49 protein-coding genes (2 of these 49 cut by a window edge) are annotated in these 57,671 nt (G+C 61.1%); 29 read left to right on the top strand and 20 right to left on the bottom strand.

Going from position 1 to position 57,671, the window contains the following annotated elements:
* From OHL14_RS19905 to OHL14_RS19870, 8 genes are all read left to right on the top strand, one after another.
* Nucleotides 1–643, top strand: the final stretch of a protein-coding gene (locus OHL14_RS19905; protein WP_263381124.1) for a TonB-dependent siderophore receptor. It extends 1,988 nt beyond the left edge of the window; 643 of the gene's 2,631 nt are visible here — the last part of the coding sequence; its start codon lies off the left edge, out of view; the stop codon is at nt 641–643.
* Nucleotides 644–746: 103 nt separating this feature from the next.
* A complete protein-coding gene (locus OHL14_RS19900) occupies nt 747–1,499 on the top strand; it encodes a tetratricopeptide repeat protein (protein ID WP_263381123.1) in 753 nt (250 codons plus the stop codon).
* Nucleotides 1,500–1,503: 4 nt separating this feature from the next.
* Complete coding sequence (locus tag OHL14_RS19895) at nt 1,504–2,184, top strand: Fe2+-dependent dioxygenase (RefSeq protein WP_263381122.1); 681 nt, start codon at nt 1,504–1,506, stop codon at nt 2,182–2,184.
* Between the two features lie 194 nt (nt 2,185–2,378).
* A complete protein-coding gene (locus tag OHL14_RS19890; protein WP_263381121.1) occupies nt 2,379–3,497 on the top strand; it encodes a glycoside hydrolase family 88/105 protein in 1,119 nt (372 codons plus the stop codon).
* 357 nt (nt 3,498–3,854) lie between these two features.
* Entirely contained in the window at nt 3,855–7,259 is a 3,405-nt protein-coding gene (locus tag OHL14_RS19885) for a TonB-dependent receptor (RefSeq protein ID WP_263381120.1), read from the top strand.
* 128 nt (nt 7,260–7,387) lie between these two features.
* Nucleotides 7,388–8,533 carry an acyltransferase family protein gene (locus tag OHL14_RS19880; RefSeq protein ID WP_263381119.1) on the top strand — a complete coding sequence of 382 codons (1,146 nt, stop codon included), beginning with the start codon at nt 7,388–7,390 and terminating at the stop codon, nt 8,531–8,533.
* A gap of 18 nt (nt 8,534–8,551) precedes the next feature.
* Nucleotides 8,552–10,102, top strand: a complete 1,551-nt coding sequence (locus OHL14_RS19875) for a hypothetical protein (protein WP_263381118.1) — start codon at nt 8,552–8,554, stop codon at nt 10,100–10,102.
* A gap of 185 nt (nt 10,103–10,287) precedes the next feature.
* Entirely contained in the window at nt 10,288–12,105 is a 1,818-nt protein-coding gene (locus OHL14_RS19870; protein WP_263381117.1) for a phosphoenolpyruvate carboxykinase (GTP), read from the top strand.
* Here the strand turns inward: OHL14_RS19870 and OHL14_RS19865 are convergent, their stop codons facing one another.
* On the bottom strand, nt 12,106–12,846 hold the full coding sequence (locus OHL14_RS19865) for an MIP/aquaporin family protein (RefSeq protein WP_263381116.1): 741 nt from the start codon (nt 12,844–12,846) through the stop codon (nt 12,106–12,108).
* Nucleotides 12,847–13,140: 294 nt separating this feature from the next.
* On the opposite strand from OHL14_RS19865, the gene OHL14_RS19860 reads away from it, so the two are divergent.
* Entirely contained in the window at nt 13,141–14,076 is a 936-nt protein-coding gene (locus tag OHL14_RS19860; RefSeq protein WP_263381115.1) for a hypothetical protein, read from the top strand.
* Between the two features lie 113 nt (nt 14,077–14,189).
* On the opposite strand, the gene OHL14_RS19855 is transcribed toward OHL14_RS19860, so the two are convergent.
* The 4 genes from OHL14_RS19855 to OHL14_RS19840 form a co-directional block, all read right to left on the bottom strand.
* Entirely contained in the window at nt 14,190–15,113 is a 924-nt protein-coding gene (locus OHL14_RS19855; RefSeq protein WP_263381114.1) for a LytR/AlgR family response regulator transcription factor, read from the bottom strand.
* A gap of 151 nt (nt 15,114–15,264) precedes the next feature.
* On the bottom strand, nt 15,265–15,801 hold the full coding sequence (locus OHL14_RS19850; protein WP_263381113.1) for a double zinc ribbon domain-containing protein: 537 nt from the start codon (nt 15,799–15,801) through the stop codon (nt 15,265–15,267).
* Nucleotides 15,798–16,175, bottom strand: coding sequence for a hypothetical protein (locus OHL14_RS19845; RefSeq protein WP_263381112.1), 378 nt, complete (start codon nt 16,173–16,175; stop codon nt 15,798–15,800). Before OHL14_RS19845 ends, OHL14_RS19850 begins: the two co-directional genes overlap by 4 nt.
* Complete coding sequence (locus tag OHL14_RS19840; protein ID WP_263381111.1) at nt 16,175–16,804, bottom strand: RNA polymerase sigma factor; 630 nt, start codon at nt 16,802–16,804, stop codon at nt 16,175–16,177. The genes OHL14_RS19845 and OHL14_RS19840 overlap by 1 nt, the downstream gene beginning before the upstream one ends.
* A gap of 127 nt (nt 16,805–16,931) precedes the next feature.
* On the opposite strand from OHL14_RS19840, the gene rlmB reads away from it, so the two are divergent.
* Entirely contained in the window at nt 16,932–17,732 is an 801-nt protein-coding gene (gene rlmB / locus OHL14_RS19835) for a 23S rRNA (guanosine(2251)-2'-O)-methyltransferase RlmB (RefSeq protein WP_263381110.1), read from the top strand.
* 285 nt (nt 17,733–18,017) lie between these two features.
* Nucleotides 18,018–20,105, top strand: a complete 2,088-nt coding sequence (locus tag OHL14_RS19830; RefSeq protein WP_263381109.1) for a hypothetical protein — start codon at nt 18,018–18,020, stop codon at nt 20,103–20,105.
* A gap of 413 nt (nt 20,106–20,518) precedes the next feature.
* Here OHL14_RS19830 and OHL14_RS19825 read toward each other — a convergent pair whose 3' ends face one another.
* Together OHL14_RS19825 and lepB are read right to left on the bottom strand one after the other, a co-directional pair.
* Complete coding sequence (locus OHL14_RS19825; RefSeq protein ID WP_263381108.1) at nt 20,519–22,204, bottom strand: AsmA family protein; 1,686 nt, start codon at nt 22,202–22,204, stop codon at nt 20,519–20,521.
* 21 nt (nt 22,205–22,225) lie between these two features.
* Nucleotides 22,226–23,041 carry a signal peptidase I gene (lepB, locus tag OHL14_RS19820; RefSeq protein WP_263381107.1) on the bottom strand — a complete coding sequence of 272 codons (816 nt, stop codon included), beginning with the start codon at nt 23,039–23,041 and terminating at the stop codon, nt 22,226–22,228.
* A gap of 189 nt (nt 23,042–23,230) precedes the next feature.
* Here lepB and ahcY point away from each other — a divergent pair, with 189 nt between their 5' ends.
* Entirely contained in the window at nt 23,231–24,667 is a 1,437-nt protein-coding gene (ahcY, locus tag OHL14_RS19815; protein WP_263381106.1) for an adenosylhomocysteinase, read from the top strand.
* Nucleotides 24,668–24,772: 105 nt separating this feature from the next.
* Here the strand turns inward: ahcY and OHL14_RS19810 are convergent, their stop codons facing one another.
* The 4 genes from OHL14_RS19810 to OHL14_RS19795 all read right to left on the bottom strand — a co-directional run bounded on the left by OHL14_RS19810 (nt 24,773) and on the right by OHL14_RS19795 (nt 28,111).
* Entirely contained in the window at nt 24,773–25,546 is a 774-nt protein-coding gene (locus OHL14_RS19810) for a DUF4397 domain-containing protein (protein WP_263381105.1), read from the bottom strand.
* A 587-nt stretch (nt 25,547–26,133) separates the two neighbouring features.
* Nucleotides 26,134–26,451: a ComEA family DNA-binding protein gene (locus OHL14_RS19805; protein WP_263381104.1), complete on the bottom strand. Its 318-nt coding sequence runs from the start codon at nt 26,449–26,451 to the stop codon at nt 26,134–26,136.
* 497 nt (nt 26,452–26,948) lie between these two features.
* On the bottom strand, nt 26,949–27,650 hold the full coding sequence (locus tag OHL14_RS19800) for an ABC transporter ATP-binding protein (RefSeq protein WP_263381103.1): 702 nt from the start codon (nt 27,648–27,650) through the stop codon (nt 26,949–26,951).
* A 47-nt stretch (nt 27,651–27,697) separates the two neighbouring features.
* Entirely contained in the window at nt 27,698–28,111 is a 414-nt protein-coding gene (locus OHL14_RS19795; RefSeq protein WP_263381102.1) for a hypothetical protein, read from the bottom strand.
* A gap of 307 nt (nt 28,112–28,418) precedes the next feature.
* Here OHL14_RS19795 and acpS point away from each other — a divergent pair, with 307 nt between their 5' ends.
* From acpS to kdsA, 6 genes are all read left to right on the top strand, one after another.
* On the top strand, nt 28,419–28,796 hold the full coding sequence (gene acpS / locus OHL14_RS19790) for a holo-ACP synthase (RefSeq protein WP_263381101.1): 378 nt from the start codon (nt 28,419–28,421) through the stop codon (nt 28,794–28,796).
* A gap of 177 nt (nt 28,797–28,973) precedes the next feature.
* Entirely contained in the window at nt 28,974–30,059 is a 1,086-nt protein-coding gene (locus tag OHL14_RS19785) for an MlaD family protein (RefSeq protein ID WP_263381100.1), read from the top strand.
* Between the two features lie 93 nt (nt 30,060–30,152).
* Nucleotides 30,153–32,270 (top strand): M13 family metallopeptidase, encoded by a 2,118-nt coding sequence (locus OHL14_RS19780; protein ID WP_263381099.1) that lies wholly within the window; start codon nt 30,153–30,155, stop codon nt 32,268–32,270.
* A 394-nt stretch (nt 32,271–32,664) separates the two neighbouring features.
* Nucleotides 32,665–33,930: a lactonase family protein gene (locus OHL14_RS19775; RefSeq protein ID WP_263381098.1), complete on the top strand. Its 1,266-nt coding sequence runs from the start codon at nt 32,665–32,667 to the stop codon at nt 33,928–33,930.
* Between the two features lie 123 nt (nt 33,931–34,053).
* Nucleotides 34,054–35,265 (top strand): lactonase family protein, encoded by a 1,212-nt coding sequence (locus OHL14_RS19770; RefSeq protein ID WP_263381097.1) that lies wholly within the window; start codon nt 34,054–34,056, stop codon nt 35,263–35,265.
* A gap of 96 nt (nt 35,266–35,361) precedes the next feature.
* Nucleotides 35,362–36,198 carry a 3-deoxy-8-phosphooctulonate synthase gene (kdsA, locus tag OHL14_RS19765; RefSeq protein WP_263381096.1) on the top strand — a complete coding sequence of 279 codons (837 nt, stop codon included), beginning with the start codon at nt 35,362–35,364 and terminating at the stop codon, nt 36,196–36,198.
* 250 nt (nt 36,199–36,448) lie between these two features.
* On the opposite strand, the gene OHL14_RS19760 is transcribed toward kdsA, so the two are convergent.
* Both OHL14_RS19760 and OHL14_RS19755 read right to left on the bottom strand, forming a co-directional pair.
* Nucleotides 36,449–36,982: a DUF2393 domain-containing protein gene (locus OHL14_RS19760; protein ID WP_263381095.1), complete on the bottom strand. Its 534-nt coding sequence runs from the start codon at nt 36,980–36,982 to the stop codon at nt 36,449–36,451.
* Nucleotides 36,983–37,064: 82 nt separating this feature from the next.
* Nucleotides 37,065–37,829, bottom strand: a complete 765-nt coding sequence (locus tag OHL14_RS19755) for an ATP-binding protein (protein ID WP_263381094.1) — start codon at nt 37,827–37,829, stop codon at nt 37,065–37,067.
* Between the two features lie 159 nt (nt 37,830–37,988).
* Here OHL14_RS19755 and OHL14_RS19750 point away from each other — a divergent pair, with 159 nt between their 5' ends.
* The 4 genes from OHL14_RS19750 (at nt 37,989) to OHL14_RS19735 (ending at nt 43,955) form a co-directional block, all read left to right on the top strand.
* Nucleotides 37,989–39,353: an ethanolamine ammonia-lyase subunit EutB gene (locus OHL14_RS19750; protein ID WP_263381093.1), complete on the top strand. Its 1,365-nt coding sequence runs from the start codon at nt 37,989–37,991 to the stop codon at nt 39,351–39,353.
* Nucleotides 39,354–39,497: 144 nt separating this feature from the next.
* A complete protein-coding gene (locus OHL14_RS19745) occupies nt 39,498–41,153 on the top strand; it encodes a peptide-N4-asparagine amidase (protein WP_263381092.1) in 1,656 nt (551 codons plus the stop codon).
* 96 nt (nt 41,154–41,249) lie between these two features.
* On the top strand, nt 41,250–42,017 hold the full coding sequence (gene eutC, locus OHL14_RS19740) for an ethanolamine ammonia-lyase subunit EutC (RefSeq protein WP_263381091.1): 768 nt from the start codon (nt 41,250–41,252) through the stop codon (nt 42,015–42,017).
* 129 nt (nt 42,018–42,146) lie between these two features.
* Nucleotides 42,147–43,955 (top strand): di-heme-cytochrome C peroxidase, encoded by a 1,809-nt coding sequence (locus OHL14_RS19735; protein WP_263381090.1) that lies wholly within the window; start codon nt 42,147–42,149, stop codon nt 43,953–43,955.
* A 26-nt stretch (nt 43,956–43,981) separates the two neighbouring features.
* Here OHL14_RS19735 and OHL14_RS19730 read toward each other — a convergent pair whose 3' ends face one another.
* Nucleotides 43,982–44,752, bottom strand: a complete 771-nt coding sequence (locus OHL14_RS19730; RefSeq protein WP_263381089.1) for an alpha/beta hydrolase — start codon at nt 44,750–44,752, stop codon at nt 43,982–43,984.
* 242 nt (nt 44,753–44,994) lie between these two features.
* On the opposite strand from OHL14_RS19730, the gene rpmE reads away from it, so the two are divergent.
* Entirely contained in the window at nt 44,995–45,240 is a 246-nt protein-coding gene (rpmE, locus tag OHL14_RS19725) for a 50S ribosomal protein L31 (protein ID WP_263381088.1), read from the top strand.
* A gap of 69 nt (nt 45,241–45,309) precedes the next feature.
* Here the strand turns inward: rpmE and OHL14_RS19720 are convergent, their stop codons facing one another.
* A complete protein-coding gene (locus OHL14_RS19720; RefSeq protein WP_263381087.1) occupies nt 45,310–46,188 on the bottom strand; it encodes a hypothetical protein in 879 nt (292 codons plus the stop codon).
* A 365-nt stretch (nt 46,189–46,553) separates the two neighbouring features.
* Here OHL14_RS19720 and OHL14_RS19715 point away from each other — a divergent pair, with 365 nt between their 5' ends.
* The gene (locus tag OHL14_RS19715) at nt 46,554–47,813 is read left to right on the top strand and encodes a tRNA dihydrouridine synthase (RefSeq protein WP_263381086.1); all 1,260 of its coding nucleotides are present in this window, start codon (nt 46,554–46,556) and stop codon (nt 47,811–47,813) included.
* Between the two features lie 65 nt (nt 47,814–47,878).
* Here the strand turns inward: OHL14_RS19715 and OHL14_RS19710 are convergent, their stop codons facing one another.
* Nucleotides 47,879–48,739, bottom strand: coding sequence for an aldo/keto reductase (locus OHL14_RS19710; protein WP_263381085.1), 861 nt, complete (start codon nt 48,737–48,739; stop codon nt 47,879–47,881).
* 110 nt (nt 48,740–48,849) lie between these two features.
* Between OHL14_RS19710 and OHL14_RS19705 the strand changes: the two genes are divergently transcribed.
* Nucleotides 48,850–49,827 (top strand): formylglycine-generating enzyme family protein, encoded by a 978-nt coding sequence (locus OHL14_RS19705; RefSeq protein ID WP_263381084.1) that lies wholly within the window; start codon nt 48,850–48,852, stop codon nt 49,825–49,827.
* Between the two features lie 14 nt (nt 49,828–49,841).
* Here the strand turns inward: OHL14_RS19705 and OHL14_RS19700 are convergent, their stop codons facing one another.
* The 3 genes from OHL14_RS19700 to OHL14_RS19690 are packed head-to-tail and all read right to left on the bottom strand — an operon-like array spanning nt 49,842 to nt 52,722.
* Entirely contained in the window at nt 49,842–51,722 is a 1,881-nt protein-coding gene (locus OHL14_RS19700; RefSeq protein ID WP_263381083.1) for a hypothetical protein, read from the bottom strand.
* Between the two features lie 39 nt (nt 51,723–51,761).
* Nucleotides 51,762–52,187, bottom strand: coding sequence for a GNAT family N-acetyltransferase (locus tag OHL14_RS19695; protein WP_263381082.1), 426 nt, complete (start codon nt 52,185–52,187; stop codon nt 51,762–51,764).
* Between the two features lie 4 nt (nt 52,188–52,191).
* Nucleotides 52,192–52,722, bottom strand: coding sequence for a YfiT family bacillithiol transferase (locus OHL14_RS19690; protein ID WP_263381081.1), 531 nt, complete (start codon nt 52,720–52,722; stop codon nt 52,192–52,194).
* Between the two features lie 140 nt (nt 52,723–52,862).
* Between OHL14_RS19690 and OHL14_RS19685 the strand changes: the two genes are divergently transcribed.
* From OHL14_RS19685 to OHL14_RS19670, 4 genes are all read left to right on the top strand, one after another.
* Complete coding sequence (locus OHL14_RS19685) at nt 52,863–53,759, top strand: glycoside hydrolase domain-containing protein (protein WP_263381080.1); 897 nt, start codon at nt 52,863–52,865, stop codon at nt 53,757–53,759.
* Nucleotides 53,760–53,819: 60 nt separating this feature from the next.
* On the top strand, nt 53,820–55,052 hold the full coding sequence (locus OHL14_RS19680; RefSeq protein ID WP_263381079.1) for a VWA domain-containing protein: 1,233 nt from the start codon (nt 53,820–53,822) through the stop codon (nt 55,050–55,052).
* A gap of 16 nt (nt 55,053–55,068) precedes the next feature.
* Nucleotides 55,069–56,532 (top strand): metalloprotease TldD, encoded by a 1,464-nt coding sequence (gene tldD / locus OHL14_RS19675; protein ID WP_263381078.1) that lies wholly within the window; start codon nt 55,069–55,071, stop codon nt 56,530–56,532.
* Nucleotides 56,533–56,676: 144 nt separating this feature from the next.
* Nucleotides 56,677–56,997: a hypothetical protein gene (locus tag OHL14_RS19670; protein ID WP_263381077.1), complete on the top strand. Its 321-nt coding sequence runs from the start codon at nt 56,677–56,679 to the stop codon at nt 56,995–56,997.
* Here the strand turns inward: OHL14_RS19670 and OHL14_RS19665 are convergent.
* A protein-coding gene (locus OHL14_RS19665) for an SGNH/GDSL hydrolase family protein (RefSeq protein WP_263381076.1) crosses the window boundary here: on the bottom strand, nt 56,994–57,671 show its 3' portion. The gene runs 564 nt beyond the window's last position; only the last 678 of its 1,242 coding nucleotides appear in the window; its start codon lies beyond the right edge, outside the window — the gene reads right to left on this strand; it ends in the stop codon at nt 56,994–56,996. The two genes, OHL14_RS19670 and OHL14_RS19665, sit on opposite strands and share 4 nt — an antisense overlap.

Here is a 57,671-nt window from a genome sequence, read left to right as displayed (position 1 = left end):
ACAGGGTGTTGACCCCGCCGCGCTGAGCACCGCTGGCAATGCCAATCTGCAGCCCGAGACAATCCGCGAGGAAGAGTTCGGCGTGAAGCGCGAGATCAATAACGGACGCGCGCTGGTGAAGGTCGACATCTTCCGTGAGGACATCAAGAACGTCCGCATCGCAAATGCAACCGGCACTGTCAGCGTAGCTGGCAACAACCGCACGCTCGGCGCTGAGTTCGGCATCAGCGGCGACATCACAAAGAGGTGGACCTTCACCGGCGGTTACGTCTATCTCGACGCCATCCTCCTCAACGGCGGCACCAGCACTGCGGGCGTCTCTTTGAACGACCAGATGATGCCGAACGAAGCCAAACACAGCGTCAGCGTCACCAGCAGCTACCACATCATCAAGCACCTCACAGCTGGCGGCGGCATCTACGGCATGACGCGCGTCTGGGGCAGCCAGGTGAACAACAAGTGGGTGCCCGGCTACGTTCGCGAGGACCTCTTCGGCAACTACGAGATCAACAAGCACTTCAGCTTGCAGGCGAACCTCCAGAACCTGAGCAACAAGCTCTACTTCCAGCAGGCCTATGCCACGCACTATGCCATCCCAGCGGCAGGACGCACGGCGATCTTCGGCATCAACGTCAAGTACTAACCACTTCCTATAACTGTCCTTCTAGCCCTTTCCCGTTGTCATCCTGAGCGCAGCGAAGGAGCTGCTTCTCGCTCAGGATGACAATCCAACGCAACGAAAAACCATGCAAGAGAACGAAGACAACTCGCTGGACCTGGTGCGCGCCGCTGCTGAGCGCGGCGTGCATCAGGCCCAGGTCATCTACGGCCAGATGCTGCTGGACGGCAAACTCTGCGACCGCAACATGACCGCCGCTCTGCACTGGTTCGAGCGTGCCGCACACGGCGGCAACGTGATGGCCATGAACATGGCGGGTCGCTGCTTCGATCAGGGCTGGGGAGTCGCTCCCAGCAAACGTCTCGCTGAAAAGTGGTTCCGTAAAGCCGCCGAGCACGGTCTCGACTGGGGCATGTACAACCTCGCCACGCTGCTCACGCTGGGCGAAGGTGGAGTGCCCCAAGACAAGACCGCAGCCTACCTCTGGTTTCGCCAGGCGGAGGCACTGGGCCACGTAAAGTCCATCAACATCCTCGGCAGCTTCTACGAGGACGGATGGGTCGTCACGCAGAACCGTGCCACCGCGCGAGAGCACTATCGCCGCGCAGCTATCAGCGGCGACTTCCGCGGCCAGTTCAACTACGCTCGCTTCCTACTTCAGGAACACGACCTGTTGGGCGCTCTGCACTGGCTGCGCCAGGTCCCTCACACAGCGACCGCCGCTTTCATCGGCAAGATGAAGAAGTCTCTCGCGGAGTATCCGCAAGCAGCGGTCCGCGAGTTTGCGGCCTCGCTCGATGAGCTTCCACCCTCAGAGTTTGCCACCGTGCCGTTCGCAGAGCCGACGGCCACTACACCGATGCAAGAGATAACGAGGTAACACCATGCTGATTCAAATTCCCAACGTACTCACGCAGGAAGAGGTCGCCCAGGCCCGCAAAGAACTCGACGCTACCAGCTGGGTCGACGGCAAGGTAACAGCCGGTTTCCAGTCCGCTCAGGTCAAGCAGAACATGCAACTCCCGGAGTCGAACCCCGTCGGCATCGAGCTGGGCCGCAAGATCGTCTACGCGCTGCACCGCAACCCGTTGTTCTTCGCAGCCGCTCTGCCGGCCAAGATCTTTCCGCCGCTCTTCAATCGTTACGACGGCGGCCACTCCTTCGGCAACCACGTCGATAACGCCGTGCGCCGCGTCACCGCCACCGGCGAGCAGATTCGCACCGACCTCTCCATGACCCTCTTCCTCAGCAGCCCCGAGGAGTACGACGGCGGCGAGCTCATCATCGACGACACCTACGGATCTCACTCCGTAAAACTCCCGGCAGGCCACATGGTGCTCTACCCCTCCACCAGCCTGCACCGCGTCACGCCCGTTACCCGCGGCAGCCGCGTCAGCTCCTTCTTCTGGCTGCAGAGCATGATCCGCAGCGACGCCCAGCGCAGCCTCCTGCTCAACCTCGATCTAGCCATCCAGAAGGTCGGCACCGACCTGCCCAACCACGCCTCACTCGTAGACCTCACCGGCGTGTATCACAACCTCCTGCGCGAATGGGTAGAGGTCTAAGGGACAGTGAGAAGACAGGATTGAGAAGTGAGCAAAGCCCCGGAGAGATGCGGGGCTTTGCTTGCACTCCTGTCTTCTCACTCCGGTCTCCTCACTGCTTTATAGATGACGAGCCTTGCTGCAAACATATACAGTTAGCCCGTCGCAGGCGATTTTCTTCACGCCTGCCAAACGCCAGCAGGAGTTCTCGCACGATGAACGTTTCACAGCCGATCCGCCGTCTCGCCGCCCTCACCACAGTCTTCGCGACCGTCCTCTGCGCTACCTCCGCCCTCGCCCAGAAGACAGCAACCGCAGCCCAAGGCGACTACTTCTCCAACTGGCCCGCTGGAACCTCGCCCCAGGAGGTCGGCAAGGCCCTCGGCGAGCACTTCGTCACCAGCCCCCACCAGTACACCGCCACTATCCACTACTCCGAGATCTGCACCTGGTACGGTGCGCTGACCTTTGCCGAGCTCACCCACGACACCAAGCTCCGCGATGAGCTCATCAAGAAGTTTGAGCCTCTCATGCCCGGCGGAGCCGAGGTCGAGCGCACACCCACGCGCCACCACGTCGACGACTCCATCTTCGGCGTCGCCCCCCTCGAGATCGCCATCCAGACCAAAGACCCGAAGTTCCTCGCCGTGGGCAAGGGCTGGGCCGACCGCCAGTGGGAGAACCCGCAGCCCGACGGCCTGTCCGCCGAAACCCGCTACTGGATCGACGACATGTACATGCTGACCATGCTCCAGCTCGAGGCCTACCGCGCCACCGGGGATAAGAAGTATCTCGATCGCGATGCGAAGGAGATGGTGTCGTACCTCGACAAACTGCAACAGCCCAACGGCCTCTTCTTCCATGCCCCCGACGTTCCCTACTATTGGGGTCGCGGTGACGGCTGGGTCGCCGCCGGGATGGCCGAGATGCTTCGCACACTACCCGCCGACCACCCGCAGCGTGCCCGCATCCTCGCCGGCTACAAAAAGATGATGGCCTCCCTGCTGAAATTCCAGCGCAAGGACGGTTCCTGGGGCCAGCTGATCGACCGGGACGAGTCCTGGTCCGAAAGCTCCTCCTCCGCCATGTTCACCTTTGCCATGATCACCGGCGTCAAGAACGGCTGGCTCGACGGGCCCACCTACGGCCCCGCCGCCCGCAAGGGCTGGATAGCGGCCGTCGGTTACGTCGACCAGAACAGCGACGTCACTCAGGTCTGCGAAGGCACCGGCAAGGAGAACAGCCTGCCCTACTACCTCGCCCGCAAGCGCCGCACCGGTGACTTCCACGGACAGGCACCCGTCCTCTGGGCAGCCAGCGCCCTTCTCCGGTAGCCCTTCTTCCCGCACGACAGCCGTTGCCTCAACTCTCTATACTGGTCAGGCTGTCAAAACCGGAATAACCGTAACGCCTGTTTGAAATGAGCCAGTTGGCCGCTTCTTCTTAGCGCTGACTGGCTCATTTTCTTGCGTAAAGACCCTTGTAAAGAGGCCTAACCTGGCCTTCCATCGCAGGGAAAACGCCTAACGTGACTCCTTACACAAGGCTCACTGTAAATTGACTTGCCCACGGTCGTTCGCGATAGGCAGCATCGGTCGCACTTGAGTACCAAGTGTTTTTTCACCACCCAATTATGGCGTTCTACGCCGCGGGTTCGCTCCGGGACACACCGGGCACCCGAGAGGAGCACTATGAATCACCTTCTGGAGAAGCCAGTACCGACGTCCCCCATCCGCAACCGGCGGAGCGCAGCGTCCTGGCTGACGTCCGTTCTCTGCAGCCTGACCCTCGTGGTCGCCCTGGCCTTTGCGTCTCACGCTTCCGCTCAGGGCATCACCGGCTCCATCACAGGCAACGTCACCGACTCGACCGGCGCCGCCATCCCCGGCGCAACCGTCACCATCACCCAGATCAGCACCAACAGCGTTCACACCACCACCACCTCGGACACCGGTTCCTTTACCGTGCCGCAGCTGGCTCCCGGCGACTACACCGTCAAGATCGACAAGGACGCCTTCAAGAGCTACCAGCAGCAGAAGCTGACGCTCGCCATCGACCAGACCGCCCAGATCAACGCCGCTCTCGAAGTCGGCTCCTCTGGCGAGACTGTCATGGTCACCGGCGCTCCACCCGTCATCCAGACCGAAGACTCCTCGGTCGGCCTCGTCATCGACAGCCAGGCCATCCAGAACACCCCGCTCAACGGTCGCCTCAGCATCGTCGGTCTCATCGCCCTCGCTCCCGGCGTCCAGAACTCCGGCGCGCAGGACCAGCTGGCCACCCGCGGTGTCACCGTTGCGGTCGGTACGGGCGGTCGTAACTCCTACGGCAGCCTCGGCTCCACCCTCGACGGCGTCACCAACCAGGAAGTCACCCTGCAGCGCGGCGAAGGCGAAGTTCCCTCGATCGACGCCATCGGCCAGTTCAAGGTGCTCAGCACCGGCGCTCCGGCAGAGTTCAACCAGCCCGCCCAGATCATCGTGGTCTCGGCCAGCGGCGGCAACCAGCTGCACGGCGAAGCGCTTGAGTACAACCGCTCCAAGGGCACCTCGGCCAAGAGCTACTTCAACGGCGCTTCGCCCCGTCCCCCCTACGAGCGCAACGAGTACGGCGGCAACCTCTCCGGCCCCATCTTCATCCCGCACGTCTACGACGGCCGCAACCGCAGCTTCTTCTTCGCAGCGTACGAAGGCTTCCATCTGACGCAGTCCTACGCACTAAGCACACAGCAGCCCACGCTCCTCGAGCGCCAGGGCAACTTCAGCGAGTTGCTGGCAGGCGGTGCCTGCAATGCGACCACGACCAGCACCATCATCAAAAGCCCGACCACCGGTCTGCCCTATGCTGGCAACATCATCACCGATCCGCTCAGCGCCGTCGACCAGCAGCTGCTCACCCTGCTCTACCCCAAGCCCACACAAGCGGGCTGTGGCACCAACACCTATGAGCAGGTGCAGGAACTCAGCCAGTCGTCGCGCTTCTCTCTGCGCCTCGATCACAAGATCAGCGATAAGGACCAGATCCGCTTCACCTGGCTGCGTGCCTTCTACGGTCCCAACGCCACTCAGGGTGCTGACAGCCTGCAGGGCGGCAACGCGCAGGACGGCGAGCACAACAGCAACTTCATCGTCGGCTACACGCACACCTTCTCGCCCACGCTGCTCATCGACACCTACGCCTCCTACTTCCATCTGCCGATCTATCGCACCCCGCAGAACTACAAAACCGACTTCGCTTCGATCATCCCCGGCCTCGGCGCAGAGCTGATCGAAGGCGCTCCGCAGATCAGCATCACCAACATCACCGCCGTCTCCGAGTCCGGCTCCAAGGATCTCGAGCAGGTCGCCCAGATCAACACCGCCGTCACCAAGGTCCTCGCCAAGCACACCATCAAGGTCGGCTTCTCCTACCTCTACGACAACCACTGGAACGACGCAGCGCAGACCCCCGCTCGCGGCGCCTACAACTTCACCGGCACCTACAGCGGCAACGCATTGGCGGACTTCCTGCTCGGCGATCCCGCCAGCACGCAGAAGCCGACTCCCAACAACTACATCACCCGCAACATCTCGGCGCAGTACGGCCTGTTCGTCCAGGACGACTGGAAGCCCACCCCGAAGCTGACCATCAACGCCGGCCTGCGCTATGACCTGCAGTGGTTCCGCCCCAGCCCGTACAACACCAACTCGCTGTACGTGCCGTCCTTGAAGGAAGTCGTTGTCTTCGCCAGCGCCTATCCTTCTAACGCCATCCCCAGCCTCCAGGCTGCGGTGCCCACCGTCCTCGCTCCGTCCGTAGGTCTGCCGACGAACATCTTCAGCTATCTCGGCCAGGACAAGAACAATGTGGCTCCTCGCCTCGGCTTCGCCTATGAAGCGCTGCCCAACACCGTCATCCGCGGCGCGTTCGGCATCTACTTCAATCTGCTGCCCGCTTCTTACGTAGGCACCGGCGCCTTCAACAACCTGCCCTTCACCGGCGCGCAGACCTTCACCAACGCAACCGGCACGCCTGCCTTCACGATGGCAAACCCGTTCTCGGCAACCGGAGCCTTCAGCTCCAACCCGTCCGTCTACGCGCAGGCCAAGACCACGACCCCCTACACCGAGCAGTACAACCTCACCGTCGAGCACCAGTTCCCGCACGAGCTCGATCTGCGCGTTGGCTACGTCGGACAGCACAACCTCAAGCAGAACAACTACGGCGGCTCGGGCAACTACAACCCGAACCTCAACTTGCCCGCCCAGCCGGTCCTCACCACCTCCACCGTGCAGAGCACCTACAATGTGCAGCCCTTCGCCGCCATCAACTACCTGATGGCTCCGATCTTCCACAGCAACGAAAACTCACTGCAGGTCGGCCTTCACAAGCAGTACAGCCACGGCCTCACCATCGGTGCCGAGTACCAGTGGACTCGCGTCCTCGGTACGGAGAACCTGGAAAACCCCTCGGGCGTCAACCCCAGCGACTCCTATGGCCCCATCGCCGGCATCACGCCGCAGGTGCTCACCTTCAACTATTCCTACCTTCTGCCCTTCGGCAAGGGTAAGACCTTCCTCTCGAACGCCGGCGACCTGGTCGACAAGCTGGTCAGCGGCTGGCAGTTCTCCGGCATCACCAACATCCAGAGCGGTCAGCCCTTCTCCGTCACCTACACCGCTCCGGGCAGCTACACCAACCCCGTCACCAACGTGAAGTACGTCGGCCTCGTCAGTGGTCGTGCAAGCATCGTCCCCGGCCAGCCGCTTTACCCCTCCGTGAAGACGAAGAAGGAGTGGTTCAACCCTGCAGCCTTCACCGCGCCCACCAACGCCGCAGGCGTCGCTGGCGCGGCCTACGGCAACTCCGGCTATGACATGCTCCGCGGACCTCACTTCCAGGACTGGGACATGAGCCTGCAGAAGAACACGAAGTTCCACCAGAAGTACAACGTGCAGCTTCGTGCCGACGCCTTCAACACCTTCAACCATCCGAACTTCGCTACCCCGAACGCCGCCATCAGCAACACGTCGACGGTCGGCACCATCACCGGAATCTCCGGTACGCCTGCCTACGAGCAGCGCACCGTCGAATTCGCCGCGAAGTTCTCCTTCTAACTCTGCTCCCGGTTGTGCGGCTGCTCCCTCTGGAGAATGCCGCACAACCGGCCTTTTTTTTGACCGCATCCGTCTCTCCTGCCATCCAATCAGTACGTCGCCCCTTCTAAGATGATCAGCGGCCTCTTGTGACAACTGAAACCCCCTCCAATCCGAATCCGCTCCACCAACGCCTTCTCTCGCTCGACGTGCTGCGTGGCCTCACCGTCGCCGTCATGATCGCCGTGAACAACGCCGGCAGCGGTCGCGACTCTTACCCGCAGCTTCGCCACTCCGTCTGGAACGGCTGCACGCTCACGGACCTCGTCTTCCCCACCTTTCTCTTTATGGTCGGAGCCTCTATCGACCTCGCCTTCAGGAAGCGTCTCGCGCAGGGCATTCACAAAAACGTCATCCTGCTTCAAGTGCTCCGCCGCGCTCTTCTCATCATCGCGATCGGCCTGCTGCTCAACGCGCTGCCCTTCTTCCACCTTGCCGACCTCCGCTACTACGGCGTCCTGCAACGCATCGCCCTTTGCTACGCTCTGGCGAGCATCGTCTACCTCTACGGAGGCCTCGCCGCAAGCGCAGTCATCGCAGCCCTCGCACTCATCGGCTACTGGTGGTTGATGGTTCACGTTCGCGTTCCCGGCTTCGGCATGCCAGGCGTCGACATCGCCATCCTCGACCGCGCCGGTAACCTCGCCGCCTGGCTCGACCGCACACTCGTCCCAGCCGCGCACCTCTATCGCCACACCGTTTACGACCCCGAAGGCCTGCTCTCGACCATCCCCTCCGTAGCGACCACGCTGCTCGGTGTCCTCGCTGCCTCCGTCTTAGGCACCACGCGTTCCTCGAATCGCAAGACCATCCTCCTGCTCACCGCTGGTGTCCTTTTGCTCTGCGGCGGACTTCTCTGGTCGCACTGGTTTCCCCTCAACAAGCGTGTCTGGACCAGCTCCTACGTCCTCTTCGCTGGCGGCGTCTCCACCCTGCTCCTCGCATCGCTCTACTGGCTCATCGACGGCCCAACCCGTCTCCGCCGAGGACTCACACCCTTCCTCGTCTTCGGCACCAACGCCCTCACCGCATACATCCTCTCCGAAGTCCTCGCCCTCGTCCTCGCCGCTATCCACTTGCCCGGGGGCCTCGATCTGCAGGAGCTCCTCTACAACCTGCTCCCGCACCTCATCTCGCCATCCTTTACCTCGATGACCTACTCCATCCTCTTCGTCGTACTCTGCGGCCTGCCCGTCGCCTGGCTTTACTCGCGCAAGATCTTCATCAAGCTCTAACCATCTTCTGGTGACACCATGAACCGACTCAGCACCTTCGTCCTTGCACTAACCCTCACCACCAGCCTCGCCTCCGCGCAGCTCGCACCCAAACACCATCCCCTCACAGCGCCGCTGTCTCCCAACACCCGCGAGCTTCTCGACACCTCCATGCAGCTCATGGACGCCAGCTACGACGCGAAGGCCCACCTCATCGCCCGTCCGCATGACGGCCACCTTGGCGTCACACCCTACATGGTGCGCGAATCCAGCTGGTACGCCCTCGGCCTGCTCCTGCGCGACCGCTCCGGCAAGCATCCTGAAGACACCGCCCGCGCTCTCGAGATCCTCAGCACCGTCCTCGACAACCAATATCTCGACCCCAAGGTGAAGTGGTACGGCACCTTCAAGTACTCACCCGAAGAGCCCACACCGCATCCCGCGACCACCGCCTTCCGCGGCTACGATCCCAACTGGCGTCACTTCATCGGCACCACCTTCGAGATCATCCTCATCGAGTGCCCCAATAAGATTCCCGCCGCTCTCCAGCAGCGTATGTACGCTTCGATCGACGCCGCCATCACCGGCGAGATGCACGACGGCCGCCTCGTCCCGTCCTACAGCAACATCGCCCTCATGTACGGCGCGCTCTGGAACTTCGCAGCCGTCCACGACAACAACGCCGACTGGCTGAAACAGTCTTCTGACTGGAACGACGAGGTCTTCCGCCTCTTCAACCTCCACGGCACCTTCAACGAGTTCAACGCGCCCACCTACTACGGTGTCGATCTCTACGGCCTCGCCCTCTGGCGTGAGTACGGGTCCACTCCGCACATGCGCGAGATTGGCAGCACCATGGAAGCCGCTCTCTGGAACGAGATCGCCAGCTTCTATCATCCCGCCCTTCGCAACATGGTCGGCCCCTACGACCGCGCCTATGGCATGGACATGTCCAACTACGTTACGCCCACCGGCACCTGGCTCCGCTCCGTCATGAGCGCGCAGACCGCTCCGTTACCCGAGCACCTCACCCTCTCCACATGGCAGGTCGCCGACCTCTGGTTCGCTCCGCAGATTGCCCTGCTCGGCACCCACATCCCCGCCGAAGCCATGACCCGCCTGCACCATCTTCCCGCACCGCACCTGCTCGTCCGCACCATCGACGCGCAGCGCACCGCTACCTCTTGGCTCGGCAACTCCGCCATCTGGGGCGGCGAGTTCGACAGCCGCACCAAGGATACTGGCCACGCCACGCAGTTCCACCCCGCCACCGCGCAATGGCGCATGCCCTCCGGCCAGGTCGGCTGGATCAAGGTCACACGCTCGCCCAACATCGACGCCGTCGCCGACGCGACCGGCATCACACTCGCCACCGACGGCGACATCACCCTCCGCGTCTACACCGACAAACAGCCCTCCGATCTCACGCAGACAAAGTGGACGCTTCCCGGCCTCACCACAACCATCGAGACCGACGCACACGGCTTCTCCGCAAAACCAGCCGAGCACGCCCCGGACTGCGACAGCTGCACCGACCTCACCTACACCGGCGTCAAGAACCTCCGCCTCAACTTCACGCTTATACCGTAGACATTGTCATCCTGAGCGCAGGCGGGGTCCCCAGCGAACGTTCTTTGTTCGTTGGGGTGCAAGCGAAGGACCTGCTTCGGGGATAGCACAACCGCACCGTTTATCGTCCACCATTTCCCTCCCGGCGCTCAAGGTCGGCATAATTCTCCCTGCACCGAAACTCACGTCTTTCGGGAGGGAACACCATGAGCGCCGCCACCATCGCACCGCCCACGACCAACAAGCACCTCATCCGCTGGGTCGATAAGATGGCCGACCTCTGCCAGCCCGACCGCGTGCAGTGGATCGACGGCTCGCAGGCCGAATACGACGCGCTCTGCAACCTTCTCGTCGAAGCAGGCACCTTCACCCGCCTGAACCAGCAGCTCTGGCCCGGCTGCTTCTACGCCCGCTCCGCTCCCAACGATGTCGCCCGCGTCGAAGACCGCACCTTCATCTGCTCGCTTTCCAAAGACAGCGCCGGCCCCACCAACAACTGGGAAGACCCCTTCGTCATGCGCCGCAAGCTGAAGTCGCTCTTCCGCGGCTGCATGAAGGGCCGCACCATGTATGTGCTCGCCTACAGCATGGGCCCCATCGGTTCGCCTATGTCGCAGATCGGCGTGCAGCTTACCGACTCCGCCTACGCCGTCGTCAACATGCGCATCATGGCCCGCATCGGCGCGCCTGTGCTGGCCGAAATCGATAAGGACACCAAGCGCGTCGTCCCCTGTATGCACACCGTCGGTGCGCCGCTTGCGCCGGGCCAGCACGACGTTCCCTGGCCCTGCAACGACCAGAAGTACATCGTCCACTTCCCTGAGACCCGCGAGATCTGGAGCTACGGCTCCGGCTACGGCGGCAACGCTCTGCTCGGCAAAAAGTGCTTCGCCCTCCGCATCGCCAGCAACATCGCGCGCGACGAAGGCTGGATGGCCGAGCACATGCTCATCGTCGGCGTCGAATCCCCCACCGGCGAAAAGACCTACGTCGCCGCAGCCTTCCCCTCGGCCTGCGGCAAGACCAACTTCGCCATGATGATCCCGCCCAAGGGCTTCGAAGGCTGGAAGGTCTGGACCGTCGGCGACGACATCGCCTGGATCAAGCCTGACAAGGAAGGCCACCTCCGCGCCATCAATCCCGAGGCAGGCTTCTTCGGCGTCGCCCCCGGCACCAGCGCCAAAACCAATCCCAACGCCATGGCCACCCTCGCTCGCAACAGCATCTTCACCAACGTGGCCCTCACGCCCGAGGGCGGCGTCTGGTGGGAGGGCATGACCGACGAGCCTCCCGCAGAATGTCTGGACTGGCGCGGTCAGCCCTGGACACCCGCCATCGCGAAAGAGACCGGCCGCACCGCCGCCCACCCCAACGGACGCTTCACCTCCCCGGCGAGCCAGTGCCCCAGCATAGACCCCGCCTGGGAAGACCCCACCGGCGTGCCCATCTCCGCCATCATCTTCGGTGGCCGCCGCCCCACCACCATGCCGCTCGTCTACCAGGCCTTCAACTGGTCCTCCGGCGTGTACATCGGCGCCACCATGGGCTCCGAAACTACAGCCGCCGCTGGCGCTCCCGTCGGCACCGTCCGCCGAGACCCCATGGCCATGCTGCCCTTCTGCGGCTACCACATGGGCGACTACTTCCGGCACTGGCTCAAGATGCAGCGCGAACTCGCCTCCACCCCGCGCGTCTTCCACGTCAACTGGTTCCGCCGCGACGAAAACGGCAAGTTCCTCTGGCCCGGCTTCGGCGAAAACATGCGCGTCCTCTGCTGGATCATCGATCGCGTCCGTGGCCGCGCCCAAGGGAAGGAAACCCCTATCGGCTGGACACCCTACTTCGAAGACATCCGCTGGCAGGGCCTCGACTTCCCCCGTGCCACCTTCGACACCCTACAGACCGTCGACCGCGCGCAGTGGCGTCGCGAGATCATGGGCCACGAAGAGCTCTTCCTCATGCTCCACGACCATCTCTCCTCCGAGATGATCTACGAGCGTGAACTCCTCATCTGCCGCCTCTGATCACCCCAGCATCTTAATCATCAACGCGGCCAGCACGCCACCTACAATTGGCCCCACGATCGGCACCCACGCATAGCTCCAGTCCGAATCCCGTTTGCCCGGGATCGGCAATAACATATGCGCCAGTCGAGGCCCAAAGTCCCTCGCCGGATTGATCGCATAACCCGTCACTCCACCCAGCGACATACCGATCCCCCACACCAGCATCCCCACCAGAAACGGCGACAGCCCGATCGCCAACCCATGCTCACCGCCCGCCGCCTTCGACGTGATCGCCTGGATGACCAGAAACAGCGTGAACGTCCCAATCACCTCCGCCACCGCATTCCACAACGGCTTGCGGATCGCTGGACTCGTGCAGAAGCACGCCAGCTTCGCATCCGCATCCTCCGTCACCGCCCAATGCGGCATAAACACCAGCCACACCAGCACCTGCCCCGCCATCGCTCCTAAGATCTGCGCCGGGATATACACCAGCAGCTTGTGCGGATTCCCCGTCATTACCGCATCCGCCACCGTGATCGCCGGGTTCAAGTGTGCATCCGCACTCCCCCACGCCGTTGAGGTAAACACTCCCGCAAACACCGCCAGCCCCCACGCCGCCGTAATCGTCAGCCAACCGGCACCCTCTGCCTTTGACCGCTTCAGCAGAACGCCCGCCACCACGCCATTACCCAGCAGGATAATCACCAGCGTACCCATGAACTCGCCCATAAAAGGCGATACCAGCGAATGACCCATCGCGATCCGTTCTCACTTTCTACGCCCATAGCTATTTGCCGCTCTGCGTTCGCAGCCTAGCCTACTTGCTCATCGCCTCGACCGTCCACCAAGCCCACCGCATACCGCGCCAAAGGCAGCCTATTCAGGTAGGCTGAAAGAAGACCAACTGCAGACGACTTGCCCGGAAAACCTCGGCAAACGATAGTCCGCAACTGCGCTGCAAAACAGCCGTCTTATCTTTTAGCTTCATAGCTCGACATTAGGTGACCCTTGATCTTACGCAGGTTTGTCTTTGCCTCTCTTGCAGCCCTCATGATTTCTGCTTCACTCGGCGCTCAAGAGCTCACGGCGTCGGTAACCGACCCCGCCAACCTGCCCGACGCACCTCGTCCCCAGTTGCCCGCCTATGCCGCAGCTTCCACATCCGTCGACTTCGAGTCCTTCGGCCAGAGCAGCTCGCAACAGCAGAACACCTTGCCCCAGCAGACACCAGCCGACCCTCAGCAGCCCGAGACCGCCGAGCAGCGCAAGGCCCGCGGCGACAAACAGATTCAGGAAGAGGAGCACCAGCGCATCGCCGGTGTCCTGCCGGCCTTCAACTCCGTCCAGGCCGACAAGGCCCTGCCCCTCACCCCCCGACAGAAGTTCCACCTCTTCTTCCGCGGCTCCATAGATCCCTACCAGTTCGCCATCGCCGCCGCCGACGCAGGCATCGAAGAAGCCGAAGACGAATACTCGGAGTATCACTGGGGCGTCAGCGGTCTCGCCCGGCGCTTCGGTGCCAGCTACGCCGATAGCTTCGACGGCAACTTCTGGGGCAACGCCGTCCTGCCGTCCCTGCTCCACCAGGACCCGCGCTATTATCGGCTCGGTCGCGCCAGCGGCAAATCCGGCTGGCACCGCTTCTTCTACGCCGCCTCCACCACCATCATCTGCCATGGCGATAACGGCAAGCTCCAGCCAAACTACTCCAACGTCGCGGGCAATTTTATCGGCGGCGCTATCTCCAACATCTACTACCCCGCCTCCGACCGCGGCGTAGGCCTGACCATCTCCCGCGGCTTCACCACCACCGCCGAAGGCATCGTCGGAGCCGAGCTCATCGAGTTCTACCCCGACTTCGTCTCCTGGCGCGAGCACAAGCGCGAACGCAAACTGGCCGCCCGCGCAGCTACTAGCGGCTCCGCCTCCGACGGTGCCCACAAGGCGCAGGACGTCGCTCCGCCTGCAACGACACCGGCGCCCTGACGGAACTCCGATTATGCCTGCTTTGAAGGGTACGGGCTTCAGCCCGTACATATAACGCCTATAAAATGGCCGGTTTAGCCCCAGAGGGTGCGGATAAGTAAGCCCCCAGGAGCCTACAGGTTGAACAACTCGCGCAGCCGCTTCGTCTGCGATCGGCTCACCGGAATCTCCGTCTGCTTGCGGTCATCCATGCGCAGCTGGTAACTCGACTTGAACCACGGCACCACCTCACGAATGTGCTGCAGGTTCACCACGAACGACCGGTGCGCCCGCCAGAACTGCTCCGGATCAAGCTGGTCCATCAACTCCTCCAGCGTCCTGCAGTTCGACTCGCCCTCCAGCGTCCGCGTGACGACCGAGATTCTTCCCTCTTCGATCGAAGCAAAACAAAGCTCCCGCTGATCGACCAGCAACAGTCTGCTCTGCGCTCGAACGACGATCTTCCCCGTCCGCCCCTGCGTCACGCCCTCGACAGAAGGACTCGCCGGTGCCAGTGACGTCTGTTCTTCCATCATCCTCAGTAGAGCATCCAGCTTTGCCTCTGCCCCTGCCACCAGCCCGGCAAACCCCGTAGGCTTCTTCGCCACCTCGGTCTTCTTCGCAAGGGGCACCTCAGGCACGACCACCAGTCGCTCCGGCTGCACACTTTCCTGCTGCGCCACCCGCGACCGCACCTTCTCCAGCGTCTTGATCACGCGCTTATTGTCAAAGGGCTTCAGCAAATAATCGACCGCGTTCACCTCGAACGCCTTCACCGCATACTGATCGAACGCCGTTGCAAACACCACCTGTGGCAGCTTCGCCTTCTTGTCGAGCGCCAGCACCTTCTTCAACACAGCGAAGCCATCCAGCCCCGGCATCCGCACATCGAGAAAGATCACATCCGGCTTGTGCGTTCGAATCAACTCAACCGCATCGATCCCGTTGTCCCCTTGCCCCACCACCGAAACGCCCCCCGCCGCATCCAGCAGATATTGCAACTCCTGCCGGGCCAGAGGTTCGTCATCAATAATCAGCGCAGTCAGCGGAACAGGCATGCCCTCAATGCTACGCGCAGCTACCCACCGCAGTCACGCCCGCATTTACCTGCATAGAGGCATGCGTTGAAGGGGACGGGCTTCAGCCCGTCCGTATATTGTCCATTGAAAAGAAAATGGGCTTTAGCCCCGGAGGGAGATCGTCTATCTGCTACTGATCGCTATAAACCCGCAACCGCGCCGGAGCATTGTCCTCGGCCAGATCATGCCCACACTGCGTGCAGAACACATCCGTGATCTTCACCCCGCGATGGCAAAGCCCGCACACCGGAGACATCTGAAACTGGCACTGCGAGCAGAAGTGGTCTCCCGCCGCAATCTCCGTCGAGCAGTTCGGGCAGCGCGACAAGATTGGCTGGCGCAGCATGAAGTACACCACCGCACCGATACCGCCCGTGCCCACCACGCAAACCAGCATCCACATGCCGACAGGCATCCCGCGGCGCTTCGCATCGCGGCTCACATAGCCCAGCATCAGCGCATAGCTCGCCACCAGCGTTCCCCACGCATAGCCCATCATGATGCGCAGTGGCAAAAGCTCATGCTTGTGGTGCGGCATCACCACGTGGAACACGTACTGCATCGCGATGAACAGAACCGTCGCCAGAATCATCGACCAGCGCGGAATCATACGCAGATCTTCATCTCCCGGGCCATCCGTACGGGGCTGAACGCTCCATGGACTCATCGCGTCACCTCACCGTTTCCGCCCACGCGCCCACGTCCGCGCTTGAACCACACCGTACCCAGCAGCATCGCCGTCACCGGCAAACACCACAGCAGGAAGATCATCATCTGGTCACTCGCATCCGGCACGCCATTTGGCGTCAGATCGTACCCGTCCAGCAAAAACCAGATCGCATAGCACATCACCAGCATCAAGGCCGAGAAGATCACCACCGGCACCCACAGGCTCTGCTTCTTCTGCTTCTCTTCCCGCATCATCAGCGCCTGCGCACGAATCACACGATGCGCACGGTTCACAACCGACGCCCGCGCATTGCCGAAGTCCGTGTCCATCAGATGCGTCGCTTCCTTCACCTTCGACTGCGGAGAGTTCATCACCGACCCTCCGCCATCTGCCGCTGCGCCCGCAGCTTCAGCAGCTCCGGCTTCAACGCCGCCAGACCGCGATACAGCCGCGACTTCACCGTCGACAGCGGAGCCCGCGTCACACTGGCAATCTCTTCGAGCGACATCTCCTCATGAAACCGGAGCGTCAGCACCTCGCGATAGCTCGGTTCCAGCGTCAGCAGAACCGTCGCTACCTCCTGCGCATTCTCGCGACCCTCGAACTGCTGCAGTGGAGAAGGCGTATCTTCCGCGATCTCGAACGGCCGCTCATCCTCGCCGCCCTCACGCATCTCATCCAGGCTCGCCATCGTCCGCTTGCGCGAAAGATCGATCACCAGGTTGCGCGCAATCGTGAAGATCCAAGTGTCGAACCGCGCCTCGCCGTTATACTGCGACCCGCGCCGAAGCACCCGGATCCAGACCTCCTGAAACAGGTCCTCGGCCACCTCGCGCTTGTTTGTCAAAAAGATGAGATACCGCATCAACCGATGCTGATACGTCTCGATCAGCCGGTCCATCAACTCCGGGTCCTGCCGTTTCAGTCCGCGTGCAATCTCAGCGTTTTCACGCTTGATTTCGGCGACGGCTTCGGCAGTCAGCACAACGGAGGTTCTCATGCGTCTTCACTCTCAATTGTAAGGACGCCCCCGGTCAAGAAAAAGTCGCGAAAGGACAATATTTTTCTCTCCCTACTCCCTATTCCCCACTTCCTACTCCCTGCCCTTCCTCCTCTACACTAGAAACATGGACGTTTTATACGGTCTGCACCCGGTCGAAGAGGCCCTCCGCGCAGGCACCCGCCAGATTGACCACATCTCCGTCGCCCGCGAGCGCGAAGCCCGCCGTGACGCCCGCATGGAACGCCTGCTCGACCTCGCCAGCGCCGCCAAGGTCCGCGTCGTCACCGAACCCCGCGTCCAGCTCGACAAGCACGCCAAAACCGACATGCACCAGGGCGTCGTCGCCTTCCTGCGCGAGCGCAAGTTCCTCGCCCTCGAAGACCTCATCAACGCCCCGGTCGGTCCCTCCGGCTACCGCTTCTTCCTTGCCCTCGACGGCGTCGAAGACCCCCACAACTTCGGCGCGCTTATCCGTTCCGCCGACGGCTCCGGCGTCGACGGCATCATCATCACCGAGCGCCGCTCCGCCCCCCTGTCCGCCATCGTCGCCAAAAGCTCCGCCGGTGCCTCCGAGCACGTCCGCGTCGCCCAGGTCGTCAACCTCACTCGCGCCCTCGAAACCCTCAAGAAAGCCAACGTCTGGATCGTCGGCCTCGACGAGCGCGGCACCCCAGACTACACCGACTTCGACTTCAAGCAAGACACCTGCCTCGTCCTCGGCAGCGAAGGCGCCGGTCTCCACGACCTCATCAAGCGCACCTGCGACCACCTCCTGCGCATCCCCATGGCCGGCAGTGTCAGCTCGCTCAACGTCTCCGTCGCCGGTGCCGTCGTCATGTACGAGGCCCTCCGCCAGCGCCGCCGCCCCCTTACGCCGCCCGAAGCGTCTAAACCCATGAAACCCCGCAAGGGCCTGGGGTCGTAACGCTCGTCCGCTGGAAGGATCAGCTTCCCAAACCATTGTCCTCTGACACAGAGCGGAGCCGAAGTGGAAGGACCTGCTTCTTGTTCGAACCAGCAGTCCCCTTTCACGAACCTCGGAACAAGTCCGCGTTGAAGAGCACGGGCTTCAGCTTTGAAGGGTACGGGCTTTAGCCCGTACGAAAAGAACCCCTCGAATACATGGGCTTTAGCCCCGGAGGGCATGGCTGCATGCGCCAGAGCAACCACTCGGCGTCACCCCTTTCCCGGCAACAGGAGATCTGCTCGATTGAACCGCACGCACCGCACCCTCGTCACCGCCTTCATCCTCTCCGGATGCACCCTAACCCCCTTCGCCCAATCAGCGACCCCGCAGCAGACCACGCCCCCCGCGACAGCTCCGGCCAGCCCCGAATCAACTCCCGCCGCCCCCGCGACCACAGAACCAGGCCAACCTAACCCCCACGGCACCATCCTCTTCGAGCGCCACTCCGACCCCGCAGCCGCGCCCGCTGACTCCCCCGCCCAGCCGCCAGCCGCCAAAGCTCCCGCCGCTACGGAAGCCACCCCCGAGCAGGACAAGCTCTCCGGCTCCGCCCTCTCCGACGAGCAGCGCGCGGCCCTCACCGTCACCGCGTACGACCTCGACGCCCGCCTCATCCCCGCCAGCAGCCAGCTGGAGATGCACGCCCGCCTCACCGTACGCAACGACTCGGCAGCCCCGCTCTCCCACCTCGCCCTACAGATCTCCTCGTCGCTCACCTGGCAGAGTGCTACCCTCCTCGGCGCGGCCCGCGTCCCACTGACCATCGTCCAGCACCTGCTCGAAACCGACACCGATCACACCGGCAAAGCCAACGAGCTCGTCCTCGACCTGCCCGCCCCGCTCGCCCCCGGTGCCTCGCTCGACCTCGACACCCTCTACGCAGGCCTCATCTCCGTCGACGGCACCCGCCTCGAACGCATCGGCGCCACCCACGACCAGGCCATCGCCGCCGACTGGGACTCCATCACCCCCACCGCCACCTCCCTGCGCGGCTTCGGCAACGTCCTCTGGTACCCGGTCGCCTCGCCGCAGTTCTTCCTCGGCGACGGCGCCAAGCTCTTCCAGGCCATCGCCGCCAACCGCCTCCGCGAAGAGTCCGCCACTGTCCGTCTCCGCGTCGCTCTCGAGTACAAAGGCGACCCACCCACCGCCCTCTACTTCTGCGGTCTGCGCCGCCCCCTCGTCGCCGTCTCCGACGACAGCGATGCTCCCGTCGCTGTCGGCAACGGCATCGCCTCCGCTGAGTTCTCGGCCGCACCCCTCGGTTTCCGCCCACTTAGCCTCTTCGTCGTTGAACACCCCGAGGCCCTCATCGCCGCGACCGGCCCATCTAGCAGTTCCACCTACAGCACCTCCGCCCCTGCGCCCGACACCGACAAGCTCCTCGCCATCGAAACCTCGGACGACGCCGCCATTCCGCGCCTCGCCGATGCCGCACAAACGCTCACCCCGTTCCTTCAGCAATGGCTCGGCCCGCATCCTCTCTCCCCGCTCACGCTGATCGACCACGACGGCCAGCCCTTTGAAGACGGCCCGCTGCTCATAGCTCCCATGGCCGCACTCAGTTCCTCCTCGTCCACCACTGCGCTGCTCCACAGCCTTACCCACGCCTGGGTGCAGACAGGTCAGCCCTGGATGGACGAAGGTCTCGCCCAGTTCCTCACGCTCGTCTACACCGAGCAGACCCAGGGTCGTGACGTAGCCAATGCGGCCTTGCAGGATCTGCTGCGCCCGCTCGCTCTCGCCGAACCCGCAGCCGACATCCTCAGCGCAGGCACCGCCGGACAGCCTCTCATTGCAGCCTCCGACGAGCTCTACTATCGCCGCAAGGCCGCTGCCATGTGGTGGGCACTCCGCTCCATTACCGGCGACCAGCCTCTCCAGATCGCCCTCACCACCTGGCGCTCGCAGGCACCTTCGCACGACACCCCGCTAGCCCAGGCCACAGCCTTCCAGCACCTCATCGAGCAGACCAGCCACAAGGACCTCACCTGGTTCTTCAACGACTGGGTCTTCCGCGACCGCGGCCTGCCGGACCTCACCATCGCCGCCGTCGAACCGCGCCTGCTCGAAGCGGGCAAGGGCCATAACACCGGCTGGCTCGTCGCCGTCACCGTCCGCAACGAAGGCGCTGCCGCCGCGCAGGTCCCCCTCACCGTGCGCGCAGGCGACGTCAGCGTGACTCGCACCATTCACATCAACGGCCTCAGCAGCACCACCGAACGCGTCGTCATTGAAGCCCGTCCCACCCAGGTGCTCCTCAACGGAGGCACAATGCCCGAACTCCGCGAGTCCAACCACATCCTCAACGTCACCGTGCAGGGCCAATAACCAACGCCGCAACACTCCTTAGTGTCATTCCGTAGCGCAGCGAAGGAATCTGCATTCTTCCCACGATGCGTGCCCATCTCTTGTCATCCCGCAGCGCAGCTTCAACGCGATGCCTAGCGGAGGAGCCTTACATCGACACAGCAAGGCGCCTGCCCAGGCGTGGCTCAAACATCTCTCGGGAGCCTCTGATGCAAGTTCCGCTTTGAAGGGTACGGGCTTCAGCCCGTACGTTGAAAGCCGCCATAAGATTGGCGGGCTTCAGCCCCGGAGGGAACGAATCTTTGAGGCTGGATGATCTGAATCAGAGCTTTCTTGGCTCGTCCACTCTACGCTCCAAGCTGAACAGACACCCCGCCAACCCCAAGCGTCCTTCGCGTTCAAGCCCTTGCCGCAGCGATATGCGAAGCACGAGCCTACCGCCGTCTCCGCGGAGCCGCCACCACCGCAGCCTCGCTGCACGTCTGCGTCCCGCCCCACACGCGAGCACACGTCACATTCACCTTCAGCGGCTTCTCCTGCGAAGCCTTCGCATCCGCCAGCTCTGGCACGGCCGCATTCAAACCATCGCCAAACGGCGGCAGTATCCCACGTAGCGACGTCAGCTGCGCCACCGTCGTCGTTCCCGCCAGCCGCAGCGAATACCCCTGCATCGTCGCCTCACCCGCAAGCACCAGCGGAGCCGCCTTTGCCGCGCTCACCGTCAGCGGCTGCAGCGCAATCTGCATCTGGTTCGCGACAAACGACAGCGTCTGCGGCGCATGAGCACCTACAGTCGCATCCCCCTCAGCCGCATGGAGCTCCATGTGAAACTCGCCCTGCCATCCAGCCGCCGACTCGCTCGCAGGCACATACACCACACTGCCAGACGTCGTGCCATGCGTCGTCAGTGCCGCTGGCACTCGCTGCGAAAACAACCGCGCCCAGTCCATCACATAGCTGTTCGCCACGTTCGTCATGCCGAGCCGCAGTCCGTGAACCCCGTGCTCCGCGCTCTGGACCTCCTGCAGCTCCGCTGTGTCGGCAATCGCCACCGCCTGCCCCGCGACCTTGCTGCCCTCTGGCACAGGTGTTGGCAAAGCGCACGAAGGACTCTGCACAATCGCATTCGGCATGTTGAAGCTGCCGTTGCATTCAATGTTCACGTTCAGCGTCTTCCCAGGAACAAAGTCCGCGCGACGCAGATCGTTCAGGTGAATCCCCGCAATCAGCTTCGCAGCCTTCAACGGCCCGAACAGCGTCGCATCGGCGTTCAGCGTGCCGCGCCACCCTGCATCGCTACCGGTCATCAGCTTGCTCGCCTCGCCCAGCGGAGCGTTGTGCCAGCTCATCCGCAGATCTACCGGAACCTCGCCCATCGTTGCGGCGCGCTGCAACTGTCCTTCCAGGCGCATCGTCCCCGAGTCCGAAACATTCGTGTCCGTCCGCGTCGGTTTGCCCACCAGCCGCACCCGCCACTGCTCTGCGGACGGCAGCCATAACGCAAAGTCAGCCTCGGTCAGCGAAAAGGGCTGCTTCTCATCGCCCAGCTTCACATTCACGCGACCGTTGGTCGCCTCCACATATGGAAACCGTGGTGCCGGTCCTGCCGTCACCTGCTCCGTTGGAGCCGCATCCACCTCAGCCGCATGCATCAACAGACTCTGCAGGTTCCACTCACCCTGCGCATTGCGCACCAGGTTCAGCGTCGGCCCTGTGCCGAAGTCGTCCACCTGGAATCGTACCGACGACACCTCAATCTGCCGCCGCCACAGCGAACTGGGACGCAGCGTCACCAGCACCTTGTTCGCGCGAATGATCGGCTCGTTACCGAACGTCGGATCTTCACTCACCACCAGGTTCTGCAGCACAAAGCCAGGAATCGGCAGCATCTGCAGCGTCACATTGTCCAGATGCACCGGCCGCCCCAGGCTCGCGCTCATGCTCGTCGCAATTCGCCGACGCAACCGGCTCACATTCAGCAGCGGCGGTGTCAGCAGCAACAGTAGTACCAACACGACGATGCCGCCAATCCACAGCAGACGCGCGCGCAGCCGGGACGGCCTTGCCGCCTCGCCCTCGTGCGCGTCGCTATGTTGATGCTGTTCGGTGCTGTCCATCATTCTGGTGTGCCTGTCAGCCTACTACCGAATGACGTGGAAGGTGCGGCTCCAGCGGGTTCCGCTGAAGATATGAGTCACGACATGGACAAAGTACGCCGCCTTATCCCCAAGGCTCGTCTTGTCCTCCTCATCCGCAGGCTGATCGAACGACCAGTACACAAACATCGGCCGTCCCAGAATATTCTTCATCGGCACAAAGCCCCAGAACCGGCTGTCCAGGCTCTCCGTCCGGTTGTCGCCCATCGCAAACACGCTGTCCGGCGGCACCACGATATCGTCGCCCTGGATATGGCTCGCGATCTCCTCCGCCCACATCGAGGCGTTATTCTCCGTCGACGCCTCCTGAATGCCATGCAGGTCCGACGGAAAATCATCCCGATACGGCAGATAGGCATTCTCCGGCTTCGCATTATCCCGAGGCTGAAGTGCGTACGGCTCCTTCTGCGCAATCCCATTGATATACACCACGCCGCCCCGCAGATGTATGTGGTCGCCCGGTAAACCAATCGCGCGCTTCACAAGAATGATGTCCGGAATCGGATCAAGCCCCGCCGGCTTGTAGAAGACAATCACATCCCCATGCTGCACCGGCCGCTGATGCACAAACGGCGCCCACGCCGTCTTCGGTGCCAGCGTCACACGATCCACCACCAGGTGATCGCCGATCAGCAGCGTATTCATCATCGACCCCGAAGGTATCTCGAAGTTCTGAAAGATGAAGCCCGTGACAAATAGCCACAGAACCAGCACCGTATAGATCGACGCCAGCGCCTCAAGAGGCGTCTCGTTCTGTTCAACAGCCGCTTCGGAGACGGTAGCTTCTGGGTTTGTGCTCAAGACGCGGGAATCTCCTGGCCGAAAGTGGCAGCTCTGTCAGTGTACCTTGCCCCGCCACCTTTGCTTCATCGAAGCTTCTGTCCATCCCACGTTGCAGCATCAACGTATCGAGGTCAGAAAGATGCTCTCCGGGCTCATCCGCCTTCAACCCGTTTGATATCCTGAAGCTCGCTAGATAAGGAGACACACGTGGCCACCGCAACCCTGCCCGAAATTAAGACCCTCCCCTACAAGGTCGCCGACATCACACTCGCCGACTGGGGCCGCAAGGAACTCACCATCGCCGAAGCCGAGATGCCCGGCCTCATGTCCATCCGCCGCAAGTACGCGCCCAGCCAGCCCCTCAAGGGCGTTCGCATCACCGGCTCGCTGCACATGACCATCCAGACCGGCGTGCTCATCGAAACCCTCGTCGCCCTCGGCGCGACCGTGCGCTGGGCCTCCTGCAACATCTTCTCCACCCAGGACCACGCCGCCGCAGCCATCGCTGCCTCCGGCGTTCCTGTCTTCGCCTGGAAGGGCGAGACCCTCGAAGAGTACTGGTGGTGCACCGATCAGGCCCTGCGTCACGAAGGCGGCCTCGGCCCCCAGCTCGTCGTCGATGACGGCGGCGACGTCACCCTCCTCATCCACAAGGGCTACGAGCTCGAGCATGGCGAAAAAGAGTGGGTCGACGCAGAAGCTCACTCCACTGAAGAGGCGGTCATCAAGAAGCTCCTCAAGGCCGTGCACGCTGAAGACCCCACCCGCTGGACCCACGTCGTCAAGGAGTGGCGCGGTGTCTCGGAAGAGACCACCACCGGCGTTCACCGCCTCTACAAGATGCTCGAAGAGGGCAAGCTCCTCGTCCCTGCCATCAACGTGAACGACTCCGTCACCAAGTCCAAGTTCGATAACCTCTACGGCTGCCGCGAATCGCTCGTCGACGGCATCAAGCGCGCCACCGACGTTATGGTCGCTGGAAAGGTTGCCGTCGTCTGCGGCTACGGCGATGTAGGCAAGGGTTCTGCGGCCTCGCTGCGTGGCCTAGGCGCTCGCGTCATCGTCACCGAGATCGACCCCATCAACGCCCTCCAGGCCTCGATGGAAGGCTACGAAGTCACCACGCTCGAAGACACCCTCGGCCGCGGCGACATCTACGTCACCTGCACCGGCAACCTGGACATCATCACCTTCGAACACATGTCGAAGATGAAAGACCAGGCCATCGTCTGCAACATCGGTCACTTCGATAACGAGATCCAGATGGCCGAGCTCGACGGCGCGAAGAACGTCACCAGACTCAACATCAAGCCGCAGGTCGATCAGTACACCTTCCCCGACGGCCACGCCATCTTCATCCTCGCCGAAGGTCGCCTCGTCAACCTCGGTTGCGCCACCGGCCACCCGAGCTTCGTCATGTCCAACAGCTTCGCCAACCAGACCCTCGCACAGCTCGACCTCTGGGCCAACAAGGACACCTACAAGGTAGGCGTCTACGTGCTGCCCAAGAAGCTCGACGAGGAAGTAGCCCGCCTCCACCTCGAGAAGATCGGCGTCAAGCTGACCACCCTCTCGCAGAAGCAGGCCGACTACCTCGGCGTCTCGCTCGAAGGCCCCTACAAGCCCGACCACTACCGCTACTAAGCAAACAGAGTGGGTAGTCAGTAGTGATTAGTGAAAAAGCGAAGGCCCCCGACAGACCTCGGGGGCCTCAGCTTTTCACTCTGGCCTTCTCACTCCTCCACCGCTTCACTCCACATCCACCGCAACAATCGCCCCCACCGCCGGCGTCAGCACCCCCGCCGGCAACTGCGAAAGCGTATCCGGAAACGGCCTTGCCGCTGTAGGCGAATCGATCAAAAATACCGTCCGCACCGAGCCCGACGCATAACTCAACTGCGCCCCACTCAGCAGCGTGGCCGACGACGATGTAGGCGACGTTCCCGCCGGTGCCACCACCACCGCATACGTTCCCGCTGGCAGCTGGAGATAGCCGCTGTCCCCTCCCAGGCTGAGGTTCGTCACCAGCGGCGTCGTAAACGCCAGCTTCCCGGTTCCCGGCACCAGGTACACATCCACCGCCCCCGGTCGCGTCACTTGGTCGATCAATCTCACCGCAATCTGCCCGTTCGGCGCAGCCTCCGTCTGGTCCAGATACAGCGTCTGCTGCATCCCCGCCGCAATGTTCCCCTCCACCGCCGTATATTGCCGCCCGGCCAGCAGCATCATGCTCCCGGAGGCCAGCGTCTGGCGCGAACCTGACCGAGCAGCCGACAGCGTATACGCTCCCGGCTGCATAGGCATATAGCTCGTCATCATCCCAAAGCCAAGGTTGTAAGCCAGGCCCGTGTTGTTCTCATAACTGTCCACGCTGCCCGCATCCGGCGAGGCATCGATCACCCGTAGCTGCGCCGAACTGCCGGCCGTCAACTGGATACCCTGGCAACCCGATAGCAGCGCAGCCGCAGCTACTCCCGCCGCCACACGCAACACCACCCACCGGGTTGAAAAAGAGACGGTCATAGATCAAGAGCAGAAGCGATGGACCAGAAACGAGCTTCCAACAAGCCTACCGAAGTTTGCCGCCTTCGGGAGAGACGTCGAAGCAAAGATCGCATCGCCACATCTCTCAGATCCGCCTTCGGGAATCCTTCGCGCGGCAAAAGGGTTGTATCGAAGAAAAGTTTTTTCTTCCTACTCACCACTCCCACAGCCAACTCCATGCGCTCGCCGTGCGGTGTGCCCTCTCAGATTCGTATTCGGTCCTTCTCGCCCCAGCTCTGCTTTTGCTCAAAAAAACAGCCTCTCGCCTCAACGGACGAGGTCCAGAAGAAGCGAGAGGCTAGCTCTCTCTTGCTATGTTTGAAGCTTACTCCAGTGGAGCGCTTCCAATCATGACTATAGTCATAAAACGGGTATTGTGGCAGGAATATATGTGGACTATAGAAGGAATTTGGAGTAGTTCGCTGTGCGATCTATTCTTTGCCGGTGCCCCATTCACACCGTGGAATCGCAACCGCCCTTGGGATCTGCAGAAAACTCCGCCTCCGCACCCGGCTACGTCCAGGCGCGATCGGCGGAGTTCTCAGCGAAGAATTTCTTGAAGCTGACTACTTCTGCTTGGCGATAATCTGCGCTTGGATCTTGTTATATGTGGCCTGCGGAAGGATGCCCTTCGAAACCAGCTGCGTCTTCGCCGTATAGGGACGGCCAGCAATGATCTTCGCCGAGTACACCTTACCGATGCCCGGCAGCGCTGCCAGTTGGTCCGCCGTCGCGGTATTGATGTCCAGCAGCATAGGTGCACCCGGCGCCGGAGCAGACAAGGTCACAACGGCAGGAGCGGCAACCGCAAAAGGCTGAGCGATCGCAAACGTAGTTGCAGTAGCAAGGGCGGCAAGGGCGAGGATGCGGCGAACGGCGTTCATATCGAAAAAGTCTCCTGGCAGAAATAGCGTTGCTGGTTGCCAAGCATACTGCGTCCCGAAGCTGTGTACATCTTAATTTCATACTCCTCAGCCGCCGGGTGCCGCATCTTCGCGACGGCTGTATCGTCGCTAAGGGGGGCATCGCGCGCGAGCGCGACCGCCAGCCTCGGAAGCGGGCTTGGGATGCCCCCGTCCATGAACGTTTGATCGTGATCACGGGAGCCCGAAGCTTGCCTCACCCCGAAATCCTGTCAAGCCCCCAGGCACCCCTCGAAACAGAAATCCCCAATAAACACGCGGGTTTTCACACACAAATCAATTGCATGTTTACCCCTCCGCATTCGCTATACTGGAAATAGAGAACAAAGAGAGCCTCTAACGGCATAAACCGTTGCGGCTCTCTTCTTTTTAGACTCGGCTCCTGACGCCTTGCGTATCGACTTAACCAGCCTCGAATGAAGACTTTGGATACCTAAGTCAGGGGGGAGGGGGGTGACCTAAACCACCCGCCGACTCCCTTGCTCTATGTGCGTGATCTGCCCATCCCGCATATGTAGAATCCGGTCGGCGATACGCGCCGCTTCAGGGTTATGCGTAATCATCAGCACCGTTTGGTTCATCTCGCGGCTGGAGTTCTTCAGCATCTCGAGCACCGCATCCGAATTCTGTGTGTCGAGATTGCCTGTCGGTTCATCCGCCAGCAAAATCGCCGGGCGCGTAATCAGCGCACGCGCGATCGCCACGCGCTGCTGCTCGCCTCCGGAAAGCTCGTTCGGACGGTGCTGCAAACGACCTTCGATCTTCAAAAGCTTGCTGAGATGTTCCATCAGCGCCTTATCGAAAGGCTTGCCCGTAGCTGCAATGTCATGAGCCAGCTCGATATTGGCAGCGGCGGAGATCGTCGGCAGCAGGTTGAAGCGCTGGAAGACAAACCCAATCTGTGAACGCCGCAAACTTGTGCGCTGCGCATCGTTCAAACGGGAGAAATCCTTACCCTGAATCGTCAGCGAACCGTGCGTTGCCGAAGTTAAGCCGCCCAGAACGTAAAAGAGAGTGGATTTGCCGGATCCCGAAGGTCCCACAATCGCGACAAACTCGCCAGGGTCTACGCTGAAGGTGACATTCCGCAGAGCTGGAACTTCAAGCTTGCCGGAGCGATACGTTTTGCCGAGGTTTTCCGCTACGATGATGGGCTGCATAGACTTCCTCAGTCTATCCCACCCGAACTCTCCCAGCGGACAGCGCCTTAGGCAAGGCCCGCTGAAATGAAGCCCATCTCCTCCGGCTCGTCGATCAGGAAGCTCATCTCCATGCGGATCGAGACGGTGCGCGTCGCAATGACTGCGTCCTTGCGATGGCGACGCAGCGTACACAGCCAGGTCAGCGCTTGGTGACTGTCACGCGGCATCTCAATACCAACGCTCACCAGACCACCGTAAACTTCATCCGCCGCGCCCAGCATGGCGCCAAAGTAAATCTCCACCTGCGAGTCCGATGTAGCGCGGCGCGACTGCACCCAGCAGCCGCACGCGTCCATGGCCTGCAGCAGGTCGCTGAGCACCATGGAGCGATCACCATAGCTTACGCAGCGCAGGTCAACGCGCTGCGACGGTTCACTGGGAGAGAGCAGAGAGGCATAAGGAAGCGGTAAGGAAGTCATGGCTGCAGTCCAATCTTGAGATCGTCGATCAGGCCCTGATACACGCCGATCAAAGGGAGCCCGAACGCAGATCACATCAGAAAACGTTGTAAGGTCCGGTTCGTCCCAGCCAGCAACGCTTAAACTCTGATTGTCATACGTCTGTTCCTTCCGCGGTATACACCGCGACGCTCTTGCTATACCCCTAAAGAGGCACCACACCGTACACTTACTGCTGAGAAACGGATGGCCCGATAGGTCGACGAGCGATGTTCTTCGATGCGAGAAGTTCTGTTAGTCAGACTGCGGTACCACCGGAGGAGTTGCCTTGATCTTGGGAGTTGGCACCGATCTGATCGAGATCGAGCGCATCCAGCACAGCTACGACCGTTTCGGCGAGGGCTTCCTGGCCCGCGTCTACACCCCCGGTGAGATTGCGTACTGCATGGCCCGAAAGAACTTCGCCGAAAGCCTCGCCGCGCGATTTGCTGCCAAAGAAGCCGGGGCCAAAGCGCTCGGCACCGGCATCAGCCGCGGCGTGAACTGGCGCGAGTTCGAGGTGCGCCGCCAACCGGGTCAGCGCCCTGAACTCTTTCTGCACGGTCGAGCCGCTGAGATCGGTGCCCGGATGGGCATCAAGAAGATGTCTCTCAGTCTCTCTCACTCCCGCACTACCTCTATCGCCATTGTGGTGGCGGAGGATTAGTTCGAATGGTTCGTGCGTCTAAGCAGGCCGCACAGACATCTCATATGGCACGGCAAACCCGAGACATTCGCTGGCTCCAGCACCAAGTCAGCGGCTGATACGATGGAGCCACGCACGAGAAAATCAGTTTGCGCGATGCCGACGCGCAGAGAGCTTGCAGGGTCAAAGGGGAAAGCTATGCCGAGTCAGCAGGAAGTGAAGTGGTCGCAGCTGAAAGTGGGCGTAATCGTGTTCGTCTCGGTTACCTTGCTGTGCATCCTGCTCTTCGCCATGACCAGCGCCTCCGGCATGAGCGTCTTCAGCCACAAGATTATCGTTCACACCTACTTCGACAACTCCGGTGGATTGAAGGTCGGCGCCCCTGTAGACCTCGAAGGTGTAACGATCGGAGAGGTCACACATGTGACCATCGCGACGGATGCCGCCCATAAGTTGACACCAGTCAAGGTCACGATGAAGATCGATCCGAAGTACCAGGTCGACGTCCACAAAGACACAACGGCATCGCTATCAACCGTTGGCGTGCTGGGCGACACCGTACTTGACCTGAACAGCAAGCAGGCGAACGGCGCATCGATCGAAACCGGCGATGAGCTGCACACTGCTTCCTCCGGTAGTCTGAACGACTTCATCAAAACCGGTCAGGGCACCGTGCAGGACGCCGATGAGATCGTGAAGAAACTCGGCGTGATCGAGGACGCCATCATCTCGGGCAAGGGAACTGCAGGCAAGTTGATCGGCGACCCGGCGCTCTACAACAAGCTGGACGATACGGCCGCTGAAGTCCGCAATCTGGTGGCAGCGATCAACAGCGGCAAGGGCTCGATCGGCAAGCTGACCCACGACGACGATTTATACAACAAGCTGAACGACACGGCGACCAAGCTCGACACGATTGCGACCGACCTGAACAGCGGCAAAGGCACGGCGGGCAAGCTGCTGAAGGACGAGTCCCTGTACGACAACCTGAACTCGACCCTGAAGCACGCGAACTCGCTGATGGCTGAGGCCGATGCGGGTAAAGGCGCGCTCGGTTTGCTGACCAAAGACCCGGCCTTCGCGACGAAGTTGAACAATACCGTCACGAAGCTCGATGTGCTGCTCGGCAATGTGAACAGTGGCAAAGGTTCTCTCGGCAAGTTTGCTACAGATGACCGTGTGTACAACAACCTGGACAATCTCCTGACCTCCAGCAACGACCTGGTAAAGGCCGTCCGTCAGGACCCGAAAAAGTACCTCGAGATTCACCTGCGGGTCTTTTAGGCCAGTGAAAACGTATACGCCCTAAAGCTACATATCAAGCGGGCTGACGGGTATCGTTACCTCCAGAGCCACTTTTCTTGAACCAGGAGTCTTATGCGCACCTTTTTCTTCGCGTCCGCCATGGTGGCGGCGAGCGTTGGCTTTTTTGCAGCCAATTGTTCCGCCCAGAACCTGCTCTCCGATGACAGCATCAGCCTGCCCGGCATGGCGGATGTCCCGACTGCGGCTCCGAAGAAGCCGCTGATGTTCGACCTGACCTCGGTCGATAAGACCGTCGATCCTTGCGTCGACTTCTACCAGTACGCCTGCGGCAACTGGCGCAAGAACAATCCTATTCCGTCCGACCAGGTCCGCTGGGGCCGCTTCAACGAGCTCGCCGACTACAACAACTACTCGCTCTACAGTGAGCTGAAGGCCGCTGCCGATAACCCAAAAAGCCCGCTGCAGAAGCAGTACGGCGATTACTTTGAAGCCTGCATGGATACCACAACTGTCGATAAGATCGGAGCGAAGGCTCTGAAGCCGCAACTCGACGCTATCGCCCAAATCCGCTCGATCCACGACCTCGCGGAGTACAACGCAAAGCAGGACCGCCGCGGCGGCTCGGCGTTCTTCAACGTCGGCATCCAGCAGGACCAGAAGGACAGCTCACAGCAGATCGCAGGCACCGGCCAGGGCGGACTTTCCTTGCCTGACCGCGACTATTACCTGAACCAGACGCCGCGCTACAAGAAGATCCGCGAGCAGTACATGGATCACATGCAGAAGATGTTCGTGCTGCTGGGCGATACCCCGGAGCAAGCACTGCTCGAGGCCTCAAACACCCTCTGGATCGAGACAGAACTCGCGCGAGGCTCCATGGACCGCGTGGAGATGCGCGATCCGGCCAAGCGTTATCACGTCATGACGGTGGCCGAGCTCGAAAAGCTGAGCCCCGACTACAACTGGTCGGTTTATTTGAAAGACATCGACCTGCCCGCGAAGACACTCAACGTCAGCTCTCCACAGTACGTGACGACGGTCGAATATGAGTTGCAGCACGGTACGCTGTCGGCCATCAAGAGCTACCTCCGCTGGCACGCCGTCCACGGCTCGGCAACGCTGCTGAGCAAACCCTTCGAGGAAGAGAACTTCGACTTTTTCAACAAGACACTGAACGGTCAGAAGGAAGAGCAGCCGCGCTGGAAGCGTTGCACCCGCATGACCGACCAGGCGCTGGGCGAAGCTGTCGGGCAGGACTGGGTCAAGCAGAACTTCCCGCCCTCCGCCAAGGACAACATGGAAAAGCTCATCAAGGCTCTGGAGGCCGCGATGGCTGCCGACCTGAAGACGCTGCCCTGGATGTCGGACGAGACCAAGGTCGAGGCTCGCAAGAAGCTCGACGCGATTACCGACAAGATCGGCTACCCCGACCACTGGAAGGATTACTCGTCCATAGAGGTGAAGCGCGACGACTTGCTGGGCAACGTAACGCGGGCTGGCGGCTATGAGCGCAAGCGCAATCTCGCCAAGTTCGGCAAGCCAGTCGATCCTACCGAGTGGGGCATGACGCCGCCGACCGTGAACGCCTACTACAACCCTCCGCAGAACAACATCAACTTCCCTGCCGGCATTCTGCAGCCGCCGTTCTATGACAACAACCTGGATGCAGCGGTGAACTTCGGCGGCATTGGCGTCGTGATCGGCCATGAGATGACCCACGGCTTCGACGATCAGGGCTCCAAGTACGATCTGCACGGCAACGTTCGCCAGTGGTGGACGGATGAGGACAAGAAGAAGTTCGAAGAGCGCACCGAATGCACCGCCAAGGAGTACGACGGCTTCGAGGTCGCACCCGGTCAGAACCTGAACGGACATCTGACGCTCGGCGAGAACACGGCAGACAACGGCGGTATCCGCATCGCCTATCAGGCGCTGATGCAGGTGCTGAACAACCCCACGGCGATGAACGAGAAGACCGAGCCGCTGAAGATCGACGGCACTCGGGACGGCTACACCCCGGCACAGCGGTTCTTCCTTGCCTTCGGTCAAATCTGGTGCGAGAACAAGACGGAGCAGGCCGCCCGCGTGTCGGCCAAGACGGATCCGCACAGCTCAGGCGAGTGGCGCGTCAAGGGCACCGTGCAGAACTTCGACGAGTTCGGCAAGGCGTTCGGCTGCAAGGTCGGCCAGCCGATGATGCCCGCCAGCGGGGGCTGCCGTACCTGGTAACCACCCTTCGTAGCCAGCAACAAAACGCCCCGGAGATATCCTCCGGGGCGTTTTGTTGCTCTGGGGCTGCCCGATGGTCCTCATTAACCCCCCTGCCATCGAGTTTTTCTAGGGCAATTTTCTAGGGCAATCTGCTACCCCACCGCCCTTTGCCAGAGTCCAAGGGGTAACTTTCCGTAACCGGCTGCAATCGACTCGCCGCCCGGTTGAGATACAGCTTGGGCACATGGGAGTGCGAAACCACGCTCTACGGTGGCGGAAACCGCCACTACCTTCTACAATCATGGGAAGGTTTGTACTCCTCTCCGCGCTCCGGCGCTGAATACAAAGACAGGGTTCCCCGTCTCTCACGAACTGGCAACAGTCGGACGAATTCGGGTGATAAAGGAAGCGCATGAAGTTGAGTTTGTTTCGCCGTTTAGCGATGGCTATGTTTGCATCGTTGGCACTTGGACTGGGAATGACGGCTTGTGGCGGCGGCACTATCGGTTACATGTGGGTGCTTGGGCAGCAGTACAACCAGATCGTCGGCTTTAAGATCGACGACTACACGGGTAACCTGACCAACGTGCAGGGATCTCCGTTCGGCAGCAACGGCAACGTGCCGGTGTCGATTGTGGTCAAGCCTGGTGGACGCTATGTGTACGTCATCAACCAGGGCACCTGCCCATCGAGTGGCTGCGGCACGGCAACCAACACCAGCCAGACCGTAGCGCTGTATAGCGTAGGCGGAGACGGCACCCTCACCTTCCAGCAGCAGTATGTAACGCAGGGATACAACTCGATGTGGGCGCAGTTCGACTCCACGGGTACTTACCTCTACGTGCTGGACAAGTACTCCCCAAGCCGCAACACCAATGCGACCGGAGCCACGACCTACACAGGTCCAAACACCGACGGCAACGGCTCGATCACCGTCTTCCTGAGCGATTCGAACACCGGCCGTCTCTCGCTGGTCACCAACGCACAGACGCAGTACAACAGCGTCAACACCCCCTTCTGGGAGGTTGGACCGAAGCCGATCATGATGAAGACGCTCTCGGGCTGCCTCTTCACGGTTAACTCGGGTAACCAGACGATCTCACCCTACGTCTTCGGCACCAGCGGCCAGCTCGGGTTCACGACGACCCAGACCTTCCCGTTGACCACCGGCAATGTGACGTCGATCAACGGCTCCGGCAGCCTGCTGTACCTCACCGATGCGTCGCAGACGCCGGGCGTCATCGTGGGCTACACCGTCGGCAGCAGCTGCGCCCTGACCACCGTCAATGGCGGCAATAAGGCCGACAGCACCGGCACCGCAAACCCGACCTACAGCTTCATCGACAGCACGAACAAGTACCTGTACGTGCTGAACAGCTCGACCACCTCCACGACGTCCACGACGCCCTTCAGCTCGGTTTCGGTCTTCACCATCAACACGACCAACCAGGAGCTGCAGGAGGTCTCTGGATCGCCGTTCACGGTCGGCTCCGGTCCGGTCTGCATGGTGGAAGATCCCACGAACCAGTACCTGTACACGTCGAACCATAACGATGGCACGGTGACCGGCAAGCGGCTTGATCCGAACACCGGCCTGATTACGGTTCTGCCCCGCGGGTCGACATTCACTGCAACGGGAGAAGCGTCCTGCCTGGCCGTCAGCGGAGCGACGATCTAAGCCTTACTCCCTCTCACCGGAGGGTTCGCGCAAGCGGCCCTCCGGTAAGTCTTAATCTTCCGGCTAACTGGCCGGCATTCAAAACAGGGGCTGCCATCGGCGCCCCGATGTAAGGGATCTCCCATGAAGTTCAATACGATGATCCGCACCGGAGTGGCCGCGGTAACCTCATTGGCAGCGGCGCTGGGCATCAGCGCGTGCAGCCGCGACTATACGGCGGCGTACGTTTATTCGATCTCGTCGTCGACTGGCGCCATCTCGGGCTATGGCGTGGACTACCAGAGCGGTATTCTGACGCAGCTGGAAGGTTCGCCCTTCACGACGCAGTTCACTAACCCCGCCACCATCGTTTCGACTCCGAACGGCAAGTTTGTCTACGCGGTTAGCGGCAACCAGCAGTCAGCAGTCGAGCCGTTCTCGGTCGGCACCGACGGCAAGATCTACGGCCTCGCAACGGCAAACCTGCCCACTGGCGATACGTACCCCACCTCCGCTACAGTCGACTCCACCAGTTCGTTCCTCTTCGTGACCTTCCGCTACCAGGCTGCCTATAGCGTGAACGCACCTGGACCTGGCGGCGTCGCAGTCTTCAAGATCAACACCGATGGCACGCTGGCCACTCCGACGAGCTACAACCTTGGTCTCGCGCCGGTAGGCGTCGCCGTTAGCGCCCCTGTCTCCGGCAACGTCTTCGTATACGCCGTGGACCAGGAAGCAACCCAGGGTCAGTTGATCGGCTTCACTCTGAACACTACAAGCGGCGCCTTGACGCTGCTGCCGAACAACACCTGCACCACGACCACCTGCACGGGCACCAAGGTCGGCACCACTCCTAGCGCCCTCGCTATCGATCCGACCGGTCGTTACCTGTACGTGACGGACGAGGCAGCCAATGAAGTCATCGGCTTCTCGATTGGTGCCAGCACAACCGCGGGAGCTCTGACCTCGCTGAACTCCAGCCCCTACACCACGGGCGCCTTTCCTCTGGCGATCACCATCGACCCGCGCGGCAAGTATGTGTACGTAGCGAACTACAACGGCAGCAGCGTCAGCTCGTACTCGTTGACCTCGGCTGACGGTTCGCTTGGCGGCACGGCTTCGGTCGGCAACTTCACCACTCACACCGGCCCGACCTGCATCACGATCGATCCGGCGCTGGGTATCTACCTTTACACCTCCAACCAGCTGGACAGCACGATCGACGGCGGCCAGCTCAGCCCGAACACCGGACAACTGACAGCCATCGCGAACACACCGTTCCCCACCTCGGCCTTGCCTTCGTGCATCACCTCGGTTCCGAACGGAGCTCGCGCTCAGCAGTTGGTCTACCCATAGAAACTAGTCACGACCTCAGCAAGAAGAAGCGCCCAGCCAGAAGCTGGGCGCTTCTTCTTGCGCTCGACTCTCGGCGCCTCAGCTATCCTAGAGATCATGTCTCATCCTCACAGTTTTTCCCTGGGCAACATCACTGCAGGCGACGGTCGTCTCTTTCTCATCGCGGGCCCCTGCGTGCTGGAGTCCGAGCCGCATGCGCGTAAACTCGCCGACGCCATCCAACGCATCACATCCGATTTGGGCGTGCCCTATATCTTCAAGGCCAGCTACGACAAGGCCAACCGCACCTCAATCCATAGCTTCCGCGGCCCCGGCCTGCAGGAGGGCTGCCGCATTCTGCGCGCCATCGGCGAGAGCAATGGCCTGCCCGTGCTGACCGACATCCACACACCCGAACAGAGCGGCGAGGTCTCCGACGCGCTAGGCCCGGTGGCCGCGATGCTGCAGATACCTGCCTTCCTCTGCCGCCAGACCGACCTGCTGATCGCCGCCGCGAAGACCGGTCGCGCCATCAACGTAAAGAAGGGCCAGTTTGTCGCGCCGTGGGACATGAAGCACGCGGTGGAGAAGCTGAAGGACTCCGGCAATCGCAGCGTCTCGCTGACCGAGCGCGGCGCGAGCTTTGGCTACAACAACCTCGTCGTCGACATGCGTTCGCTGCCGATCATGCGTGAACTGGCTCCAGTCATCTTCGATGCCACGCACTCCGTGCAGACGCCCTCGGGCGCTGGCGGTAAGTCCGGTGGACAGCCGGAGTTTATCCCCGTGCTCGCGCGTGCAGCCGTGGCGGCGGGTATCGACGGGATATTCCTTGAGGTCCATGACAACCCCTCCGAGGCGAAATCCGATGGAGCCAATGCGCTGCACCTCGACCTTCTGAGGCCGATGCTGGAAAAGCTGCTGGCGGTACATATGGCAGTGAATAAAGAGTAAAAAAGGCACAAAAAGGGGCCCCCATTTCTGGGGGCCAATCTGCCTTGGTTCTCTCCTTGCGGGAGAGCTTTTTAGGAATCCCATCGGAGGCGGGTTTTCCTAAACTTTAGCGAATAGTAAGAGATCGCAGACCCCCTGGCATTGATCGAGGTCTATTCCAATCCTTGTATCGCTAGTCGGGGAACGCCGCAGGGATACACTTGGATTTACGGTTGGCACGAAGTTTTTTCGCGTGTTCCAAAAGCGGAATCTACCGGGTCGTAACCTGCACAGCCCGCATCCCCGGCGTCTGCTGGTTCCAGTTTTCGCCAATGTTTTCGAAGATCAGCCGGAAGTCTGCTTCACCGCCCGGAGCGAGAGGTGCCGCGCTCATCGGCTCGGTATCCACGTAAGGTTCGCGTGTGCGGATCAGCGTCATCGGAACGGTCTCGATCTGCGGCGGCATCCCCAGATCATTCCCGAAGAGCACCTGGGCGGTCACGCCGGTCACGGTTTTGTCGCCCTTGTTCGCGATATGTCCATCGATGTAGGTGGACTTGCCGCCGATCTGACTGGCAGCCTCACTCATCTGCACATTCGTGACCATGAGGTTATCGCCATAGGCGGACACGGGCAGCAGAGTGTTTGGCGGGGGACCAGAAGGCTTGCGTCCCAGCACCACCAGCACAGCGACCAGCACCACCACAGCTACGGCGGCAATCGCGATCGCCACCGTCGGAATGCTCTTCTCTCTTGCAGGCTCGGAAAACATTCCAGAAGGCGGCGGTGTGGGCGAAGAACTCATGGGGCGATTCTATAGAAGACAGACGAGTGAGGGTAGAGGAGTCGGGAAAGAGCGACGTTGTCTTCTTCGTGCCTTCCTTGGCTCATCCGAATCTTGCGCGCTTTACCTTCTGCCGAAAGTCTTCGCCCTGCATCTCGACGACGACGCACATCTCCTGCAGCCGTGATCGCATGCGCTCGGTGATGCGATCTCCCAGCGTCTCCTCGCGCATCACTGCCTTCGTGCCACGGCCTTCGCCTGTGCCCAGCGGCGGCAGATTCGCATAGTTGGTGGTCAGGATGGTGGTGCGACGGTCGTTGTAACGGGTATTCAAAATATGCGCGACCGTGTCCCACACCCAGTCTGTCGGCTTGGCCGCGCCCAACTCATCGAGCACTAAGACCTCGGCCTCAAACACCGGCGCCAGCACCTCGCGCTCGCTCTGATCCACCTTGCGGTCGTAAGAGTTCTGCACATGCTTCAACAGGTCTCGATAGTCGTAAAACAGCCCATTAGCGCCGCGTTCCGCGATGAGCGACTGCAGAATTCCCACAGCCAGATGCGTCTTTCCCACACCGATCGAACCGGTGAGCAGAAGACCCTTCCCATCCGTCTCCATCGGGTATGCCTTCACGAAGTTTTTCGCTTGGACCAGAGCTGAGCCAAGCGAGCGGTCGGCAGTGGGAAACCGGGTGTCATAGCTTTCGAGAGTGCAGTCGATGTAGCGCTGCGGAATCCGTGCCGCGGCGATCATGCGCTCGCCGCGACGGGATTCCTGGCACACGCACCGTTGCGCAACACGCGCTCCGTCGGCACGCTCCACCACGCGCATCCCGGCACCCTCACAGATCTTGCAGACTTCCGCCATCTGTCTAGTATCGCAGCCTGCGCCTGCATCCTGCACATGTATAAAACCTGCCCCAGGCGAGGAAAGTTCGCGCCCCGGAACGCTCACGCCGGGCCGGAACGGTGAGAGACTCGTCCTTCCGCAATCGACAGACTAAGTTGGGCGAATAAAATCAGGCTCATGCCCTACCGGCACAAAGTCCGCGGCGTCACCCATACCTTCGCGGACCTGCGCACGCTGCTGGCAAAGGCTTCCCCTTTACGCTCCGGCGATCAACTCGCGGGCATCGCGGCAGAGAACGCCGAGCAACATGTGATCGCCCAGATGGCGCTCGCCGACCTGCCGCTGACGACCTTTCTCAACGAGCAGCTCATCCCCTATGAAAGCGACGAGGTCACACGCCTCATCGTCGACAGGCACGATGCAACCGCTTTCTCTCCCATCGCCGGATTTACCGTCGGCGAACTCCGCGACTGGCTGCTATCCAATGCCTCCACCCCGAGGCGTATTGCCGCACTCGCGACCGGTCTCACGCCCGAGATGGTCGCAGCGGTCAGCAAGATCATGCGTGTTCAGGACCTGATCTACGTTGCCAGCAAGGTTTCCGTCGTCACACAGTTCCGTACCACCGTCGGTCTGCGCGGCCACCTCTCGACGCGCCTGCAGCCGAACCATCCCACGGATGACCCCGGCGGTATCGCTGCTTCGATTCTGGATGGCCTGCTGCTCGGCTCTGGCGACGCCGTCATCGGTATCAACCCGGTCAGCGACTCGCCTGCGAGCGTTACCTCGCTGCTGCGCCTCATCGATCACATCCGCCAGCGCTACGAGATCCCCACACAAAACTGCGTGCTCGCGCACATTACGACGCAGATGCAGGCGATGCAACCGGGCCCAGGAAAGGAAGGCGCTCCGCTCGATCTGCTCTTCCAATCCATCGCAGGCACCGAGGCAGCAAACAAGAGCTTTGGCATCGACCTCGCTTTGCTGCGCGAAGGTCACGCGATGGTGCGAGAACTAAATCGCGGGCAACAGAACCTCTATTATTTTGAAACCGGTCAGGGATCTGCTCTCTCGGCCAACGCCCACCACGGTATCGACCAGCAGACGCTCGAAGCGCGCGCCTATGCCGTTGCACGCGCGTTTTCACCCTTCCTCGTCAACACAGTCGTCGGCTTCATCGGGCCTGAGTATTTGTACGACGGCAAGCAGATCCTCCGTGCGGGCCTTGAAGATCACTTCTGCGGCAAATTGCTCGGCCTGCCGATGGGTTGTGACATCTGCTACACCAACCACGCAGAGGCCGACTCCGACGACATGGACGCCCTTCTCACCATGCTCGGTACCGCGGGGATCAACTACATCATGGGCGTGCCCGGCGCAGATGACATTATGCTCAACTACCAGAGCACCAGCTTCCACGACGCGCTCTACCTGCGCCGCCTGCTGGGTTTGCGCCCCGCGCCGGAATTCGAAGCCTGGCTTGCGAGCGATGCTTGCGCCGAACTCAAACGTATCGGTGGACCCGCCATGCTGCTTCCGTGAGATGAAAAGCTGCCTCATTCGAATGTGGTAACTTGTCCGCACATCGTACGACATAATTTTTGCAGCGCGGAGAGGTTCAGGATGAGCGAAGTAGCGCGGTTTCGTGCAGTTATTTTTCAAATAATGATTGCAGGCGGTATCTGTATGCAAGGCATCGCCGCAGCGCAGGTAGTCACTGTACCGACGACGCCGGTAGTCGGTTCGTCCAACCCCGCCACTGCTGAGCCGACAGTCACTCGACCATCAACGAAGCCGTGCACCGTGACGCTGTACAGTAACGAAGCCTTCAACGACTACTCCGCTCATCCGCTCACCTACATGCCACCTGCTGGTTGCCAAGGGCCATGGGCCAAGGTCGTCCTGAGTCTCGATTTCACAGTCACCGCAGGCACCCAGTACGACCGCACGGCCAGCCTCTATCTCGGCAATGCCAACATCTTCTACGGCACCACCGCAGAGCCGCGCTCCGCACTTAGCCCTTCCTGGCACGTTGAGCGCGATGTCACCGACTTGTCTGCCCTGCTCAAGACCGCGCAGACGGGCAACGCGATCATCTACAACATTTACAACAGCACCTATAACGGCGGCATCTACGGCACAGCCACGCTTCAGTTCTATCCGGCAAACATTCTCAATCCACCGGCCGATGCGCCGGATGTCGTGGTCCCTGTCAGCGGCACGAACAGCCCTTACGAGCTGGACGCCACGAGCAGCGTACTTTCGACCACGGTCACACTCCCACGCAATCTCACTAAGGCGTATCTCGATGTCATCGCGCAGAGCCAGTCCGGTGATGAGTTCTGGTATCTCGGGGTTCCTAACGACGTCTCGGGCGAGCTGGAGACCTACGGCGGCACGGCCTTCCGTGAGACGGAGATCACCATTGACGGCAAGCCCGCAGGTATCGCTCCTGTGTCGCCCTGGATTTACACCGGTGGAATAGACCCCTACCTGTGGGAGCCGATCACCGGCGTTGAAACCTTGAACTTCAAGCCCTATCGCGTGGATCTGACCCCCTTTGCCGGACTTCTGAGTGATGGCAGCCCGCATACTGTCGGCATCAGCGTCTACAACGCGAACAGCTACTTCCTCGCGACGGCGAACCTGCTGCTCTATCGAGACAAGCTGCGCGCCCAGACGGGCGGCGACATCTTGCAGAACACTCTGTCGGCTGCTCCCGTGCCGTCGGTTGTAGAAAACCTGACAACCGCGAACGGCGCAGTCACAGGGACGGTAAACGTCGGCTCCAAGCGAACGTTCACGGTAAAGGGTTACGTCAACACGTCTCTCGGTCGAGTGGAGACAACGGTCGAATCGACCGTAAACTTTGACAGCAACCAGACGTTCAACGTCGCGACTTCGGGTATCCCTGAGATCCAATATGTTGCTCAGACGAGCACCGTCGATTCGAAGACCACCACGCAACTGGGCATTCTGGCACAGCAGGTAGCCACGCACTGGTCGTTCCCGCTCACGCTGGACTACACCTTCGAACAGAATACGGACGGCACCTACACGCAGATCGTCACCTCCGACCAGCAGCACCAGACCAGTGAAAGCACCACGATCAATGGCTTCCCTTTGGGCAGTTCAAGCACCGTCGAAGAGGTGAAGAGCGGCGATACGCTGGTCTACAACTCGACACTTTCTGCGGTCAACAAAGTCGGCCCAACCACGAGCTCCGCAAGCTACGTCTCGAAGGACTCCAAGGGCAACTGCTACAGCCGTGCGCTCACCTCAAGCGCTCGGGTGCTCACCTCTGTGCAAGACAACAAGAGCTGCAACGCGAATCGCTGGTAATCATACTGACTCGCTGCAACGGCCGGGCTCAGGCTCGGCCGTTGCAGTTAAGACTCACACTTCATCTACACTTCCCTTGTGCTAGACTCCGACATCTTGCGTGCAGCGACACCCGTGCGCACCTCCGCACGACTGTCGCTCGGCAGCAGCAACATTGCAGTCTCCACGCAGGAACATCTCCGCTTTCAGCTCGACCACGCCTTGGCCCGCGATGCCGTTCACATGCCGCTGGATCATGCGCTGCTCACCCATGACCTTCGCACACGCGGACTAACGCCGGTCCTGCTGAACAGCGCAGCCACCACGCGTGCTGTGTATCTGCGACGCCCCGATCTCGGTCGAAAGCTGCACGCCCAATCTCTGTCCGCCTTGAATGATGTGTCCTCTCAATCCGAACGCACCGGGGAGAAGAGACCTGCCCTTGAATCGCCTCGCCTCCTCATCCTCCTCGCCGACGGACTGAGCTCCCTCGCCCTGGAACATCACGCGCTCCCGCTTCTCGATGCGCTGCTTCCTTTGATTCCCGCGCCATATCCCTTGATCCCCGTCTTACAAAACGCGAGGGTCGCTATCGGCGACGAAGTCGGTTCACTCCTTCACGCAGACCTCACGCTGCTGCTCATCGGCGAGCGCCCCGGTCTCAGCTCGCCAGACTCGCTGGGTGCGTATATCACCTATGCCCCGCAACCAGGTCGCACCGATGCCGAGCGCAACTGCATCTCCAACATCCGTGCCGAAGGCCTCGGCTACAACCAAGCTGCACATCGAATCGCTCATTATGTCGATCAGTCCCTCAAGCTCCGAACCACCGGCATTGCGCTGAAAGACCCCGAGAAAATATCGCAACTCGACAAGGGCGTGTGACGTTTCTCGTCACAGAAAAAGCTCTTCCCTGCCCATAGCGGCGCGGTATGATTACCCGCAACGATTACGCATCAGTATCTGGGCCAGCTTTTTCATTCCCCGCCGACCTTCGGCTGTAAGGAAGCCTTTATGCGGTTGCGCCTGCACTCTGTCGCTGCTCTGCCCCTTCTCGCAATAGCCACCACCGCGCTCACCGGCTGCCGAGACATCAAGATGCTGCTCGACCGCCCCAGTGCGCACCTGCCCGCCTACACGCCGGTGAAGGTCGCTTACTCCGGGCAGAACTGGTCGCAGCAGCAGCGGCAGTGGTTTTATCACACCAGCCAGGGCTCCATTCTGATGCCCTACAAATGGTTCCTCGCGCTGGAACAACCGAAACTTCTTGGCCACGTCGACCGGTTCGCGGATGCCAACTACCTCGCTCGCTTCGGCTTCCTTCCGAACGACGCCGACGCCAGCAATCCGGATAGCCTGCCCGTCGGCTTCGCGCGCGGGAGTGTCACCGATCCCCACACCGGAGCCAGCGAAGACACCATCGGCTTCACCTGCGCCGCCTGCCACACCGGACAACTCAACTACAAGGGTCAGGGCATCCGCATCGATGGAGGCACCGCGACCGCCAACCTCGAATACTTTCAGACCGAGCTGGGCTACGCTGTCGCGTTTACCGACAAGATTCCCTGGCGCTTCAACCGCTTCGCCGAACAGGTGCTGGGCCCGAACGCTACGAGCGAGCAGAAGAAGCAGCTCAAGGAGCAGTTCGACGCCTTCCTGAAGACCGGCCTCGACGAAAGCCAGCTCGCGGCGAAAGACAATCTCTACGTCAACGCCGGAGGCTTCGGCCGCACCGACGCCCTCGCTCGCATCGGGAACTACGTCTTCGGCACCGAGCTCGACAATGCGAACCTCCGCGTCGCCACCGGACCCGTGAAGCTGCCACCCCTCTGGTACACCAGCTGGTTCTCGCGTGTGCAGTACAACAGTTCCATCCAGCAACCGATGACACGCAACATCGGCGAAGCTCTCGGCGTCCGCGCCAGCGTCAACCTCACCGACCCCGCACGGCTCTATCAATCCACCGTCAACGTGAAAAACCTATGGGAGATGGAAAACCAGCTTGCCGGGCCGACGATGTTCGGCGGCTTGCAGCAGCCAGCATGGCCGAGCGAGGTCTTCGGTCCAATCGACCAGCAGAAAGCCCACGCAGGAGCCGCGCTTTACAAGCAGTACTGCGAACGCTGCCATCAGCCCGCGCTGAACTCCGCCGAGATTAGAGACCCAGCACGATGGGAAGACGGTCTCGAAGGCCACAAGTACCTCAAGCTGACGGTCAACCTGCTCGAAGAGATCGGCACCGATCCCCACGAAGCCACGGACTTCGCCACCCGCACCGCCATCACAGGCCCGGCGATGGGCCTCGGCACCGTACCCGCCGCCCCCGGCCTCAACACAGTCACCGTCAAGGTGCGCGACCTCATTTACGACCAGATGAGCCTCACACCCGAGCAGCGCATCGAGTGGAACGGCTATCGCGACGACAACGCCACCGCCAACCTCGGTTACCGCGCCCGCCCACTCGGCGGCATCTGGGCGACGCCGCCGTTCCTGCACAACGGTTCGGTACCGAACCTCTACGAACTGCTGGTCCCTGTCTCTCAGCGCAGCAAGACGTTCTACACCGGCAGCCGCGAGTTCGACCCGGTCAAGGTCGGCTACGACACCGGCAAGTTACCCGGCGGCTTTCTATTCGACACCGCTTCCACCGGCAACTCCAACGCCGGCCACGAGTTCTCGAACACTCCCGGCAAGGGCGTGATCGGCCGAGCCCTCACCGACGAGCAACGCTGGCAGCTCATCGAATACCTGAAGTCGCTCGATGACACGCCGCAGACAGCCGCAAGTTCAACGTCTTCGGCAACAAAACCCGCAGCTTGGTAATTCCGCCTGCAAACCATCGGCCATTGTTACTCAGCACTTACTAACCGCCAATACATAGGGCTGTTTTGAATAGTGTTGTGCCCGAATCCTGGGAGGACGACGTACGAGGCCACACCCGCTCGAAACCGATCGCGAAGTCGATCGGAGCTGGCGCGCGGAATAATCTCGTCATCCCCAGCCACGAGGATATTTGTTGGAGCCATCACCGCAGGTGCATATTTCCCAGACTCATACCGGTCGCGTAACAGCCAGCGAACCGGCAGATAGGGGAACTGGTTCGCTGCAGCATCTGCGAGGCTATCGAAGGGCGTAACCAGAACAAGTCGCTTGAGGGGCCGCTGGCTGGCCACCCAGACGGCTACGCCTGAACCCAGGCTGCGCCCGATCACAACCACGTCAGGATGCTCGACCTTGACGCGATCAAAAAGGGCAAGAGCGTCGGCAAAGATGGCCTTTTCTGATGGCGTTCCAGAACTGCTGTCATAGCCGGGGTACTGGAGTGAGTAGATGGCACTGCGGGGAAAGGCTCTGCTGAGGCCAGGAATCTCCTGTGAAACATCTTCCGCGTTTCCACCGAAGTAAATCACCGCCGACGGCCCGGGTCGGGGGTTCGTCGAGATCGCGACCGTCTGTGTACCCACCTGGAGATTCAGTACCTCGCCAGAGGTTCGATCAGCCATGGGCTGCGGATAGTAGATTAGCGAGCGCTGATAGACGAACAGGGCAACACAGACAACGAAGTAGAGGGTCATCGCCAAAATGACCAAGCCAGAGAGTACCCGGAGCGCGAAATGCATGGGGTTCCTTTAGATGTGCAAATGCCAAGCTGAATACCTCTGATAGTGTCAGCTCAAACGGCCAAAGACAATGGCGTGTCCGCAGAAAGTGGTAAACTAACAAGAGCGCCTATAGCCCCGGGAGACGGGGCCCAAGCCGCAGCGCGTCAGGTACATCGACGTATCGAGTCCCGCGGTTCAACCCGCACAGCGACCGATGCAAGCGAAACCGTTCTGCAGCAGGAGAGCTAGAAAGCAACAACATGCCTAAGACTGGAATTCACCCCGTTTACGAAGACACCACCGTCAAGTGCGCCTGCGGCACCACCTTCCAGACGCGTAGCACCCACAAGGGCGCTATCGTTCTCGAAATCTGCTCCGCCTGCCACCCCTTCTTCACCGGCAAGCAGAAGCTCGTCGACACGGCCGGCCGTATCGATCGCTTCCGCCGCAAGTTCGCCGCGACCGACGCCAAGAAGGCCGAGATCGCTGCCAACTCCTCGAAGTAAATCAGTTCGCACCAAACAGAAAGGCCTCCGCAAGCGCGGAGGCCTTTCTGTTTGCCTGGCTCAACGCCATTAGTACGGCCCGTACGGACCTCTGCGGTAATAGCCGTAAGGCACGTACACCGGCGCTGGATAGTACATCGGCGGAGGCGGCACGATCACCGGGCGTGGCCGATACTGAGGCTGCTGGTTCACATTCACCACCACTTGGGGCGGCTGATTGTAGCTCTGCTGCTGATACTGAGGCTGCGGAGCATACTGAGGCTGATATTGCTGCTGTGGCTGGTACTGCGAAGCATAGGCCTGCTGCACCGGCGGTTCCTGACGCTCGATAGGAGCACGGTAGCTCTGGTATGTCGGCTCATCTTGGGTGATGCGAGATACCAGCGCAGGTGTCCGCACAGCGTTCTCCATCGGCGTTGGAATCCCGAAGTCGTCGATGATCTTCAACGTCAACTGCGTCTCGGGCTTCAGCACCGGCCGCGGCCCACGGCGCGGCAGGTTGATCAGATCGATCGGCCATAGCACCGGAATCAGCCACTCCACCGTGTCCGCCGTCGCATGGCCCTTGCCCAGGATGCGACCGTTCATATCGACCTTGTAGCCCGTCGTTGCGATCACGCGAGCGTTGATCGGCACAATCGTATCTGGCTGCACAATCAGGCGATCGAAGTGGATCTCCATGTAGCCCTTGCCTACAAAGTGGCCGGGATCCTTGAACTCAACGAACCGTCCGGTCAGGTAGCTGCCGTATGGGAACGAGGCGCGCCCATATTTTTCAGTGTGGCTCAGCGTACACATCACGGGATCGCCGATCGCCATGGTCTGCGACGAGATCTTACCTTCGGCAACAGTGCACCCGACGATCGAACCCGCCGGCACAAGCTGGTCTGCAAGCGCAGACATCGGCGCAATCAACAGCAACAACGGAAGCAGAAGTCTAGCTCGCATGGTCCCTCCGGGAGACTCGGTAAGTATTGCCGTGGAGGAATAGCGGCACTCAACGTCCAAGCGACGCTCGGTGCCTTCTCGACGAGCCAAGGCACCAACGATTGACGAAGATCATCAGCATACCCAGTTCTTCGCCGTCGTCAACGCAAAAAAAACGCGTCGCGAACGTCTGAAGACCGGAAAGGAACAAAGCCAAACGATTGCAAACAGTCCTAGAGGAATACGTCGGCATAAACACGGCTCAGCATGAGAGGTTTCGCGAAAATCCAAATTATTTTGCAGAAACGTTAGAATAGACAGAGCGCCGCCGACCGTTATCGCGCTAACCCTTTGAACAGAAAGCCCTGTAGCTCCGCAATCACCCTATGGACAAGCAATGGACATCCACGCTCGAACGCCCGCTCAGCCCGGAGGCCAGCGTCCCCGCTGAACTTCACATCGGCGGCGTCCGCATCGCGCCCGCGACTGTCCTCGCCCCCATGGCCGGCGTCACCGACACCGTCTTCCGCCGGTTCATCAAGAACGCCAGCATGTACGCTGCGGACAAGACCGCCAGTGACGTCGACAGCACCACAACCAACGAGACCTCCGGCTGCGGCCTCATCATGACGGAGTTCACCTCCGCCGATGGCCTTTCCCGCATGCGCGAGACCAAGCGCAAGCGCTACCTCACCTATTACGAGGACGAGCACCCGATCTCCGCGCAGATCTTCGGCTCCAACCCGGACACGCTCGCCGACTCCGCGCGCATCATTCAGGACTGGGGCTTCGATCTCGTCGACCTCAACCTCGGCTGCCCGGCTAAGCGCGTCGTCGCCTGTAATGGCGGGAGCGGTCTGTTGCGCGATCTCCCCAAGATCAAGACGATCTTCGAAGCCGTCCGTAAATCCGTCACGATTCCCTTCACCGTCAAGTTCCGCATGGGCTGGAACGACAGCAACATCGTCTGCGTCGAATTGGCCAAGATGGCTGAGGACTGCGGCCTGAACGCCGTCGCTCTGCACGCACGCACCCGCGAGCAGGGTTACGCCGGCGAGGCTCGCTGGGAGTGGATCGCCGCTGTGAAAGATGCCGTCAGCATCCCCGTCATCGGCAATGGAGACATCCGGACCCCGGAAGACGCCGCCGCCATGGTCGAAGCGACACGCTGCGACGCGGTGATGATCGGCCGTGCTGCACCCGCGAACCCTTGGATCTTCCGCCAGATCGCACAGCATACGGCCAGCAAGCATGCCACCGGTGTCGGAACCTACGACAAGCCAACAGACATGGACCGGTACCGCATGATCCGCGATTACTTCGAGCGCCTTCTGCACGAGGTAGCCGAGCACCCCGGCTTCGAAGGTGCCGCCGAAACCGACGCAGAAAAACGCCTCAAGCGCGATCACGAATCCGCTCAGCGCGATGCCATTGGCCGCATGAAGCAGTTCGCCAGCTGGTTTACCCACGGCGTTCCCGGCGGTGCCACGCTCCGCCGCCAGATCTTCGACGCCAAACGCGGCGCCGACGTCATGGGTCGTATCGAGGAGTTCTTCACCACTCGGCACGACAATGAGCCCACGGACCGCTACGCTGTCCTCGAACCTGACGAAGAACTTGCTGCGACGCCCGCAAGCTGGGGCTGAAAGATCTGCATCTGGAACAAGAAAGGCCGCCATCACATGGCGGCCTTTTTCGTGATGCCTGACAGCTATTTTGCTGCCTTCTCCAGCTCCTGAATCTCGTCTTCGGTCAGCGTAATATCCGCAGCCTTCAAATTCTCCTCCAGATGCTCAATCGACGACGTGCCCGGAATCGGCAGGATGACCGGCGAGCGGTGCAGCAGCCATGCCAGCGAAAGCTGCGAAGTCGTCGCATTGTGGTTCTTCGCAATCGTATCCAGCTTGCCGCCCGGAGCCGCCAGCTTGCCGGACGCCACCGGATACCAGGGAATGAACGCGATGCCTTCCTTCTCGCAGTAGTCCAGCACCGCCTCGCTCTTTCGTGTGGACAGGTTGTATTCGTTCTGCACGCTCACCACATCGACGAACTTGCGCACCTGCTCGATCTGCTCCACCGTCACTTCGCTCAGACCGATGAAACGAATCTTCCCTGCTTTCTGGAAGTCTTTGATAGGCTTCAGCGACTCTTCCACCGGCACCTTCGCATCAATGCGATGCAGCTGCCATAGATCGATCTTGTCAGTCTGCAGCCAACGCAGGCTCATCTCCACCTGCTGCGCCAGATACTCCGGTCGCCCCACAGGTAGCCACTTGTTCGGCCCTTGTCGCGTCAATCCAGCCTTCGTTGCGATCACCGTACCTTTGCTGTACGGAGCCAAAGCTTCACCAATCAAGCGCTCGCTCACGGCTGGACCATAGCTGTCAGCCGTGTCGATAAAATTTACACCCAACTCGACCGCACGCCGCAGAACCTTCTTTGCTGCCTCGCGATCCTTGGGCTCGCCCCAGATGCCTTCGCCCGTAATGCGCATCGCGCCATATCCGAGCCGGTTGATCTCCAGTTCGCCGCCCAGCTTGAATGTCTTCGAAACTTCCGTCGTAGTTGCCATGATTCAAGAATCTCCTCGCCTCAGTTGGATGCACGCTCTGACCGGGACGACTCCCATCCGCTTCCATGCGCTCCAAGTCGCGGCGCCAACGCGCTAAGCTAAAAGTCGTGATGAAATCGATCTCCGAACAAGCAGTGATCAAGAAAGACGGCAGCTGCTGCACACCCTCCGCTGACCGATCCGTAACGAGCGCGGTCGCCTCACCGCTCGCGACAAAGGAGATTTCATCCGGGATCCTCGAGCGCATGGTGCTGCTGCCCGGCGGCCGTTTCCTCATGGGCACCGACTCCCCCGACGCCTTCCCGCTCGACGGTGAAGGCCCTGTTCGCGAGGTCACCGTTGCTCCTTTCGCGCTCGAACGCTATCCCGTCACCAACGAACTCTTCGCGCGCTTCGTCACCGCTACCGGGTACAAGACAGAAGCTGAAATCTACGGCTGGTCCTTCGTCTTCTGGAAACACATCTCCCGTTCCCGCTATCCCGAACTCGTAGAAGACACCGTTGCGCAGGCACCGTGGTGGTGCAAGGTGCCCGGTGCGAAATGGGATGCACCCGAGGGTCCCGGCTCCAACATCGCGCAGCGTGCCAACTACCCCGTCGTACACGTCTCCTGGAACGATGCCAATGCCTACACAGCGTGGACAGGCCAGCGCCTGCCGACCGAAGCCGAGTGGGAGTACGCCGCGCGCGGAGGTCTAGTGCAGAAACTGTATCCCTGGGGAGACAAACTTCGGCCCGAAGGCAAGCACCTCTGCAACATCTGGCAGGGCGAGTTCCCCAACAACGACACCGCCGACGACGGCTACGCAGGCACTTGCCCCGTTGACGCCTTCCCGCCGAACGGCTTCGGCCTTTACTCCATCACCGGCAACGCATGGGAGTGGTGCGCGGACTGGTTCAGCACCGACTTCCACAAGACCGCCGATGGCCTCAACCCGCAAGGCCCACCCACAGGTACCAATCGCGTCGTCAAGGGTGGCTCGTTCCTCTGCCACAAGTCCTACTGCAACCGCTACCGCGTCGCCGCCCGCAGTTCTAACACACCGGATAGCTCAACCTCGAACACCGGCTTTCGCTGCGCTCTCTAACTCTCGCCGCAGCGTTAGGCGGTACCGCCACTCCTGCGCCACACCACGCGAATTTGCTGCCGCCAGCGTTCATCGAGTGCCAGCAGATGCCACTCCACCTTCGGCGATAGATAGCGCAGCACAGTCTCTGTCGCCGGATGAATATGCAGTGCAGGTGCGACCAGGTAAAGCCTTGGTGGCAGCGGCGACAGCTCGACGCCACGGAAGTATCCATGCTGCTGGAACTCCCCCATTCCTGTTAAGCCATCCACAGCCTGCAAATGGTGATGCCGCACGCGCACCCAGTAATCCAGACCCTGCAGGGCAAAATGCAGGTCCTCCTCCACCTTCAGCTCGATCACCGCGAGCCGACCATCCGCCGTCACCCCCAGCAGATCGAGCAGTCCTCGATCACTCGCACCTGCAATCGCTGGCACCTGCGCGTACACATGCCGCGGATCAAGCCGAGGGATAACGCGACTTGCAGCCGACTCATAACCGAGTGAAACCTCCGATGCTTCATCGGCGCGGTTGCCGATCGTGTCAGGGTCTCTCTCATTTGCAAACGCGCCCCCATCACGTGAAGCCGGAGAAACGACATTCGGCGCCAGGCTTCGCGTCAGAGGCGACAAATCCTTTCGCAGCACCGACTCCAGCCACCTCTCCGGAGCCGCGCGATACAGTGGATCCTTCGTCGTACTCCCTCGCTGCGAACGCTCCACCGTGCCCACGTTCATGCGCGAATGCGCCGCCGTCGTCGCAGCCGCTGAGCCGATCCTTCGCATCGGCGAAGTTCCACGCCTTCCAAAATCCACGGTCGGTACCGCCGTTCTTCGTCGCGCGAACAGCTCTGCAATCCTCTCCATTAGCTCCACGCGATTCTCCTTTATTAGTGGAGTTTCACTCGCGCCCACACCGACCGTAATCTCCAGCGTCTGCGCAAAGCTGTTCGGAGCCAACCCGATCCGCGCCCGCGCAAACTCCAGTCCATGCAGCAGGAACGCCAGCTCCGCCGTGCTGCGCAACCGCTGCTCTACACGCTCCTCTTCGCCAGCAGGCAGCAGTGCCATCACCTCAGCTATCGCCGTAGAAAACCTCTCCGCAGCTGCCGTCTCATCGGGATGATGCACTAGCCGGGTGCGCAGATTCCCCTGGTCCGCAGCATCGCGCTCTTCCATCTCCTCGCTAAGCGGATCGAGTTCCCACAGCTCCCACTGCGCCGCGTCATGGTTCATCCACGCCAGCCGAGACAGCGTCAGCGTCGCCATTCCCCGCGGCATTACCAGCTTCAAGCCCTGATACAACCGACGTCCCGCTGACTGCTCGCGACAAGCATCGAGCCACAACACCCCTGCCGTCAGCACGCCATCCGTCGTGACGGGTGTCTCTTCCTCGTTCACCCCAACGACCGCCCACGCCTGCTTGCCCCTCACCAGCGACCCCCGCGCATACGCCGGACCAAAACTCTTATGCAGATCCATCGATGTGCGAAACCCCTCAGGCTTCCACTCATCGAACATCCGCTCCAGCGCACGCACCAGAACCTTCACATATCGCTCGCGAGCACCTTCCCGCGTCGTCGTTGCTCTTCTGCTCTTCTCAGGTGCCACTTCCAGCAGACTGGGCTGTGTCTGTCCAAACCGCTGTGTAGCCAGTCGCAACACACCGCCTCGCTCCACCGTCGAAACGACGCGACGCACCAGATTCCGCTGCTCGCTCCATAGGTGCAGCGTGCAGCGTCCATGTTCTGTTTTGATGGAATGCTTCGCACTGCTCAGCTCGAAGAGCACCTTTCCGTCTTCAAGCACGGCGCACCCTTCGTATCTTTCGAAGAATGCAACCAACACAGCAGCGATCTGCTCAGGCGTTTGCGGAGGCACAAAATTTTCCGCGGAAGAAGCTCGGGGCGGGGTCATAGCCGAAAGACTAGCACCCACCACACCTCGGCAACAGAACTACTTCAGCGGCAGATGAAAATGAAAGCTCGAGATCCGCATCCCCTCGCGGAAGTAGAACGCGTGAGCCTCGCGTCGATGAGTCCCCGAATCGAGCGAAAACGTTTCGCACCCGCGCTCCTTCGCAAACGCAATCAACCAGTCAAGCATCGTCTTGCCATGCCCCTTCGATCGATGCGCATCACTCGTCACGAGGTCATCCACATACAACGTCAGCCCCGATGCCAGCGTGTTCTGTACACGAAACCCCGCAGCCGTCACAACCTCGCCTCCGTCGCGCAGCAACGCCAGCAGAAATCCTTCGCGCTGTTGTTGCTGCACACGCGCCACAAGCTCCTCGGCACTCTGCAGATCCGGCCTCAACTGCCGCATCACCTCGTAACTACCAGCTATGTCCTTCGCTTCCGTGGCTAAAACGATGCTCATGGCCTTACCAGCCCTTCGCAGCGCGCAGCTGTGTAATGTGCGCCACATGATGCTGCGAATGCCACGCATACATCAGCACCGCTGACTCAATCGTCGACAGCCCGCGCTCTGAGTGGTTGTACTGCCGCTGCCATTGCTCTTCCTTTAGCCCTTGCAGCATCATCACCATCCGCGCATGAACCGCCTTCAGCAACGCCACCGACCACTCCGTCGGCGCCCCTGAATCCGGCAACGTCGCGAACGCACCTTCGTCATACCCCGGCACCATCGGCGTGTCTTCTGTCAGCGTGCGCCGGATGCGATGGAATGCGGTCATGTGCGAGTCCCCCACGTGATGAACCACCTGCCTCACCGTCCATCCACCCTCGCGATACGCCGTGTCCAACTGCTCTTCATCCAGGCCGTCCACAGCCTTGTTCAACAACTCCGGCATGGTGGCGAGCGCTCCTATCGCCTTCAGGCGATCCAGCCTGGTAACCGTCTCCGGCGGCGTATGCTGGCCAATGGGGTAGCGCGGATCAGGTGTCTCAGGCATATCGGTCACTGTCGCTCTCTCTTTCGCATCGAAACTTGTTGAACTGTAGCTGCCGAAATTGTAGTTGAGCTGCTCTCCCAATCGTCCACGTAAAATCGCTACATCGCGCCTGACCTTCAGGCTCGGGAGGAACCTCCGCAATGCATCGCCAGTCCGCGTACCTCTCGCTCTCGATAGCCCTCCTGCTCCCGATCCTGTGCGGCTGCTCGCGCTCTACCGCTACACCCACGCAACAGCCAACCACTGCGGCGGCGGCGCCACAGCATATCGGCTTCGATCGCAACGATTACCCCGGCGATGCCGCCATGGCCGCGCTTCACCGCACCTTCGCCTTCACCGGCTACTGGATCACCCCGCCGCCCGAAGAGACTACCAACACCTGGGCAGGCAAGCGCAAGCATCTTCTAACGCAGGGCTGGGGATTTCTCGTCCTCGCCAACGGCCGTCTCGACAAAGAGATTCTCGCCGCGAAGAAATCCGGCACCTCGCCCGAACAACTCGCGAAGAAGGACGCCGCCCTCGCGGTCTCCGCCGCGCAGAAGGAGGACTTCCCCGCACACACCATCCTCTTTCTCGATCAGGAAGAAGGTGGCCGTCTGCTTCCTGAACAAGCCGCCTACCTGCTCGCATGGACCGAAGCCGTCTCCGCCAGCAACTACCGCGCCGGCGTTTACGCAAGTGGCCAGCCCGTTCCGGACGGCACTTCACCTGATGGCAAGCCGCAGACCATCACCACCATCGACGACATTCGCCAGCAGGTAAAGGCCAAGACCCTGCACGAGATCGCCATGTTCGACGCACAGGACAGCTGCCCACCCGCCCCCGGGTGCAGCCTCCATCCCAACAAACCACTCAGCGCCTCCGGCGAAATGAACCTCACCGCCTGGCAATACGCGCAGTCGCCGCGCCGCCCGGAGATCACCCAGTCCTGCGCCGCCACCTACGCCGCGGACGGTAATTGCTACGCCCCCGGATTCTCAGACCTCTTTATGGATCTCGACTCAGCAGATAGCGACGACCCCTCGCACGGCCGCTGACCATTCCCAATCATGCGAGTCTAACGGGCGATGCTCTACAAACTTAGGCCACTTCGGCTCTTGTTTACGGCTCTTGCCGCCGGGTTCCTCACTGCGAGCATCGCTCAGACGCCAGCAACCTCCTCACAGCAGAGACTAACGGTGAACTCAACGCTGGTATATGTACCGGCATTGGTGCGCGACCGCACTGGCGAACCCGTTTATAACCTCACAGCAGACGACTTCACACTTACGGATGACGGCGTCCCACAGAAAATAACGCTACAACCGGACAACGGAGATGCGCCGATCGCGATCGTCGTTTTAGTCGAATGCGGAGCTGCGCAAGCTGCCGCAGGTTGGCATCCCGCGTCGCGCGGTGAACCAGAGAATCGTCTCCATGCCCTGCCTGCTTTCGTGCAGCAAATCATCGGGAACGTGCCGCATCACGTAGCAGTCGTCGGCTTCGACAGCTCCCCAACGCTGTTGCAAGGGTTTACGTCGAATGAGCACGCTGTAAATGACGCTATTGACGACTTCACGGCCCAGAATGACGGAGATGATGGAGCCGCAATTCTTGATAGCATCGGATTCGCCGTCGATCTTCTGCGTTCGCAGCCACCGGGCTACCGCCGCGCCATCCTGCTCATCAGCGAAACAAACGATAGTGGCAGCAAGCTTCCCTTAGCGGATGCGCTACGAGCGATCACGAATACCAACACCACCATCTTTAGCGCGACGTATTCCACGGGCAAGTCTAGAACCTCGCAGTACGCACACCGCATGCTCCCCACCAAAAGCACACAGACCAAGCGAAATACCAGTCTCTCCGACCATGTCTATGCCGAAGCCACTCCACCAGAGAGTCCTGCCGAAGCTGTGCTTCACGCAATGATGACCCTGGTGACGCTGGAAAACGCCGAGCCTAATCCTGCTGGCGGCTGCATCAGCAAGCAGAGCGATCCAGGTTCAAGCGCGGGATCACACGCATATGACTGCGTAGCACAGCTTCTCCCTCCACTCGCACTGGCACGGATGGCCGCCATAGCCGCCACCGATGGTCTGCACCGCAATATTCCCGAAACAATTGCAAAGCTCACGGGTGGGGAGTCTTTCACATTCAATAACGAGCGCTCGCTCGAACAGGCTCTGGTCGCAATGTCGAATCACCTGCCAAATCGCTATGCGCTCAGCTTTCAGCCGCAGATGCCGCACGCCGGCCCTCATGCTTTGCAGCTGATGATACCGGGGAACAAAGCTCTGAACATTCAGGCACGCACCGCATACTGGGCAGACCCGGCAGATGCGAAGTAGGCATACAATCGAATCAATGGCCGCAGCCCTGCACACGCCCTCTTTCGAAACCCTCGACCACAAGCGCTACTTCTTCACGCACCTCGGCCTCACGGAGCGCCTTCTCGAGCGCTGCCTCGGGGAAGCCCTTTCAGCAGGGGGCGATTTCGCCGATCTCTACTTCGAGGCCGTCACTTCTACGTCCCTCGGCATGGATGAAGGCATCGTCAAGACCGCCGCGCAGGGCATCAGCGTCGGCTGCGGCGTTCGCGTGCTCTCCGGCGAACGCACCGGCTTCGCCTACACCGACGACCTCTCGCCCGAAAAACTCCTGAAAGCCGCCCGCACCGCCGCACTCATCGCAAGCGGCCCGCAAACCGCCCGCGTGCAGGGCTTTACCGAGAGCCACAGCCAGTCGCTCTACCCCATCACAGGCATCAGCAGCGACGCCGACATCGCTGCCAAGCTCAAGCTTATCGAGCGTGCCAACAAGGCAGCACGCGACTTCGATCCCCGCATCACCCAGGTCCGCGCCGGGATCAACGACGAGCTCCGTCGCATTCTCATCGCAGCCTCCGACGGCACCTTCGCCTCGGATACCCAGCCCCTCGCGCGCCTCAACGTCTTCGTCATCGCCAAGGATGAGCACAACACCGCACGCGGCACCAGCGGTGGCGGTGGACGCGTCCTGCTCGACTTCTTTGAAGGCGACCATTCACCCGAGCACTTTGCCCGCGAGGCCGCCCGCACCGCCATTCTGCAGCTTGGTGCAGTCGCCGCGCCCGCTGGCGAGATGGAAGTCGTCCTTGGCCCCGGATGGCCTGGCGTCCTTCTGCACGAAGCCGTAGGCCATGGCCTCGAAGCCGACTTCAATCGCAAGAAAACCTCAGCCTTCGCCGGCCTCATTGGCCAGAAGGTAGCCAGTGAAAAGGTCACGGTCGTCGATAACGGTCGCATGCCCGGTCGGCGCGGCTCCCTCAACGTGGACGACGAAGGCAATCCCACGCAGGAGACCGTACTCATCGAAAACGGCATCCTTCGCGGCTATCTCTCCGACAAGCTCAGCAGCAAGCTGATGGGTATGCCTAACACCGGCAGTGGGCGCCGCGAAAGCTACGCCGCCATCCCCATGCCACGCATGACCAACACCTACATGCTCTCCGGCCAGGACGACCCCGGCGACATCCTGAAGTCCGTGAAGCGCGGTCTTTACGCCGTCAACTTCGGTGGAGGCCAGGTCGACATCACTAATGGCAAATTTGTCTTCTCAGCCAGCGAGGCCTACCTCATCGAAGACGGCGTCATCACCGCTCCCGTGAAGGGAGCAACGTTGATCGGCAACGGTCCCGAAGCTCTCAAGTACGTCAGCATGGTCGGCAACGACCTTGCTCTGGACGAAGGCATCGGCACCTGTGGCAAGTCCGGTCAATCTGTTCCCGTGGGTGTAGGTATGCCCACCATCAAGCTCGACCGCATGACCGTCGGCGGCACGGGGCGTTGATTTCAAGCGTTTTACGAAAGATCCAAGGTGCTGCATTGTGTTTAAAGGCCGCCGAAAGCGTATAAAGCGGCCAAACTCTGCATCTAATCACGTAGAATTGATTTACCGCTACAACTAAATACAACCGCACCAGGAAAGAAGACCATGGCTACCAAGATTGTCAGCACGCCAGAAAAGCTTTACGAGTGCGAAGTAAAACGCCGCCGTGTCCGTGCCGGTGGCTCCGGCTATGAACCCTTCTGGAAGGTGAAGACGCTCGCCGATGCGCTGCTCGATGGCGACACCGAGTTCCGTTGCAAGGACTGCCACGGCCCCCTCAAGCTCAGCCGCCGTCACACCGTTGGTGTGCTCTCGCACGTGGAGCACAAGCTCAAGTCCGACTCCGAGCACTGCGTCTCCGGCGTGCGCTTTCATCAGGCCACCGACGGCCGTCAGCACACCCTCTCCGCAACTCCGGTCGTCTAGTTCACATCCGGCAGAGCGGCCGCGAACACCGCGGCCAGCTTTGCGTGCCCCGCATTATTGGGATGAAGCATATCAGCCATCTCAGTGGCCGGATTGAAGGCCTGCGATGTCGGCGCCACCACCACATTCATTCCCTCTGCAACAAGCTCCGCTATTAGCGGAGTCAGTGCGGTATTGTAAAGTCCCACCACACGATTCAAGTCAGAGCTTCCAGTCGGCGTCAGTTGACCGACCAACACCATCGGCGCACCGCTCACACCGGAGTAGCTCTGCGACGAGACTCCCGCCCACAGCACCGAAAAGAAACCACCTCCCGTGCCGGTGGTGATCGTCACACTATGTTCGCCCACAGCGCCCAGCGGCACATTCGCACTAAACACGGTGTCCGTCCCGCCATTCTGTGTCGCGATCGCATGCCCCGTTGCAACATTCGCGCTTAGCATCGCCACCGGAACTCCGTCGACACTCACTGTCGCGCTACCGCCACTTACCAGCGCATCGAACACCCGGTACCCAATATGCAGCGCTCGCCCAGCCACCGCCTGCGTCACAGTAAAGCCTAGCGAGGCCCCGGCTTGCGTCGTGGACTCACCAAACTCCATGTCCCTTGCCCAGACTCCCTGCGCCGTCATCGCACTGCCGAGTATCTTGTCCGTGACCGGCAGCGCCAACCA

This window comes from Granulicella paludicola (assembly GCF_025685545.1).
Lineage (GTDB): Bacteria > Acidobacteriota > Terriglobia > Terriglobales > Acidobacteriaceae > Granulicella > Granulicella paludicola.
The sequence above is the reverse complement of the archived record's forward strand: the minus strand, read 5'-3'. Positions and strand labels throughout refer to the sequence as shown.

Bases quoted from the DNA above. Each gene is read 5' to 3' on its own strand.
- OHL14_RS19900 (WP_263381123.1), top strand. From the start codon at position 747: ATGCAAGAGAACGAAGACAACTCGCTGGACCTGGTGCGCGCCGCTGCT.
- OHL14_RS19895 (WP_263381122.1), top strand. From the start codon at position 1,504: ATGCTGATTCAAATTCCCAACGTACTCACGCAGGAAGAGGTCGCCCAG.
- OHL14_RS19890 (WP_263381121.1), top strand. From the start codon at position 2,379: ATGAACGTTTCACAGCCGATCCGCCGTCTCGCCGCCCTCACCACAGTC.
- OHL14_RS19885 (WP_263381120.1), top strand. From the start codon at position 3,855: ATGAATCACCTTCTGGAGAAGCCAGTACCGACGTCCCCCATCCGCAAC.
- OHL14_RS19875 (WP_263381118.1), top strand. From the start codon at position 8,552: ATGAACCGACTCAGCACCTTCGTCCTTGCACTAACCCTCACCACCAGC.
- OHL14_RS19870 (WP_263381117.1), top strand. From the start codon at position 10,288: ATGAGCGCCGCCACCATCGCACCGCCCACGACCAACAAGCACCTCATC.
- OHL14_RS19865 (WP_263381116.1), bottom strand. From the start codon at position 12,846: ATGGGTCATTCGCTGGTATCGCCTTTTATGGGCGAGTTCATGGGTACG.
- OHL14_RS19860 (WP_263381115.1), top strand. From the start codon at position 13,141: ATGATTTCTGCTTCACTCGGCGCTCAAGAGCTCACGGCGTCGGTAACC.
- OHL14_RS19855 (WP_263381114.1), bottom strand. From the start codon at position 15,113: ATGCCTGTTCCGCTGACTGCGCTGATTATTGATGACGAACCTCTGGCC.
- OHL14_RS19850 (WP_263381113.1), bottom strand. From the start codon at position 15,801: ATGAGTCCATGGAGCGTTCAGCCCCGTACGGATGGCCCGGGAGATGAA.
- OHL14_RS19845 (WP_263381112.1), bottom strand. From the start codon at position 16,175: ATGAACTCTCCGCAGTCGAAGGTGAAGGAAGCGACGCATCTGATGGAC.
- OHL14_RS19840 (WP_263381111.1), bottom strand. From the start codon at position 16,804: ATGAGAACCTCCGTTGTGCTGACTGCCGAAGCCGTCGCCGAAATCAAG.
- rlmB (WP_263381110.1), top strand. From the start codon at position 16,932: ATGGACGTTTTATACGGTCTGCACCCGGTCGAAGAGGCCCTCCGCGCA.
- OHL14_RS19825 (WP_263381108.1), bottom strand. From the start codon at position 22,204: ATGATGGACAGCACCGAACAGCATCAACATAGCGACGCGCACGAGGGC.
- OHL14_RS19810 (WP_263381105.1), bottom strand. From the start codon at position 25,546: ATGACCGTCTCTTTTTCAACCCGGTGGGTGGTGTTGCGTGTGGCGGCG.
- OHL14_RS19805 (WP_263381104.1), bottom strand. From the start codon at position 26,451: ATGAACGCCGTTCGCCGCATCCTCGCCCTTGCCGCCCTTGCTACTGCA.
- OHL14_RS19800 (WP_263381103.1), bottom strand. From the start codon at position 27,650: ATGCAGCCCATCATCGTAGCGGAAAACCTCGGCAAAACGTATCGCTCC.
- OHL14_RS19795 (WP_263381102.1), bottom strand. From the start codon at position 28,111: ATGACTTCCTTACCGCTTCCTTATGCCTCTCTGCTCTCTCCCAGTGAA.
- OHL14_RS19785 (WP_263381100.1), top strand. From the start codon at position 28,974: ATGCCGAGTCAGCAGGAAGTGAAGTGGTCGCAGCTGAAAGTGGGCGTA.
- OHL14_RS19780 (WP_263381099.1), top strand. From the start codon at position 30,153: ATGCGCACCTTTTTCTTCGCGTCCGCCATGGTGGCGGCGAGCGTTGGC.
- OHL14_RS19775 (WP_263381098.1), top strand. From the start codon at position 32,665: ATGAAGTTGAGTTTGTTTCGCCGTTTAGCGATGGCTATGTTTGCATCG.
- OHL14_RS19770 (WP_263381097.1), top strand. From the start codon at position 34,054: ATGAAGTTCAATACGATGATCCGCACCGGAGTGGCCGCGGTAACCTCA.
- kdsA (WP_263381096.1), top strand. From the start codon at position 35,362: ATGTCTCATCCTCACAGTTTTTCCCTGGGCAACATCACTGCAGGCGAC.
- OHL14_RS19760 (WP_263381095.1), bottom strand. From the start codon at position 36,982: ATGAGTTCTTCGCCCACACCGCCGCCTTCTGGAATGTTTTCCGAGCCT.
- OHL14_RS19755 (WP_263381094.1), bottom strand. From the start codon at position 37,829: ATGGCGGAAGTCTGCAAGATCTGTGAGGGTGCCGGGATGCGCGTGGTG.
- OHL14_RS19750 (WP_263381093.1), top strand. From the start codon at position 37,989: ATGCCCTACCGGCACAAAGTCCGCGGCGTCACCCATACCTTCGCGGAC.
- OHL14_RS19745 (WP_263381092.1), top strand. From the start codon at position 39,498: ATGCAAGGCATCGCCGCAGCGCAGGTAGTCACTGTACCGACGACGCCG.
- OHL14_RS19735 (WP_263381090.1), top strand. From the start codon at position 42,147: ATGCGGTTGCGCCTGCACTCTGTCGCTGCTCTGCCCCTTCTCGCAATA.
- OHL14_RS19730 (WP_263381089.1), bottom strand. From the start codon at position 44,752: ATGCATTTCGCGCTCCGGGTACTCTCTGGCTTGGTCATTTTGGCGATG.
- rpmE (WP_263381088.1), top strand. From the start codon at position 44,995: ATGCCTAAGACTGGAATTCACCCCGTTTACGAAGACACCACCGTCAAG.
- OHL14_RS19720 (WP_263381087.1), bottom strand. From the start codon at position 46,188: ATGCGAGCTAGACTTCTGCTTCCGTTGTTGCTGTTGATTGCGCCGATG.
- OHL14_RS19715 (WP_263381086.1), top strand. From the start codon at position 46,554: ATGGACAAGCAATGGACATCCACGCTCGAACGCCCGCTCAGCCCGGAG.
- OHL14_RS19710 (WP_263381085.1), bottom strand. From the start codon at position 48,739: ATGGCAACTACGACGGAAGTTTCGAAGACATTCAAGCTGGGCGGCGAA.
- OHL14_RS19705 (WP_263381084.1), top strand. From the start codon at position 48,850: ATGAAATCGATCTCCGAACAAGCAGTGATCAAGAAAGACGGCAGCTGC.
- OHL14_RS19700 (WP_263381083.1), bottom strand. From the start codon at position 51,722: ATGACCCCGCCCCGAGCTTCTTCCGCGGAAAATTTTGTGCCTCCGCAA.
- OHL14_RS19695 (WP_263381082.1), bottom strand. From the start codon at position 52,187: ATGAGCATCGTTTTAGCCACGGAAGCGAAGGACATAGCTGGTAGTTAC.
- OHL14_RS19690 (WP_263381081.1), bottom strand. From the start codon at position 52,722: ATGCCTGAGACACCTGATCCGCGCTACCCCATTGGCCAGCATACGCCG.
- OHL14_RS19685 (WP_263381080.1), top strand. From the start codon at position 52,863: ATGCATCGCCAGTCCGCGTACCTCTCGCTCTCGATAGCCCTCCTGCTC.
- tldD (WP_263381078.1), top strand. From the start codon at position 55,069: ATGGCCGCAGCCCTGCACACGCCCTCTTTCGAAACCCTCGACCACAAG.
- OHL14_RS19670 (WP_263381077.1), top strand. From the start codon at position 56,677: ATGGCTACCAAGATTGTCAGCACGCCAGAAAAGCTTTACGAGTGCGAA.